This window comes from Massilia sp. LjRoot122 (assembly GCF_964252725.1).
Classification (GTDB): Bacteria; Pseudomonadota; Gammaproteobacteria; order Burkholderiales; family Burkholderiaceae_D; genus Telluria.
In genome coordinates this window covers 567,056-624,258 of sequence record NZ_CAXUPB020000001.1, presented here as the reverse complement: position 1 = coordinate 624,258, position 57,203 = coordinate 567,056, and the positions used below count along the sequence as shown (strand labels likewise).

Annotated in this window: 48 protein-coding genes and 1 tRNA gene (2 of these 49 running past the window's edge); 24 read left to right on the top strand and 25 right to left on the bottom strand. The window is 66.6% G+C overall.

Annotation, left to right across the window (positions count from 1 at the left end; all coding sequences use genetic code 11):
* Both ACSQ25_RS02740 and ACSQ25_RS02735 read left to right on the top strand, forming a co-directional pair.
* A protein-coding gene (locus ACSQ25_RS02740) for a CopG family ribbon-helix-helix protein (protein WP_436104183.1) crosses the window boundary here: on the top strand, positions 1-168 show its 3' portion. 117 nt of this gene lie to the left of the window's left edge; only the last 168 of its 285 coding nucleotides appear in the window; the start codon falls outside the window, past its left edge; it ends in the stop codon at positions 166-168.
* Positions 156-449 (top strand): type II toxin-antitoxin system RelE/ParE family toxin, encoded by a 294-nt coding sequence (locus ACSQ25_RS02735; RefSeq protein ID WP_436104182.1) that lies wholly within the window; start codon positions 156-158, stop codon positions 447-449. Before ACSQ25_RS02740 ends, ACSQ25_RS02735 begins: the two co-directional genes overlap by 13 nt.
* Before the next feature lie 20 nt (positions 450-469).
* Here ACSQ25_RS02735 and ACSQ25_RS02730 read toward each other — a convergent pair whose 3' ends face one another.
* From ACSQ25_RS02730 to ACSQ25_RS02700, 7 genes are all read right to left on the bottom strand, one after another.
* Entirely contained in the window at positions 470-1,018 is a 549-nt protein-coding gene (locus ACSQ25_RS02730; protein WP_436104181.1) for a DNA-deoxyinosine glycosylase, read from the bottom strand.
* Between the two features lie 37 nt (positions 1,019-1,055).
* Positions 1,056-1,985: a glucan 1,4-alpha-maltotetraohydrolase domain-containing protein gene (locus ACSQ25_RS02725; protein ID WP_436104180.1), complete on the bottom strand. Its 930-nt coding sequence runs from the start codon at positions 1,983-1,985 to the stop codon at positions 1,056-1,058.
* Between the two features lie 207 nt (positions 1,986-2,192).
* The gene (locus tag ACSQ25_RS02720) at positions 2,193-3,677 is read right to left on the bottom strand and encodes an efflux transporter outer membrane subunit (RefSeq protein WP_436104179.1); all 1,485 of its coding nucleotides are present in this window, start codon (positions 3,675-3,677) and stop codon (positions 2,193-2,195) included.
* Between the two features lies 1 nt (position 3,678).
* Positions 3,679-6,864 (bottom strand): efflux RND transporter permease subunit, encoded by a 3,186-nt coding sequence (locus ACSQ25_RS02715; RefSeq protein ID WP_436104178.1) that lies wholly within the window; start codon positions 6,862-6,864, stop codon positions 3,679-3,681.
* Positions 6,865-6,868: 4 nt separating this feature from the next.
* Positions 6,869-8,071 (bottom strand): efflux RND transporter periplasmic adaptor subunit, encoded by a 1,203-nt coding sequence (locus ACSQ25_RS02710; protein WP_436104177.1) that lies wholly within the window; start codon positions 8,069-8,071, stop codon positions 6,869-6,871.
* A gap of 342 nt (positions 8,072-8,413) precedes the next feature.
* On the bottom strand, positions 8,414-9,250 hold the full coding sequence (locus ACSQ25_RS02705) for an alpha/beta hydrolase (RefSeq protein ID WP_436104176.1): 837 nt from the start codon (positions 9,248-9,250) through the stop codon (positions 8,414-8,416).
* A complete protein-coding gene (locus ACSQ25_RS02700; RefSeq protein WP_436104175.1) occupies positions 9,247-9,465 on the bottom strand; it encodes a hypothetical protein in 219 nt (72 codons plus the stop codon). Before ACSQ25_RS02700 ends, ACSQ25_RS02705 begins: the two co-directional genes overlap by 4 nt.
* A gap of 139 nt (positions 9,466-9,604) precedes the next feature.
* On the opposite strand from ACSQ25_RS02700, the gene ACSQ25_RS02695 reads away from it, so the two are divergent.
* Genes ACSQ25_RS02695 through ACSQ25_RS02680 form a run of 4 tightly spaced genes read left to right on the top strand, consistent with a single transcriptional unit; the run spans position 9,605 to position 12,524 of the window.
* A complete protein-coding gene (locus ACSQ25_RS02695) occupies positions 9,605-10,564 on the top strand; it encodes a LysR family transcriptional regulator (protein WP_436104174.1) in 960 nt (319 codons plus the stop codon).
* 32 nt (positions 10,565-10,596) lie between these two features.
* Complete coding sequence (locus tag ACSQ25_RS02690; RefSeq protein WP_436104173.1) at positions 10,597-11,055, top strand: DUF962 domain-containing protein; 459 nt, start codon at positions 10,597-10,599, stop codon at positions 11,053-11,055.
* Positions 11,056-11,100: 45 nt separating this feature from the next.
* Positions 11,101-12,039: a DMT family transporter gene (locus ACSQ25_RS02685; RefSeq protein ID WP_436104172.1), complete on the top strand. Its 939-nt coding sequence runs from the start codon at positions 11,101-11,103 to the stop codon at positions 12,037-12,039.
* Complete coding sequence (locus tag ACSQ25_RS02680; RefSeq protein WP_436104171.1) at positions 12,036-12,524, top strand: N-acetyltransferase family protein; 489 nt, start codon at positions 12,036-12,038, stop codon at positions 12,522-12,524. The genes ACSQ25_RS02685 and ACSQ25_RS02680 overlap by 4 nt, the downstream gene beginning before the upstream one ends.
* A 280-nt stretch (positions 12,525-12,804) precedes the next feature.
* On the opposite strand, the gene hutI is transcribed toward ACSQ25_RS02680, so the two are convergent.
* The 9 genes from hutI to ada all read right to left on the bottom strand — a co-directional run bounded on the left by hutI (position 12,805) and on the right by ada (position 23,660).
* Positions 12,805-14,025 carry an imidazolonepropionase gene (gene hutI, locus ACSQ25_RS02675; protein WP_436104170.1) on the bottom strand — a complete coding sequence of 407 codons (1,221 nt, stop codon included), beginning with the start codon at positions 14,023-14,025 and terminating at the stop codon, positions 12,805-12,807.
* Positions 14,018-14,632, bottom strand: coding sequence for a HutD/Ves family protein (locus tag ACSQ25_RS02670; RefSeq protein WP_436104169.1), 615 nt, complete (start codon positions 14,630-14,632; stop codon positions 14,018-14,020). The genes hutI and ACSQ25_RS02670 overlap by 8 nt, the downstream gene beginning before the upstream one ends.
* A complete protein-coding gene (locus tag ACSQ25_RS02665; protein WP_436104168.1) occupies positions 14,629-16,005 on the bottom strand; it encodes a formimidoylglutamate deiminase in 1,377 nt (458 codons plus the stop codon). The genes ACSQ25_RS02670 and ACSQ25_RS02665 overlap by 4 nt, the downstream gene beginning before the upstream one ends.
* Entirely contained in the window at positions 16,002-16,790 is a 789-nt protein-coding gene (gene hutG, locus ACSQ25_RS02660; protein ID WP_436104167.1) for an N-formylglutamate deformylase, read from the bottom strand. Before hutG ends, ACSQ25_RS02665 begins: the two co-directional genes overlap by 4 nt.
* 17 nt (positions 16,791-16,807) lie before the next feature.
* Positions 16,808-18,355, bottom strand: coding sequence for a histidine ammonia-lyase (gene hutH / locus ACSQ25_RS02655; protein WP_436104166.1), 1,548 nt, complete (start codon positions 18,353-18,355; stop codon positions 16,808-16,810).
* A gap of 10 nt (positions 18,356-18,365) precedes the next feature.
* The gene (gene hutU / locus ACSQ25_RS02650; protein ID WP_436104165.1) at positions 18,366-20,063 is read right to left on the bottom strand and encodes a urocanate hydratase; all 1,698 of its coding nucleotides are present in this window, start codon (positions 20,061-20,063) and stop codon (positions 18,366-18,368) included.
* Positions 20,064-20,144: 81 nt separating this feature from the next.
* Complete coding sequence (locus tag ACSQ25_RS02645; RefSeq protein ID WP_436104164.1) at positions 20,145-21,815, bottom strand: amidohydrolase; 1,671 nt, start codon at positions 21,813-21,815, stop codon at positions 20,145-20,147.
* A gap of 94 nt (positions 21,816-21,909) precedes the next feature.
* Positions 21,910-22,599 (bottom strand): 2OG-Fe(II) oxygenase, encoded by a 690-nt coding sequence (locus ACSQ25_RS02640; RefSeq protein ID WP_436104163.1) that lies wholly within the window; start codon positions 22,597-22,599, stop codon positions 21,910-21,912.
* Entirely contained in the window at positions 22,596-23,660 is a 1,065-nt protein-coding gene (ada, locus tag ACSQ25_RS02635) for a bifunctional DNA-binding transcriptional regulator/O6-methylguanine-DNA methyltransferase Ada (protein ID WP_436104162.1), read from the bottom strand. Before ada ends, ACSQ25_RS02640 begins: the two co-directional genes overlap by 4 nt.
* 137 nt (positions 23,661-23,797) lie before the next feature.
* Between ada and hutC the strand changes: the two genes are divergently transcribed.
* The 9 genes from hutC (at position 23,798) to ACSQ25_RS02590 (ending at position 32,062) form a co-directional block, all read left to right on the top strand.
* The gene (hutC, locus tag ACSQ25_RS02630) at positions 23,798-24,514 is read left to right on the top strand and encodes a histidine utilization repressor (protein WP_436104161.1); all 717 of its coding nucleotides are present in this window, start codon (positions 23,798-23,800) and stop codon (positions 24,512-24,514) included.
* Positions 24,515-24,596: 82 nt separating this feature from the next.
* Complete coding sequence (locus ACSQ25_RS02625; protein WP_436104160.1) at positions 24,597-25,016, top strand: response regulator; 420 nt, start codon at positions 24,597-24,599, stop codon at positions 25,014-25,016.
* A gap of 227 nt (positions 25,017-25,243) precedes the next feature.
* Positions 25,244-25,570 (top strand): thioredoxin TrxA, encoded by a 327-nt coding sequence (gene trxA / locus ACSQ25_RS02620; protein WP_436104159.1) that lies wholly within the window; start codon positions 25,244-25,246, stop codon positions 25,568-25,570.
* Between the two features lie 141 nt (positions 25,571-25,711).
* Entirely contained in the window at positions 25,712-26,974 is a 1,263-nt protein-coding gene (rho, locus tag ACSQ25_RS02615; protein WP_312512806.1) for a transcription termination factor Rho, read from the top strand.
* A 236-nt stretch (positions 26,975-27,210) separates the two neighbouring features.
* Positions 27,211-28,938 carry a methyl-accepting chemotaxis protein gene (locus tag ACSQ25_RS02610; RefSeq protein ID WP_436104158.1) on the top strand — a complete coding sequence of 576 codons (1,728 nt, stop codon included), beginning with the start codon at positions 27,211-27,213 and terminating at the stop codon, positions 28,936-28,938.
* 162 nt (positions 28,939-29,100) lie between these two features.
* Positions 29,101-29,370, top strand: a complete 270-nt coding sequence (locus tag ACSQ25_RS02605) for a type B 50S ribosomal protein L31 (protein WP_436104157.1) — start codon at positions 29,101-29,103, stop codon at positions 29,368-29,370.
* Between the two features lie 124 nt (positions 29,371-29,494).
* Positions 29,495-31,213, top strand: a complete 1,719-nt coding sequence (locus ACSQ25_RS02600; RefSeq protein WP_436104156.1) for an ArnT family glycosyltransferase — start codon at positions 29,495-29,497, stop codon at positions 31,211-31,213.
* A gap of 236 nt (positions 31,214-31,449) precedes the next feature.
* Entirely contained in the window at positions 31,450-31,917 is a 468-nt protein-coding gene (locus tag ACSQ25_RS02595; RefSeq protein ID WP_436104155.1) for a hypothetical protein, read from the top strand.
* Positions 31,918-31,977: 60 nt separating this feature from the next.
* Positions 31,978-32,062, top strand: a tRNA-Leu gene (locus ACSQ25_RS02590).
* A 102-nt stretch (positions 32,063-32,164) separates the two neighbouring features.
* Here ACSQ25_RS02590 and ACSQ25_RS02585 read toward each other — a convergent pair.
* A complete protein-coding gene (locus tag ACSQ25_RS02585) occupies positions 32,165-32,923 on the bottom strand; it encodes a substrate-binding periplasmic protein (protein ID WP_436104154.1) in 759 nt (252 codons plus the stop codon).
* Positions 32,924-33,168: 245 nt separating this feature from the next.
* Here ACSQ25_RS02585 and ACSQ25_RS02580 point away from each other — a divergent pair, with 245 nt between their 5' ends.
* Both ACSQ25_RS02580 and ACSQ25_RS02575 read left to right on the top strand, forming a co-directional pair.
* Positions 33,169-36,501 carry an MHYT domain-containing protein gene (locus ACSQ25_RS02580; protein ID WP_436104153.1) on the top strand — a complete coding sequence of 1,111 codons (3,333 nt, stop codon included), beginning with the start codon at positions 33,169-33,171 and terminating at the stop codon, positions 36,499-36,501.
* Positions 36,502-36,507: 6 nt separating this feature from the next.
* Complete coding sequence (locus ACSQ25_RS02575) at positions 36,508-37,500, top strand: response regulator (protein ID WP_436104152.1); 993 nt, start codon at positions 36,508-36,510, stop codon at positions 37,498-37,500.
* Here the strand turns inward: ACSQ25_RS02575 and ACSQ25_RS02570 are convergent.
* The 5 genes from ACSQ25_RS02570 to ACSQ25_RS02550 form a co-directional block, all read right to left on the bottom strand.
* Positions 37,497-38,666 carry a glycosyltransferase family 4 protein gene (locus ACSQ25_RS02570; RefSeq protein WP_436104151.1) on the bottom strand — a complete coding sequence of 390 codons (1,170 nt, stop codon included), beginning with the start codon at positions 38,664-38,666 and terminating at the stop codon, positions 37,497-37,499. The genes ACSQ25_RS02575 and ACSQ25_RS02570 overlap by 4 nt on opposite strands.
* 9 nt (positions 38,667-38,675) lie before the next feature.
* The gene (locus ACSQ25_RS02565; protein WP_436104150.1) at positions 38,676-39,776 is read right to left on the bottom strand and encodes a glycosyltransferase family 4 protein; all 1,101 of its coding nucleotides are present in this window, start codon (positions 39,774-39,776) and stop codon (positions 38,676-38,678) included.
* Positions 39,777-39,814: 38 nt separating this feature from the next.
* On the bottom strand, positions 39,815-40,747 hold the full coding sequence (locus ACSQ25_RS02560; RefSeq protein ID WP_436104149.1) for a GDP-mannose 4,6-dehydratase: 933 nt from the start codon (positions 40,745-40,747) through the stop codon (positions 39,815-39,817).
* 12 nt (positions 40,748-40,759) lie between these two features.
* Positions 40,760-41,803 (bottom strand): GDP-mannose 4,6-dehydratase, encoded by a 1,044-nt coding sequence (gene gmd / locus ACSQ25_RS02555; RefSeq protein ID WP_436104148.1) that lies wholly within the window; start codon positions 41,801-41,803, stop codon positions 40,760-40,762.
* A gap of 284 nt (positions 41,804-42,087) precedes the next feature.
* On the bottom strand, positions 42,088-44,400 hold the full coding sequence (locus ACSQ25_RS02550) for an NADP-dependent malic enzyme (RefSeq protein WP_436104147.1): 2,313 nt from the start codon (positions 44,398-44,400) through the stop codon (positions 42,088-42,090).
* A 149-nt stretch (positions 44,401-44,549) separates the two neighbouring features.
* On the opposite strand from ACSQ25_RS02550, the gene thiL reads away from it, so the two are divergent.
* Complete coding sequence (gene thiL, locus ACSQ25_RS02545) at positions 44,550-45,512, top strand: thiamine-phosphate kinase (protein ID WP_436104146.1); 963 nt, start codon at positions 44,550-44,552, stop codon at positions 45,510-45,512.
* Between the two features lie 3 nt (positions 45,513-45,515).
* Here thiL and ACSQ25_RS02540 read toward each other — a convergent pair whose 3' ends face one another.
* Together ACSQ25_RS02540 and ACSQ25_RS02535 are read right to left on the bottom strand one after the other, a co-directional pair.
* Positions 45,516-48,164, bottom strand: coding sequence for an EAL domain-containing protein (locus ACSQ25_RS02540; RefSeq protein ID WP_436104145.1), 2,649 nt, complete (start codon positions 48,162-48,164; stop codon positions 45,516-45,518).
* Positions 48,161-50,203, bottom strand: coding sequence for an ATP-binding protein (locus ACSQ25_RS02535; RefSeq protein ID WP_436104144.1), 2,043 nt, complete (start codon positions 50,201-50,203; stop codon positions 48,161-48,163). Before ACSQ25_RS02535 ends, ACSQ25_RS02540 begins: the two co-directional genes overlap by 4 nt.
* A 444-nt stretch (positions 50,204-50,647) precedes the next feature.
* On the opposite strand from ACSQ25_RS02535, the gene ACSQ25_RS02530 reads away from it, so the two are divergent.
* From ACSQ25_RS02530 to ACSQ25_RS02505, 6 genes are all read left to right on the top strand, one after another.
* Positions 50,648-51,130, top strand: coding sequence for a CinA family protein (locus ACSQ25_RS02530; protein WP_436104143.1), 483 nt, complete (start codon positions 50,648-50,650; stop codon positions 51,128-51,130).
* Between the two features lie 23 nt (positions 51,131-51,153).
* Positions 51,154-52,059, top strand: a complete 906-nt coding sequence (locus ACSQ25_RS02525) for a metallophosphoesterase family protein (protein WP_436104142.1) — start codon at positions 51,154-51,156, stop codon at positions 52,057-52,059.
* Between the two features lie 33 nt (positions 52,060-52,092).
* Entirely contained in the window at positions 52,093-54,900 is a 2,808-nt protein-coding gene (locus ACSQ25_RS02520) for a M16 family metallopeptidase (protein ID WP_436104141.1), read from the top strand.
* Positions 54,901-54,920: 20 nt separating this feature from the next.
* Entirely contained in the window at positions 54,921-55,481 is a 561-nt protein-coding gene (pagP, locus tag ACSQ25_RS02515; RefSeq protein ID WP_436104140.1) for a lipid IV(A) palmitoyltransferase PagP, read from the top strand.
* Between the two features lie 92 nt (positions 55,482-55,573).
* Positions 55,574-55,897, top strand: a complete 324-nt coding sequence (locus tag ACSQ25_RS02510) for an ArsR/SmtB family transcription factor (protein ID WP_436104139.1) — start codon at positions 55,574-55,576, stop codon at positions 55,895-55,897.
* Complete coding sequence (locus ACSQ25_RS02505) at positions 55,894-56,871, top strand: cation diffusion facilitator family transporter (RefSeq protein WP_436104138.1); 978 nt, start codon at positions 55,894-55,896, stop codon at positions 56,869-56,871. The genes ACSQ25_RS02510 and ACSQ25_RS02505 overlap by 4 nt, the downstream gene beginning before the upstream one ends.
* A gap of 165 nt (positions 56,872-57,036) precedes the next feature.
* Here ACSQ25_RS02505 and cysK read toward each other — a convergent pair whose 3' ends face one another.
* Positions 57,037-57,203, bottom strand: partial view of a cysteine synthase A gene (gene cysK, locus ACSQ25_RS02500; protein WP_436104137.1) — the 3' portion only. 766 nt of this gene lie beyond the right edge of the window; only the last 167 of its 933 coding nucleotides appear in the window; its start codon lies off the right edge, out of view; the stop codon is at positions 57,037-57,039.

Below are 57,203 nucleotides of genomic sequence, written 5' to 3'. Positions count from 1 at the left end.
CAGGCAGTCGAACAACGCTCCAGCTTTGTTGCGCAAGCACGTGAAGCCAAGGCTGAGATGCTGCAGGAGGGTCTGGGGCATGACGCCCACGACGTACGCGTCTACTTGCGCCAACGCCTCAAAGATGGCCAAGCAAGTAGGCCGGACAAGAAGCCATGGCGAGAATAAGTTATGCCAGCCGTGCCCTGACTGATTTGGAACGAATTAGCGACTTCCTTTCAGACGAAGGCTTGGAGGCACAACTAGAAGCATTGGACCTCATTGATGAGGCCATCACAATCCTCAGTCGACATCCATTCATCGGCCGCCAGGCCGAGCATGACATGCGAGAGCTCGTCATTTCGCAAGGCAGAACAGGCTATGTTGCGCTCTACAGTTATGAATCCGACAGCGATGCTGTTCTGATTCTCGCTGTACGTCATCAGCGCGAAGCCGGATTTCACGGATAGCCTGGCCGGTTGCGGCCGACTCAGAATAAGGGAGCCTGCGTAACCAGGGACGGTGCCTGATCCGGCACGTCGACGAGTCGGCGCCAGACCGCCAGCTTCTGCTCGAAGCTCATCGCCATATGCGCCGGAGAACTCGACGGCAGCACGACGGTCCGGTAGCCGGCCGCCGCGAACTGCGGCGCGAACTTGCCCGAAGCCTGGCCGTTGAAGCCGACCGTTTCCAGTTCCGGACACAGGCTGCGCAGGCGCTCGAAATCATTGGCGGCAGGCTTGCGGATGGCGGAATCAAGGCTGCCTTCGCGTTCGCAGCCGGCCAGCACGTCCCACAGGCCGACGTGGTGCGCCAGCAGGCGCCTCAAGCGTGTTTCATACGGCAGGCTGGCCAGGTCTTCCCCGATCACCGCCGAGATCAGCGGCCAGAATTGATTACGCGGGTGCGCATAGTATTTGCCCGCGGCGAGCGACGCCGCGCCGGGAAAACTGCCCAGCACGAGGATGCGCACGTCGGCGTCGATGACCGGCGCGAGCCCGGTCAGGGTGGAGGACGTTGGGGTCGTCATGGGGCGCATTGTAGCGGGGCCATGCGTCTCCCGCCGTCCTCGTGCCTTATTTCATCCAGACCGCGTAGTTGTTGCCGGAGGTCTGCAGCGTCCAGCCGGCGCCGGGGCTCCAGCTGTTCGGACCGATCTTCATCGCCAGCTGGCGGGTGCTGCCGGTGACGATCGCCGCGTACAGGCCCTGCGTGGCCGCCTGGATCGCGACCGGCGAGGTGGAATGCACGCCCGCCGTCCGGCGCGCCGCCATCAGGGCGCTGATCGGCGTCTTCAGGTTCCAGTTGTAGATGTGCGGGTAGTAGACCGTCGGGATGCCCGGATGGCTCAGCACATAGGCATAGCCCTGCATCACCGCGCCGCAAGGCACCGGCCAGTGGTTCTGGCCGCTGCCGCAGCTTTCGGACGGGCCGGTGTCGTGGTTGTCGACGAAAGTTACCGCCATCGCCGGCCACCAGCCCACGGCGCCCTGCGGCTTGCCGGAAGAATCGCGCAGGCGCCAGTAGTTGCCATTGGCCAGCGCATCGTTGAGCAGGCCCTTGGTCGTGAAATCGAAGGCGCCGCAGCTGTTGCCGGTGCCGTTGATCCAGTTCATGATCTGCTGGCGGTGGCCGTCGATGTTGTTCAGGTCGAGGTCGGTCCACAGCTCGCCCACGCAGAACTGGGCGCCGAAGGCATTCGCGTACTGCCCGGCGTACTGGGCGCCGAAGCCCTTCACGTAATCGGAGCGCAGCCCGCTGAATCCAACCGGCTTGAGGGTGTAGTTGAGCCAGTTGATGATGCCGTTCTGGGTTTCGCCGACATTGGTATGGTCGATGTCGCGGCCGGCGTTGAAGGCCGATCCGGTATCGGCGTTCCCGAGACCGCAATTGCATTCGTCGTTATTGGCGATCGTGTAGCGGGTCCAGTTCGGGTTGGTGAAGTCCGACCATCCGGTCGAGCCGACACGGTGGTTGACCACGATGTCGGCGATGGCGTGGATCAACAGCCATGCACAACCGGTAGTTTAACTACCAAAAACCATCCGACACTTCGTACATACATGGAATTGACGGGAAAATTCTCTGCTCAGCTCGTTACAGTGTCAATTGAATTCTAGGTCGGTTTTGTAGTTTCACTACCTCGACATAAAAAAAGCGGCGGGACGCTCATGCGCACCGCCGCAAAGGGCAACAGCCTCAGGAAAAATGGATCAGTTGCTGGCCAGCGCAACCGCCTCCGGACGGGAGGCATCCCAGCCACCACCCAGCGCGCGAATCAGCGCCACCGTGGTCACCGCGCGGTTGCCGCGCAGTTGTACCGCCGTGCGTTCGACCGCCGCCAGGTTGCGCTGCGCGTCGAGCAGCTCGAGGTAGCTGGAACGGCCGGCGTCGTAGAGCTTCTGCGCCAGGTCCGCGGAGCGGCGCGCCGCCAGCCGCGCCGCCTCGATCTGCTCGGCCTGGCCGGACAGGATGCGCAGGCCGGCCAGGTTGTCTTCGACTTCGGCGAAGGCCGTGAGCACGCTCTGGCGGTAGACACCCACCGACTCTTCCAGCGCCGCTTCGCTGCGTTCCACGTTGGCGCGGTTGCGGCCGCCGTCGATGATCGGCATCGAGGTCAGCAGGCCCAGCACCCAAGAGCGGCTGCTCCACTTGAACACCTCGGAGAAGGCGCCGCCGATGCCGCCGCCGGCCGCGCTGATGGTCAGCGCCGGGAACATCGCGCCGCGCGCCACGCCGATGCGGGCGTTCGAGGCTTCCATCGTGCGCTGTGCGGCGACGATGTCGGGACGGCGTTCCAGCAGCGAGGACGGGAGGCCGGCCGGGATCGCCGGCAGCGTGGTGGTGTCCAGCAGCGGGCTCTGGCCAGCCACGTAATGCGAGGCCGGCTTGCCCAGCAGGACCGCCAGCGCATGCTCGGCGGTGGCGCGCTGGCGCTGCAGGCCGATCGCCTCGGCACGCGCCGTCGCCAGCTCGGTGCGGGCACGCGACAGGTCGAACTCGCCGATGTCGCCCAGCTCGAAGCGGCGCTGCGTCACCTTGACGCTCTCGTCACGCAGGCGCACGGTCTGCACCAGGGTCTCCAGCTCGGCGTCGAGGGCACGCAGGCGGAAGTAGGTCTGCGCCACGTCGGCCTGCAGGGCCAGCAGCACCGAGCGGAAGTTCGCCTCGGAGGTCGCGGCATCGCTGCGCGCCGCCGACACGCCGGCCGCCACGCGGCCGAACAGGTCGACCTCGTAGCTGGCGCTCAACTGGGCCGAGTAACTCGTCGCAATCTGGGTCGGCGCACCTTGCGGCAGGCCGGACTCGAATGCCGACGGGCGGGCACGCTGGGCGCCGATGCCGACGCCGACCTGCGGCACGCGGTCGGCTGCCGCGATACCGGCGATCGCCCTGGCCTGCTTGACGCGGGCTGCGGCCACCGCCAGGTTGGCGTTGTTGGCGCTGGCCTCGTCGACCAGTGCCGTCAGCGCCGGGTCGTTAAAAGCAAGCCACCACTGGCCGCGCGGCTGCTGCTCGGCCGGCTGGGCGGGCTTCCAGCGCGCGCCTTCAATGCCTTCAACCTGGGCAGGCAGTTGCGTATTACGGAACGCGGTCGGCGTCTCGACCGCCGGCTGCTTGAAGTCCGGGGTGGCGCAGGCCGTGAGCAGCAGTGCCGCCAACAGCGGGGCCACACCCCTTGCGATCATGCTTGTCATCTCAATGCACTCCTTCCAGGTCCAGGACCGGGGCTTTCGCCACCGGGGCTTTTTTCTCGAAACGCTTGCCCAGCGTGCGCAGCAGGACGTAGAACAGCGGCGTCAGGAACAGGCCGAAGAAGGTCACGCCCAGCATGCCGGCGAACACCGCGACGCCCATCGCGTGGCGCATCTCGGCGCCGGCGCCGGTCGAGAACACCAGCGGCACCACACCCATGATGAAGGCGATCGAAGTCATCAGGATCGGACGCAGGCGCAGGCGGGAGGCTTCCAGCGCGGCGTCGATGACGCTGCGGCCGTGGTCTTCCAGCTCGCGGGCGAATTCCACGATCAGGATCGCGTTCTTCGAGGCCAGCCCCACCAGCACGAACAGGGCGATCTGGGTGAAGATGTTGTTGTCGCCGCCGGTCAGCTTGACGCCCACCAGTGCGCACAGGATCGACATCGGCACGATCAGGATCACGGCCAGCGGCAGAGTCCAGCTTTCGTACTGGGCGGCCAGCACCAGGAACACCAGCAGCACGCACAGCGGGAACACGTAGATCATGGTGTTACCGGCCAGGATCTCCTGGTAGGTCAGCTCGGTCCACTCGTAGGCGATCCCCTTCGGCAGCGTTTCCTTGGCCAGCTGCTCCATGATGGCCTGGGCCTGGCCCGAGGACACGCCGGGCGCCGGGCCGCCGTTGATGTCGGCCGCCACGTAGTTGTTGTAGCGCTGGACGCGGTCCGGGCCGTAACTGTCCTTCACGCTCATCAGGCTGGACAGCGGGATCATCTCGCCCTTGTCGTTGCGGACCTTCAGCTGGGCGATCTGCTCCGGCTGCGAGCGGAACTGCGCATCGGCCTGGACACGCACCTGGTAGGTGCGGCCGAACTGGTTGAAGTCGTTCACGTACAGCGAGCCGAGGTTCACCTGCAAGGTCTGGTAGATGGTCGCCAGCGGCACGCCCAACTGCTTGGCTTTCACCCGGTCGACGTCCGCGAACAGCTGCGGCACGTTGATCTGGTAGCTCGAGAACACGCCCGCCAGCTGCGGCGTGCCCCAGGCCTTGGCCTGCAGCGCCTGCGTGGCTTTATACAGCTCGTCGTAACCGAGGTTGCCGCGGTCTTCCAGCATCAGCTTGAAGCCGCCGGTCGTGCCCAGGCCGTTCACCGGGGGCGGCGGCAGCACCATCACGAAGGCGTCCTTGACTTCGCCCATGCGCTTGTTGATCTCGGCGGCGATGGCTTCAGCCGACTGCTCCGGCTTGCCCTTGCGTTCGCTGAACGGCTTCAGGCCGGTGAACACGATGCCGGCATTCGGCGCATTGGTGAAGCCGTTGATCGACAGGCCCGGGAAGGCGATCGAGGATTCCACGCCCGGGATTTCCTTGGCGATGCTCGACATCTTGCGGATCACCTCATCGGTGCGGTCCAGCGAGGCGGCATCCGGCAGCTGGGCGAAGCCGATCAGGTAACCCTTGTCCTGGGCCGGCACGAAGCCCGGCGGCACCACCTTGAACATGAAGACAGCGGCCACGCCCAGCACCAGGTAGACGCCCAGGGTCGCGGTCTTGCGGCGCAGGACGGTCTTCACGCCGCCTTCGTAGCTGTGCGAGGCACGGCCGAAGAAACGGTTGAAGGCGGCGAAGAAGCGGCCGAAGATCTTGTCCATCACGCGGGTCAGGCGGTCCTTCGGCGCGTCATGGGACCTCAAGAGCGCTGCCGACATGGCCGGGGCCAGTGTCAGCGAGACGAAGGCCGAGATCACGGTGGAAATCGCGATGGTCAGGGCGAACTGGCGGTAGAACTGGCCGGTCAGGCCGGACACGAAGGCGATCGGCACGAACACGGCGCACAGCACCAGGGCGATGGCGATGATCGGGCCGGACACTTCCTTCATGGCCTGGATGGTCGCGTCATGCGGGGACAGGCCGTTGCCGATGTTGCGCTCGACGTTTTCCACCACCACGATGGCGTCGTCGACCACGATACCGATCGCCAGCACCAGCCCGAACAGCGACAGGGTATTGATCGAGAAGCCGAACATCAGCATCACGGCGAAGGTACCGACCACCGAGACCGGCACCGCCAGCAGCGGAATGATCGAGGCGCGCCAGGTCTGCAGGAACACGATGACGACCAGCGCAACCAGCACCACGGCTTCCAGCAGGGTCTTGATCACCGAGTCGATCGACTCGCGCACGAACTGGGTCGGGTCGTAGACGATGCTGTACTCGACGCCTTCCGGGAAATCCTTCGACAAGGTCTCCATGGTGGCCCGCACGTCCGTCGACAGCTGCAGCGCATTGGCGTTCGGCGCTTCGAAGATCGGGATCGCGACCGCCGACTTGTTGTTGAGGAGCGAACGCAGCGCGTACGAGCTCGAGCCCATTTCCAGGCGCGCCACGTCCTTCAGGCGCGTGACGGCGCCATCCTCGCCGGCCTTGACCACGATCTCGCCGAATTCCTCGACGCTCGACAGGCGGCCCTGGGTGTTGACGGTCAGCTGGAACTGGGCGTCCTTGCTCGGTCCCTGGCCGACCACGCCGGCCGCGACCTGCACGTTCTGCTCGCGGATCGCGGCGACCACGTCGCCCGCGGTCAGGCTGCGCGCCGCCACTTTCTGCGGATCGAGCCAGACGCGCATGGCGTAGTCGCCCGAGCCGAACAGCTGGACCTCGCCCATGCCGTTCAGGCGGACCAGCTGGTCCTTGATGTTCAGCACAGCGTAATTGCGCAGGTACAGGTCGTCATAGCGGCCGTCCGGCGAATTCAGGTGGACCACCATGGTCAGGTTCGGCGAACTCTTGACGGTGGTGACGCCGATCTGGCGCACCTCCTCGGGCAGGCGCGGCAGCGCGCGCTGCACCCGGTTCTGCACCTGGCTCTCGGCACGGTCGATGTCGGTGCCGATCGCGAAGGTCAGGGTCAGGGCCAGGGCGCCGTCCGAGGTGTTTTGCGAGGACATGTAGAGCATGTCCTCGATGCCGTTGATCTGCTCTTCCAGCGGCGCGGCCACGGTTTCGGCGATCACTTTCGGATTCGCGCCCGGGTACTGGGCACGCACCACCACCGAAGGCGGCACCACTTCCGGATACTCGGACACCGGCAGCTTGAAGATCGAGATCAGGCCGCCCACGAAGACGATCACCGACAGCACGACCGCGAAGATCGGTTTGTCGACGAAGAAGCGTGAGAAGTTCATCAGATTACTCCTTGGCTGCGGTGTTCAGGGCCAGCTTGGTGCCGGACTTGGCCGCCGCCAGGTCGGCATCCATCGGCACGATCTGCGGCGTGACCGGCGCGCCGGGACGCACGCGCTGCAGGCCGTTGACGACGATCTTCTCGCCCGCCTTCAGGCCCGAACGCACCACCCGCATGCCGTCCACCACCGGGCCCAGGGTGACCGGGCGGTACTCGGCCTTGCCGTCGGCGCCCACCACCACCACGAACTTGCGGCTCTGGTCGGTGCCCACGGCACGCTCGTTGATCACGACGGCCTGGTTGGCTACGCCGCTGCCCACCTGCACACGGGCGAACAGGCCGGGCGCCAGCGCGCGGTCCGGGTTGGCCAGGGTGGCGCGCATGCGTACGCTGCCGGTACGGGCGTCCAGCTGGTTGTCGACGAATTCCAGTTTGCCTTCGTGCGGGAAGCCTTCTTCGTTGGCCAGGCCGATCTTGACGACGGCGCCCTTGTCACGCTGGGCGCGGGCGCCGACCCGCAGGTAGGTCTGTTCGTCGCCGTCGAAGCTGGCGTAGATGCGGTCGAGCGAGACCACGGAGGTCAGCACGGCGCTGGCGTCGACCAGGTTGCCCAGGGTGATCTCGGCCTTCGACACGCGGCCGTCGATCGGCGCGGTGACGCGGGTATAGGCCAGGTTCAGGCGTGCCGACTCGTGTTGCGCCTGGGCGGCGCGGGCGTTGGCGTCGAGTTCCTTCTGGGCCGCGGCCTTTTCGTCGAACTCGCGTTGGGCGATGGCTTTATCAAGCAGCAGGCGTTCGGCGCGCTGCAGTTCGAGGCGCGCCAGGTCGGCACGGGCACGGGCCGCAGCAGCAGCGGCGCCGGCGCGGTCGGCTTCGGCCTGGTAGGGGCGCGGGTCGATCACGAACAGGACCTCGCCCTTCTTCACTTCGGCGCCCGGCTTGAAGTTGACGGCCGTGATGTAGCCGCTCACGCGCGGACGGATCTCGACCACTTCCACCGCTTCCAGGCGGCCCGAGAACTCCTGGGTCTCGGCCACCGGCTTTTCGATGACGACTGCCGCGGAGACCGGCGGCGCGGCCGGCGCGGCGGCTGCCGCATCGTCCTTGCTGTTGGCATCGGCGCAGCCGGTCAGCATCGCGCCTGCCAGGCCGGCGGCCGAAAGCAGCCCGACGAGTGTTTTTACTGTGCCCATTTGTTGGTTGTTCATGATGAACCTTTCTTATTGAGAGACAAAACAATCCCTGTCGCAGCCGGGTTCGCGCCGGATGCGAGGAAAAAAGGGGGCCTGTCCGCGCCCGCAGGCGTGGATGCCGTATTTCTTAGTGGTCAGGAGGCCGCGCGCTCAGCGCGGCAAGGGTGCTGGCGTCAACAGCGCATGCTGCGCAGCTGGACGCCGGTGTCGACTGGTGTTCTGTTCATGGCACACCTCTTTCGTAAAACGGACCCTCACGTCGCGTGGGCGACGATTTTTGGGCAAAACGGGGCCTTCCCGTGCCCGCGGCACGGTGTTCTCAGGAAGGCAGTGTTGGTAAGGGCTGGTGCTGAGCGGTCAGCGATCCAGTCCCGCAAGGAAGGTTGCGATCTCCGCAAGCGCGTGCACCTTGCATGCACATTCGTTGCGTCCGCCCGGCTCCACCAAGGGGGCCGGCGGCATGCGCCGCACGGTGGTGCGCACGCCGGCGTTGATCAGTTTGGCACCGTATTGTTCGGCCTCGTCGCACAATGGGTCGTCCTCGGCGGAGAGGATCAGGGCCGGCGGCAGGTTCTTCAGCCGGGTCGAGCGCAGCGGCGAGGCATACGGGTGCGCACGGTCGGCGGCATGCGGCAGGTAGCCGCGGTAGGCTTCGGCGCAGGTGCTGGTGAGCTTTTCGCGGTCCGGGCACTCGTTCATCTGGCGCATCGAGCAGGTCGACAGGCCCGGGTCGAGCATCGGCATGATCAGGATCTGGCCGGCCAGCTTCGGTGCGGCGCGGTCGCGCGCCATCAGGGCGCATACGGCCGCCAGGTTGGCGCCGGCCTCGATGCCCATCACCACCAGCTTCTTGCCGGACCAGCCGAGCTTCGCCTTGTGCTTCATGGTCCACAGCAGCACGGCGTGCGCGTCTTCCACCGCGGCCGGGAAAGGCTTCACCGTCGCCAGCGTGTAGTTCGATGCGAGTACCGCGCGCTCTTCATTGCACTGGGCCATATGGCGCAGGAATTCGTCGGCTTCCTGCAAATCGCCCGAGACGAAGCCGCCGCCGTGGAAGAACACGACCAGCGTGTCGCGCCTGGCCGGGCTGCCGGCCGTGTAGAGGCGCGCCGCCAGCGGGCCTTCGGCGCCGCCGACGTCGAGTTCGCGCACCTCGACCAGGCTGGCCTGGACGTCTTCGAGTACCGCGCTCATGGCCGGGCTCCTTCATTGGCCACGGCCCAGCGGCCGGCCTGGCCGTCCTCGCACGGAGTGCCGCACTGCATCTCGACCTGCATCGACAGCGCCTTCAGGCCGCGCGCTTCCGCGCCGGCAGCCTGCGAATAGGCGTCGGTCCCCAACAGGCCCGCCAGCGCCACCCCGCTCAGGGCGACTGCTACCGTGGTGAAGATCCCGTCCCGCATGCTCATGGCCAGCTCCGTATGTGTTTACATTTTGTTGCGATGCACACACTATAGTCTTCAACTACAATCGGATAAAGATGGCAATACCGAATTGATTGTTCATATTGCCGAACAATAGTGCGATTCCCGAATGAGAGGGACTATCATGAACAAGCTCCAGGCCATGGAAGTTTTCATCCAGGTCGTCGACTGCGGCAGCTTCACCAAGGCGGCGGAAATGCTCAACCTGCCCAAGGCGACCGTCTCGACGCTGATCCAGACGCTCGAATCGACGCTGGCGGTCAAACTGCTGCACCGCACGACGCGCCAGGTGATGATCACCTCGGACGGCGCCGCCTATTACGAACGCTGCGTGCAGATCCTGTCGGACGTGCGCGACGCCGAGGAATCGCTGTCGCGCCACCGCCTGAGCCCGAGCGGGCGCCTGCGCATCGACACCCCGACCGGACTGGCCTCGGAGATCCTGATCCCGGCCCTGCCCGCGTTTTTCGAGCGCTATCCGGACATCACGCTGGAACTGGGCAGCACCGACCGGCCGGTCGACCTGGTCGAGGAAGGCGTCGATTGCGCCGTGCGCGGCGGCGAGCTGGTCGATTCGAACCTGATCGCGCGCCGCATCGGCGTGATCAACTTCGTCACCGCCGCCGCTCCCGCCTACATCGAGCGCTTCGGCATGCCCCAGCATCCGCGCGACCTGGAGCGCCACCGCTGCGTGAACTACTTCTCGGCCAAGACCGGCAAGATCTCGAAATGGGATTTCAGCCGCGATGGCGAGCGCATCGAGGTGGCCCTGCCCGGCTCCATCGCGCTGAACGATTCGAATGCCTACGTGCAGGCGGGCCTGGCGGGCCTCGGCGTCATCATGATGACGGACTACCTGCTGTTGCAGCATATCGCGGCCGGGCGCATGCTGCAGGTGCTGCCCGAGTGGCGCAGCGATCCGCTGCCGGTGCACGTCGTCTACCCGCAGAACCGCCACCTGTCGGCCAAGGTGCGCGTCTTCGTCGAATGGATTTCCGAGCTGTTCGCGGCCCATCCGAACCTGCGCCTGCAGGCGCCGCGGAGCGCGGCGGCGGTAGCGGAAACGGCGCTGGAGACGGTGTAGAATCGTCGCAAACAAAAACGCCGGAGACAGCCATGGACCACAGCCCAGAGTTTCACAAACGCGCCCGCACCATCGATATCCTGCTGGCGCGCTACGCCGAAAGCCACCGCAACCACACCAACGAGATCATCCACTTCGTGTGCATCCCGCTGATCGTCCTGAGCCTGCTGGGCATCCTGTGGGCACTGCACCCGGTGGTGGCCATCGCGGCGACCCTCGCCTCGCTCTATTACTACACCAAACTATCGCGCGGCTTCGCCATCGGCATGGGCGTGATGAGCGCCGTGATGCTGGGCCTCCTGGCGCTGATGCCGGCCATGACGGTGCTGCCGCTGTCGATCGCGATCTTCGTGGTCGCCTGGATCGGCCAGTTCGTCGGCCACAAGATCGAGGGCAAGAAGCCTTCCTTCTTCGACGACCTGCGCTTCCTGCTCATCGGGCCGCTGTTCGTGCTGTCCTTCCTGTACCGCCGGATGAAGCTCGCGTACTGAATATCGCATCGTGCGTGAATGCGCGGGAGCACGTATACTCGCGCGATGCCATCTTCCGTCCTCTTCACCGTCGCCTCGCTGATCTGGGGTTCGACCTTCTGGGCCATCACCCTGCAGCTGGGCGAAGCGCCGCCCGCCGTCTCGGTGGCCTACCGTTTCTTCCTCGCCGCCGCCACGCTCTTCGTGATCTGCCTGGCGCGCCGCGACAGCCTGCGCCTGCCGCTGCGCACCCATGGCTGGATGGCGCTGCAGGGCGTGCTCACCTTCTGCATCTCTTACATCTGCACCTATCAATCCGAGCAGTACGTGGTCTCGGGCCTGGTGGCGGTGATGTTCGCGCTGATGGTGTTCTGGACCCCGCTGCTGAGCAGCCTGTTCTTCGGGACCGTCATCAGCCGCCGCACCATCGCCTGCGGCGTGGTCGCCATCGCCGGCGTCGCCCTGCTGTTCTCGCAGTCGATCAGCACCGCCTGGGCCGATTTCCAGGCCGGGGGCAGCCCGGCATTCATTGCCGGCGTGGTCCTGGCGCTGGCCGCGACCATCGCCAGTTCGGCCGGCAGCATCGTGGTCAGCAAGGTGAAGGAAGAATGCGCCAACCTGCCGCTGACCATGGCCTGGTCGATGCTGTGGGGCGCCTGCCTGGTCACCGTCTGGCTGCTGCTGCGCGGCGACCGCTTCGTGCTGCCCTCCAGCCCCACCTACTGGGCCGGCCTGGTCTACCTGTCGATCTTCGGCTCGGTGATCGCCTTCTTCGCCTACTTCACCCTGATCGGGCGGATCGGCGCCCAGAAGACCGTCTACATCGGCGTCATCACGCCGGTGCTGTCGGTGCTGTTGTCGATCAAGCTCGAAGGCTACCGTCCCGGCCCGGTCGAATTCGCCGGCATGGTCCTGTGCCTGGCCAGCGTGGCCTGGGCCCTGCGCGCACCCGCAGCCAAACCTGTGCGATCCGCAAACCTGAACAATCCTCTCGAAACGCCATGAGCACTTTTTCCATCCGTCCCGCCACCCCCACCGACATCACCCACATCCACGCCATGATCGTGGAACTGGCCGTGTTCGAAAAGCTCGAACATCTGGTCGTGGCCACCGAAGACTTGCTGCACGAAGGCCTGTTCGGCGAGCGTCCCTCCTGCGAAGCCATCATCGGCGAGGAGGACGGCGAGGTAGTCTGCTTCGCCCTGTTCTTCCATAACTTCTCGACCTTCCTGACCAGGAAGGGCCTGTACCTGGAAGACCTGTATGTGCGCCAGTCGCACCGCGGCAAGGGCTATGGCACCCGGATGCTGACCCGCCTCGCGCAGATCGCCGTCGAACGCAATTGCGGCCGCTTCGAGTGGTCGGTGCTGGACTGGAACGAGCCGGCCATCAACTTCTACAAGCAGATGGGCGCGGACATCCTGCCCGACTGGCGCATCTGCCGCCTCACCGGCGACACCCTCGACGCCTTGGCCGAGCGCCGCGCCTGAGCGCGCGCAAAGAAAAACCCACGGGGCCGGGAGGCGCCGTGGGCGAACCCATTTTTATCAAATGGGGAGGGGAGATGGTGAATCACACGCTTACACTATAGGTGTGGATCCTTAATGATCAATTAAGCCTTACATTCGGTTACCCTTGTTACGAGAGTGTTTGTGTTGCCCTTGACGTGATAATTCCTGAGCTGGAATTGCGCGGCTTGACGAGAGTCAAACAGCTTGGATTCTGGAAGGGATTGCTTGTGGATGCGTAAGGGATAAGGGCCGGGCGAGCCTAGACGGCGATGTGCGCCTGCCTGAGGACGCCGCCGTTGACCACGCCGCGGCAGGGATTCGACCCCATGGCATAGGCCAGGTCGGCCGGCCGGGCGATGTCCCACAGGGCCAGGTCGGCCCGCTTCCCCACTTCCAGCGTGCCGATGTCGGCGTGGAGGCCGAGCGCCCGCGCCGCGTGGCTGGTGGCGCCGGCAAGCGCTTCCCGCGGCGTCAGGCGCCACAGGGTGCAGGCCATGTTCATGGCCAGCAGCAGGGAAGTCATCGGCGAGGTGCCGGGGTTGCAGTCGGTGGCGACAGCCATCGCCACCCCCGCTTCGCGCAGCGCGGCGATCGGCGGCTGCACGGTCTCGCGCAGGAAGTAGTAGGCGCCCGGCAGCAGCACGGCCACCGTGCCGGCACGCGCCATCGCATCGATGCCGGCCTGGCTCAGGTATTCGAGGTGGTCGGCCGACAGGCCGCCATGGCGCGCCACCAGTTCGGCGCCCTGCTGGTCGGACAGCTGTTCGGCATGCAGCTTGACCGGCAGGCCCAGCGCGCGCGCCGCTTCGAACACACGCGCGGTCTGCGCATTGCTGAAACCGATCCGCTCGCAGAACGCGTCCACCGCATCGACCAGGCCCTCCTGCGCCAGCTGCGGCAGCATGCGTGCGCACAGCTCGTCCACGTAATCGTCGGCGCGGCCCGCGAACTCCGGCGGCAGTGCATGGGCGCCGAGGAAGGTAGTGGCCACCCGCACCGGCAGGCGCTCGCCGACCAGGCGCGCCGCGCGCAGCATGCGCGCCTCGGCGTCCAGCTCCAGGCCATAGCCCGACTTGATCTCGAGCGTGGTGACGCCTTCCGACAGCAGCCTGGCCACGCGCGGCAGGCTTTGCGCCAGCAGCGCCTCCACGTCGGCCTCGCGGGTGGCGCGCACGGTGGACATGATGCCGCCGCCCTGGCGTGCGATGTCCTCGTAGCTGGCACCGTTCAGGCGCGCCTCCCATTCGTTGCTGCGGTTGCCGGCGTGGACGATGTGGGTGTGGCAGTCGACCAGGCCGGGCGTCATCCAGGCGCCGCCGCAATCGTGTTCCGCCAGGGCGGCGGGCGCGTCGCCGCGCGGACCGAGCCAGGCGATGCGGCCATCCTTCACGGCCAGCGCGGCGTCGCGCAGCTCGCCGTAGCCGTCCACCATCGTGGCCAGGTGCACGTTGGTGAACAGCAGGTCCGCCGCCTCACTCATAGCTTTCTTCGTCCTCTTCCTCGTGGTACCAGATGTCCACGATGTAGATCACGCCCTGCCCCGCTTCGAGCTTCCAGCGCGAGCCCGGCTCCAGCACCACCGCGTCGAAGCGCACCAGGCCGATGCGCTCCTCTTCGTTGCGCAGTTCGAGGGCATCGCCCTCCGCCAGGAACAGCACGGTCACGTCGGCGCGCGCCACGAAGTTCGATGCCGCGCCGGCGTCGCCCAGCAGGCGGCGCCGGCCGAAGGTGTGGTAGCAGCGCTCGCTGCGCGTCATGGCATTGAAATCGGTGCTGCCGCCGCGGTTGAGCTTTGCGATGACCTGCGAGCTGCCGTCGAAGGCCACCACCGGGTCGACGTCGGTCACCATGGTCGGCTCGCCGTCGATCTCGAGGGTCATGCCGTGGCCTTCGACCAGGGCCAGGGTGCGGTCGACGCCGGGAAACAGCGAGAAGGCGCCATCCTTCTCGATGGTGGCCAGGCTCACGCGCCAGTCGAAGTCCTCGAAGCCGGCATCCGGCGGGCCGATGGCGATTTCGGTCGTGCTGCCGCCGCCGTTTTTCCACGGCACCGGCGCCAGTCCTGCGAACGGGATCAGTACGGTCATTGGCCCACCTCACTATGTTCACGCAATTCACCAAGAGCCTGGCGGTAGCGCTGCGCGATCGCATCCTGCGCCACGTGGCGGCCGCCCTGCACCACCCAGCGCCCGCCGCACAGCACATCGCGCACCAGGTTGTCGTTACCGCAAAACAGGAAGCGCCCGAGCACGTCCTCATCGCGCACACCGTCCAGGTTCGGATGCTCGCCGTCCAGCACCAGCAGGTCGGCACGCAGGCCTTGCGCGAGCGCGCCGATCTTGCGGCCCGCGGCCTGGGCGCCGCCGCGCAGGGAAGTCTGCCACAAGTACTGGCCGACGTCGCGCTGTTGACGTGTGAACGCAATATTACGTCGCTGGTGGACCAGGCGCTGGCCGTATTCCAGCCAGCGCAGCTCCTCGACCGGGCTTTGCGACACGTGGCTGTCGCTGCCGATGCCGAAGCGTCCGCCGAGCTCGATGAAGCGCTGCAGCGGGAACAGGCCGTCGCCGAGGTTGGCCTCGGTGGTCGGGCACAGGCCGGCAACGGCGCCGCTGCGCGCGATCGCCGCCACTTCCTCGTCGTCCAAGTGGGTGGCGTGGACCAGGCACCAGCGCGCGTCGATGCCGATCTGCTCCACCAGGTACTCGACCGGGCGCCGGCCCGAGTAAGCGAGGCTCTGCTCGACTTCGGGCATCTGTTCGGCGATATGGATGTGCAGCGGGCGTCCGGCCGGCAGGCCGGAGACCAGTTCACGTATCTGCGGGATCGTCGCCGCGCGCAGCGAATGCGGCGCGGCGCCGACTTCGAGCTGGCCGCCGCGCAGGGGCTGGAGCGCTTCGACGATGCCGAGGATGTCGTCGACACCCGTGCGGAAGCGCCGCTGCTCGGGGCGCAGCGGCTGTTCGCCGAAGCCGGCGTGGCTGTACAGGACCGGCAGCAGGGTCAGGCCCATGCCGGTGGCATGGCCGGCGGCGGCCACGCGCTCGGCGGTTTCGGCCGGCCGCGCGTAGCGCTCGCCACCTGGTGCGCGCTGCAGGTAGTGGAATTCGCACACCGAGGTATAGCCGTGACGCAGGCACTCCACGAACAGCTGGGCGGCGATGGCCTCGATCTGCTCCGGGGTGATGCGGGCGGCGAAGCGGTACATCAGGTCGCGCCAGGTCCAGAAGCTGTCCGGTCCCTCGCCGGCGCGCTCGGTCAGGCCGCCCAGCGCACGCTGGAAGGCGTGCGAGTGCAGGTTGACCATGCCGGGGACGACGTAGTCGGCGCGCGCCACGCCCAGGGGCGCCGCGGCCCGCGCGTCGACCCGGGTCAGCTCGCCCTGCGCATCCCATTCGAGCAGCACGTCGCGCCGCCAGCCGTCGGGGAGCAATGCGTGGCGTGCGAACAGGGCTCTCATGCGCGCACCCAATCGGTGGCAGCACCGATCATGTCCTTCAGGAGGGGCTGCACTTTCGCCGCGACCTCGGGACGGTATTCGAAGGGCGCCGCCTCGTTCATGTACAGGCACTGGCACATCTCGAGCTGGATCGCGTGCACGCCGTCTTGCGGCTGGCCGTACTTGCGCGTGATGTGACCGCCCTTGAAGCGGCCGTTGACGGCAATGCTGAACTGCTCCTGGGCGCGTGCCACGCCGACCACCGCCGCCTCCATTCCGGGATCGCAGGACTTGCCGTCCGCGGTGCCGAAGTTCAGGTCCGGCAGGCGGCCTTCGAAGAAGCGCGGCACTTGCGAGGCAATGGAATGCGCGTCCCACAGCACCACGCGGCCGAATTCGCGTTTCAGGCGCGCAAGTTCGGTGCGCAGCTGTTCGTGGTAGGGCATCCAGTAGCGCTCCAGGCGGCGCCGCACCTCGGCCTCGTCGGGCGTGCGGCCCGGCAGGTAGAGGCTTTCGCGGCCGAAGGTGTCGACCGGGCACAGGCCGGTGGTGTCCATGCCCGGGTAGAGATTGGTGTTTTCGGGCGGGCGGTTCAGGTCGATCAGGTAGCGCGACCAGCGCGCCGAGATGGTCGACACGCCCATCTCTTCCAGGAAGCCGTACAGTTCGGGCAGGTGCCAGTCGGTGTCGGCGCGCGCGGCGGCGCAGGGCGCCATGGCGGCCAGCACCTCGTCCGGAATGTCGGTGCCCGCATGGGGCATCGACACGAGCATGGGAAGCTTGCCTGCCTTGAACCGGAAATCCATGTCCTCTCCTGTCGAGATTAAGGGTGCAGTACGGTGAACAGTTCCTTGCACGATGCCGACAGCTCGCCGTGCACGACCATCAGGCGCGCGGCCTCGATGTCCGGGGCGAAGAAGCGGTCCGCATCGTAGGGCGCCACCCGCGCGCGCAGCTGGGCGTGCACGTGCTCGAGGTGCTCGGAACTCCGCAAGGGACGGTGGAATTCGATGCCCTGGGCCGCCGCCAGCAGCTCGATGCCCACGATCACGGAGGTATTGTGCGCCATCTGGTGCAGACGGCGCGCCGCGAAGGTTGCCATGCTGACGTGGTCTTCCTGGTTGGCCGAGGTCGGCAAGCTGTCGACGCTGGCCGGATGGGCCAGCGACTTGTTTTCCGAGGCCAGCGCGGCGGCGGTGACGTGGGCGATCATGAAGCCGGAATTCAGGCCCGGCTCCTTCACCAGGAAGGCCGGCAGGCCGGACAGGTTGGCGTCGATCAGCAGCGCGATCCGGCGTTCCGACAAGGCGCCGATTTCGGCGATCGCCAGGGCCAGCGTGTCGGCGGCGAAGGCCACCGGCTCGGCGTGGAAGTTACCGCCCGAGATGATCGCGCCATCTTCAGGGAACAGCAGCGGGTTGTCGGTGACGGCGTTCGATTCGATCAGCAGGGTGCGGCCGGCGTTGGCGATCAGGTCCATCGCCGCGCCCATCACCTGCGGCTGGCAGCGCAGGCTGTACGGGTCCTGCACGCGCTCGTCGCCTACCAGGTGCGAGGCGCGGATGGCGCTGCCCTTGACCAGCTCACGGTAGATGCCCGCTGCGGCGATCTGGCCCGGCTGGCCGCGCACCGCGTGGATGCGCGCATCGAAAGGCGCGTCGCTGCCGCGTGCGGCGTCGACCGACAGCGAGCCGGCCACCATGCCCGCTTCCAGCAGGCGCTCGGCCATGAACAGGCCGTGCAGCGCCAGCGCGGTCGAGACCTGGGTGCCGTTGATCAGGGCCAGGCCCTCTTTGGCGGCCAGGGTCACCGGCTCGATGCCGGCGGCGCCCAGGGCCTGCTTGGCGTCCATCAGTTCGCCCTTGTAACGCACCGGGCCGACGCCAAGCATGGCGAGGGTCATGTGGGCCAGCGGCGCCAGGTCGCCCGAGGCGCCGACCGAGCCTTGCGAAGGGATGGCGGGCATGATGCCGGCGTTGTACAGGGCGATCAGGGTCTCGATGATCAGGGGGCGCACGCCCGAATAGCCGCGCGCCAGGCTGCCGATCTTGGTCAGCACGATCAGGCGCACGACATTGTCGGCGATGAGCTCACCGGTGCCCACCGCGTGCGACAGGATCAGGTTGCGCTGCAGCGCTTCCAGCCGGTCGTTCGGGATGTGGGCCTTGGCCAGGATGCCGAAGCCGGTGTTGATGCCGTAGGCCGGGTCGCCCTTGGCGGTGATCTTTTCCACCAGCGCGCAGGAGGCCTTGACCGGCTCCCAGGCTTCCGGGGCGAGGCTCAGGGGCAGGTGCTCGGCCCAGACGGCGCGCAGCTCGGACAGCGTCAGCTCGCCGGGGCGCAGGGTAATGGTGTGGTGCGAGTCGTTCATCGTGAATACCTTACTTGATCATCGGGAGATTCAGGCCATTGCGCTTGGCCGTCTCGATTGCGCTTTCATAGCCCGCGTCGGCATGGCGCATCACGCCCGAGCCGCTGTCGTTCACCAGCACGCGCGCCAGGCGCTCTGCTGCGGCCTCGGTGCCGTCGGCCACGATGACCACGCCCGAGTGCTGCGAGTAGCCCATGCCCACGCCGCCGCCGTGGTGCAGCGAGACCCAGGTGGCGCCGCCGGCGGTGTTCAGCAGGGCGTTCAGCAGCGGCCAGTCGGACACCGCGTCGGTGCCGTCGCGCATGGCTTCGGTCTCGCGGTTCGGGCTCGCCACCGAGCCGGTGTCGAGGTGGTCGCGGCCGATCACGATCGGCGCCTTCAGTTCGCCCGTGCGCACCATCTCGTTGAAGGCCAGGCCGGCCAGGTGGCGCTCGCCCAGGCCGAGCCAGCAGATGCGTGCCGGCAGGCCCTGGAAGGCGATGCGCTCGCGCGCCATGTCGAGCCAGCGGTGCACCCGGGCATGCTGCGGGAACAGCTCCTTGATCTTGGCGTCGGTTTTATAGATGTCTTCCGGGTCACCCGACAGCGCCACCCAGCGGAAGGGGCCGCGGCCCTCGCAGAACTGGGGACGGATGTAGGCCGGCACGAAGCCCGGGAAGTCGAAGGCATTCTCGACGCCCTCGTCCTTCGCCACCTGACGGATGTTGTTGCCGTAGTCGACGGCGTAGGAACCCAGGGCCTTGAAGTCGAGGATGGCGCGCACGTGCACGGCGCAGGATGCCGCGGCGGCGGCTTGCAGGCGCGCGTGCTGCGCAGGATCCTGCTGCGCGGCCTTCCACTCTTCCACGGTCCAGCCGGAAGGCAGGTAGCCGTTGATCAGGTCGTGGGCCGAGGTCTGGTCGGTGACCAGGTCGGGCACGAGGCCGCCCGCCCTGGCGCGGCGCACCAGCTCCGGCAGGATGTCGGCGGCATTGCCGAGCAGGCCGATGGAGACGGCTTCGCGCTTGCCGGTGTACTCCTTGACCATCGCCAGCGCCTCGTCGATGTCGCGCGCCTGCTTGTCGAGGTAGCGGGTGCGCAGGCGGAAGTCGATGCTGCTCTGCTGGCATTCGATGTTCAGCGAGACCGCGCCGGCGAAGGTCGCGGCCAGCGGCTGGGCGCCGCCCATGCCGCCCAGGCCGGCGGTGAGGATCCAGCGGCCCGCCATATCGCCGCCGAAGTGCTGGCGGCCGGCTTCGGCGAAAGTCTCGTAGGTGCCCTGCACGATGCCCTGGGTGCCGATGTAGATCCAGCTGCCGGCGGTCATCTGGCCGTACATGAACAGGCCCTTGCGGTCGAGTTCATTGAAATGTTCCCAGTTGGCCCACTTGGGCACCAGGTTGGAGTTCGCCAGCAGCACGCGCGGCGCGTCGGCATGGGTGCGGAACACGCCGACCGGCTTGCCGGACTGGATCAACAGGGTCTCGTTGTCTTCCAGCGTGCGCAGCGAGGCCAGGATCTGGTCGTAGCATTCCCAGTTGCGGGCGGCGCGGCCGATGCCGCCGTAGACGACCAGGGCTTGCGGGTTTTCCGCGACCTCGGCGTCGAGGTTATTCTGGATCATGCGGTAGGCGGCTTCGGTCAGCCAGCTCTTGCATGAGAGTTCGCTGCCGCGCGGGGCGCGGATGACGCGCGACGGGTCGAAACGGGGGTCAATCGGTGAGTTCATGGCGGCTCCTGGGTTGGAATCAGCAATGAGTCTAAGTTGTCTATACAACCAAGTCAATTCATTTTATCGACCCCCGCCCGATTACTTCTTGAACACCTGCTTCCCGCCCACCCAGGTCTCCAGCACACCGGTCTTGAAGATGTCGTAGGTCGGCATACGGAACAGGTCGCGGTCGATCACGATGAAGTCGGCGTGCTTGCCCGGCTCCAGCGACCCGAGGCTGTCTTCCTGGTGGCCGGCATAGGCGGCGTCCAGCGTGAAGCAGCGGAAGGCTTCCTTCAACGACATCGCCTGGTTCGGGTACCAGCCCGCCACCGGCTGGCCGGCATGGTCCATGCGGGTGACGGCGGCGTGGATGCCGAAGAAGGGGTTCGGCGACTCCACCGGGAAGTCCGAGCCGCAGGCGATGCGCGAACCTTGATGCAGGAAGCTGCGCCAGGCGTAGGCGCCCTTGATGCGTTCCGGGCCGACGCGTGTCTCGGCCATGTTCTTGTCCGAGGTCGCGTGGGTCGGCTGCATCGAGGGGATGATGCCGAGCGTTTTGAAGCGCGGGATGTCCTCCAGCGCCACGACCTGGGCGTGCTCGATGCGGTGGCGCTGCCCGCCGCTCTTGGTCGCGGCCAGTTCCTTCTTGTAGATGTCGAGGATCTGCTTGTTGCCGGCGTCACCGATGGCGTGCACGTTGACCTGGTAACCCTTGCGCATGGCCTTGCTCATCATGGCGTCCATCTGCGCGGTCTTGAAGAACAGCAGGCCGTGCGAATGCGGCTCGTCGCTGTAGGGCTTGAGCAGGGCGGCGCCGCGGCTGCCCAGCGCGCCGTCGGAATACAGTTTCACTGCACGCAGCGCGTACATGCCGTCGGCATGGTTCAGGAGCGGGCCATTTTTTGCCAACTGGTCAAAGTCCTTGTCGGTGCCGCCGATCATGCCGTACACGCGCGCCGTCAGCTTGCGCTGAGCGGCGTAGTCGCGGTACAGGCGGTCCTCCGCCACGCCGACGCCGGCATCGTGCACGCTGGTCAGGCCCATGCGCGCGATCTCCTGCAGCGAACGGTCCAGCATCGTGCGGCCCTCAGCCTCGGTCTGGGCCGGCATCACCTTGGTGACGAGTTCCTGGGCCGCGTCGACCAGCACGCCGGTGGCCTCGCCGTTCGCATCGCGCATGATCTTGCCGCCGACCGGGTCGGGCGTGGTCCTGGTGATCCCGGCCAGGGCCAGGGTGCGGCTGTTGGCCCAGCCGGCGTGCCCGTCGACGCGTTCCAGCCATACCGGACGGTCCGATACCACGGCATCCAGCTCGGCGGCGGTCGGGAAGCGGCCCAGTTTCCAGTTCTCCTGGTTCCAGCCGCGGCCGCGGATCCAGGCGTGGTTCGCGTTCGCTTTCGAATACGTGGTGATGGCCTTGATCGCATCGGCCAGCGAGGCGGTGCCGGAGAGGTCGAGCTGGGTCAGCTGCTGGCCCAGGCCGAACACGTGGCCGTGGGCGTCGATCAGGCCCGGCAGCACGGTGCGGCCCTGCATGTCGACCTGGCGCGCGTTCTTCACCTTGGCTGCCACTTCGGCGGCGCTGCCGACCGCGGTGATGCGCCCTTTGTCGTCGAAGGCCAGTGCGCTGAACTGCAGCAGCTCGCCCCTGGCGTTCAGGGTGTAGCCGTTGGCGTTGGTGATGACGGTGTCGGCCTGGGCCGACGAGAGGACGCCGAGGCCGGCAAGGACGATCATGGACGAAAGGGGGATGTGGCGCACGCGCATGCTTTCTATTCTCCGTTTATATAGGTGTCCGGCGCTTCATGGGCGCGGCACCAAGGGAGTGTATAGAAAATCAAGGATGGGGCATAGTCGCGCTCTAGCCTGCGTCGTGGAAGATGATCCCCAGTGTGTGCCGGGTGCCGCGCCGCAGCCGGCTGACGCCATGGCGCATCGCCACCCGGTAGACCCCGCGCGTGCCCTGCACCGGCCGCTGATTCACTGCGAAGACGACCGCATCGCCCTGCCCCAGCGGCACCACCTCGGCCCGGGACTGCATGCGGGGGCGCTGCTCCGTCAATACGAATTCGCCGCCCTCGAAATCCTCGCCGGGCCGGGACAGCAGCAGCGCCACCTGCAGCGGGAACACCAGCTCGCCGTACAGGTCCTGGTGCAGGCAGTTGTAGTCGCCTTCGCGGTAGCGCAGCAGCAGCGGGGTCGGCTTGACCTGGCCGGCCGCATGGCAGCGCGCCAGGTAGTCCGCATGCGCTTCGGGAAAACGGGTGTCGATGCCGAGTACCTCATGCCAGCGGTTGGCGATGGCGGCCAGCGGCGGATACAAGGCCGTGCGCAACGCCGCCAGCGGCGCCGGCAGCGGGTAGGCGAAATACTGGTACTCGCCGCGCCCGAAACCATGCTGCTGCATCAGCACCCGGCTGCGGAACAGGGCCGGCCGCTCGTACAGCGCGGCGGCGGCTGCGCAATCCTGCGGCGCCAGCAGGCCGGGAATGAGGGCACAGCCGAAGGCGTCGAGGTCGTCGGCCACGCGGCTCCAGTCGACCTCGATCACTGCCCCGCCTCGCGGTCGAGCAGGGTGCGCTTGCGTTCGATTCCCCAGCGGTAGCCGGACAGCGCGCCATCGGTGCGCACCACGCGGTGGCAGGGAATCGCCACCGCCACCGGATTGGCGGCGCAGGCGCCGGCGACCGCGCGCGCCGCCGTCGGCATGCCGAGCCGTTCCGCCAGTTCGCTGTAGCTGACGGTGGAGCCCGCGGGAACCGCGCGCAACGCTTCCCATACGCGGCGCTGGAAGGCGGTGCCGCGTACGTCGAGCGGCAGGTCGAGCCCGAGGCGCGGCGCCTCGACCAAGCCGACCACCTGCGCCACCGTGCGCTCGTAGCCGGCCTCCGCGCCGATCAACTCGGCCTGCGGGAAGCGTTCCTGCAGGTCGTGCACCAGCGGCTCGGGTTCGTCGCCGATCAGGATCGCGCAGATGCCGCGCTCCGTGCTGGCCACCAGGATCGCGCCGAGCGAACAGGCGGCGACGGCGAAGCGGATGGTTTCGCCCTGCCCGCCCGCGCGGTAGCGGCCCGGCGTCATGCCCAGCAGTCCGGTACTGGCATCGTAGAAGCGACCGCTCGAGCCGAAGCCGGCCTCGTACAGCGCGTCGGTGACGCTCGGCGCCGCCGCCAGCCCCTGCTGCAGGCGGGCGGCGCGGCGTGCGCCGGCATAGGCCTTCGGCGTGATGCCGGTGTGGGCCTTGAAGATGCGGTGGAAGTGGAAGCGGCTCATGCCGACCGCCTGCGCCAGGCTGTCGAGGTCGGGAGCCTCCTCGGCGGCGTCGATCAGGCGGCAGGCCTGCGCCACGGCCGCCGCCTGGCGCTCGGCCAGCGGCGGCTGCCCCGGCTTGCAGCGCAGGCAGGCGCGAAAGCCGGCCGCTTCGGCGTCGGCCGGGCTGGCGTGGAAGGCGACGTTGGCGCGCAGTGCGCCGCGCGAGGGGCAGGAGGGCCGGCAGTACACGCCCGTGCTGCGCACGGAATAATAGAACTGGCCGTCGGCGTCGCGGTCGCGGCGCTGCACGGCGGCCCAGCGCGCCTCGTCGGTATCAAAGATGCTGGTCATGGCTGTCATGATGATTCCCGGTTGCTGATGGATGCACACAGCGTAGCGCCCGGCCTGCGCCGGGGCACTCCGGGTCTTGCTTTCGAATTGCGGTGCTAGAATCCGGTGTCGCGGCAGCTCGCCGCCCATGCTTCCCGGAGAGTAGTTTGGAAGAACCGATCGCGCAAGACAGCACCCCCATTTTCCAGCGAATCAAGGATTACCTGGTCGGCGAAATCGCGTCCGGCCGCTGGAAAGAAGGCGACCTGGTGCCCTCCGAGCAGGCGCTGGTGCGCCAGTTCGGGGTCTCGCGCATGACCGTCAACCGCGCGGTCCGCGAGCTGACCGCCGAGCAGGTGCTGACCCGGCGCCAGGGCTCGGGCACCTATGTGGCACCGCAGAAATACCAGGCGACCCTGGTCGAGATCCGCAACATCGCCGACGAGATCCGCGCGCGCGGCCGTGCCCACCGCAGCCATTTGCGCCTGTTGCGCGCCGAGATTGCCACCGACGAGCTGGCGGCCGAGTTCGAGCTGGCGCCCGGCGTCACGCTGTACCACTCGATCATCGTCCACTTCGAGAACGACGTGCCGATCCAGGTCGAGGACCGCTGGGTCAACCCGGACTGCGCGCCGAGCTACCTGGAGCAGGATTTCGGCAGCATCACCCCGAACGAGCACCTGATGGCGGCCGCGCCGCTGCAGGGCGCGACCTATGGCATCGAGGCCCAGCCGGCGCCGCCTGAAGTGGCGGGCATGCTGGCGATCGGCGCAGGCCTGCCCTGCCTGGTACTGCACCGCCGCACCACCTCGGGCGACCGGGTCGCCTCCGTGGCCACGATGTGGCATCCAGGCCACTTGGCGCGGTTTACGGGCAGCGTTTGAGGCCAGCGTTGTTCAATATCTCCACGAGAGTGGAAAACTTCGCCATAATGGCTCCCTTCCAAACGCCGCCTACCCATTCCGCATGAAGCCATCCTTCTCGCCCGCACCGCATGCCGCCCCGCGCCGCGTGCTGCTGCTCGACGATGACCGCTTCATGCTCGATGTGCTGCGCGACATGCTCGACCTGCTCGACACGGGCGACGGGGCCGGTCCTTTCGACATCCATGCCGAGATCGATGCGCGGCGCGCGCTGGCCGCCCTGCCGCGCCACGCGCCCGAACTCCTGATCTGCGACCTGGCGATGCCCGAGATGGACGGCATCGAGTTCCTGCAGGCGGCGGCGCGCCAGGGTTTCAATGGCCGCGTGATCCTGGTGTCGGCGCTGGAAGACGGCGTGCGCAACGCCGCCACCGAGCTGGCGCGCGCCCTCGGTCTGCAGGTGGCAGGGGCCTTCCGCAAGCCGCTGGCGATCGAGCAGTTGCGGCGGGCGGTGCAATGTTGAGATTTTGTACAAACCGACCCACACTTTTTGAAAAAATGGGGTATTATTCGGCACATCCCCGCCTGACACCCCCTGCCGTCTTTCCATATTGAATTTTGCACACAGTGCCTCCACCATTGTGTAGCAGCTAGTTATTCGATTAGCAGGTCGCGAAGTCGGCCAGGACCACGCAGGTTCGGCATTGGCCGCCAGGCGTTAATTGATCCTTACCTCTTTTGAGGAACATAATGAGCGAAAATATCAAACACATCACCGATGCAAGCTTCGATGCCGAAGTGCTCAAGTCCGAGCTCCCGGTCCTGGTCGATTTCTGGGCCGAGTGGTGCGGCCCGTGCAAGATGATTGCACCGATCCTGGAAGAAGTTGCCCAGCAATACGCTGGCAAGCTGGTGGTGGCCAAGGTCGACGTCGACGCCAACCAGGCCGTACCGGCCCAGTTCGGCATCCGCGGTATCCCGACCCTGATCCTGTTCAAGAACGGCGAAGCAGCAGCGCAGAAGGTTGGCGCCATGGCCAAGGGCCAGCTGGTTCAGTTCATCGACAGCAACATCTGATACTGTTACCATGAGCGGCGGCAGCGCGCCCGCGTTGCCGTCATGTCGGGAAGCCTCGGCTCCGGTGCTTCCCAGCTTTAAATAGACCACGTAGTTCCCTCCCCTACCTTTACTTTCCCGTCACGGGACACCCACACAAACATGCATTTATCTGAACTGAAGGCAATGCACGTCTCCGCACTGCTGGAGATGGCCATCGGCCTCGACATCGACAACGCAGCCCGCCTGCGCAAACAGGAACTGATGTTCGCGATCCTGAAGAAGCGCGCGAAAGGCGGCGAACAGATCTTCGGCGACGGCGCCCTCGAGGTGCTGCCGGACGGCTTCGGCTTCCTGCGCTCGCCGGACGCCAGCTACATGGCCTCGACCGACGACATCTACATCTCGCCGTCGCAGATCCGCCGGTTCAACTTGCATACGGGTGACTCGATCGAAGGCGAAGTGCGTACGCCGAAGGACGGCGAGCGCTACTTCGCGCTGGTGAAGGTGGACAAGGTCAACGGCGAATCGCCGGAAGCCTCGAAGCACCGCATCCTGTTCGAAAACCTGACCCCGCTGCACCCGAACGAGCCGCTGCGTCTCGAGCGCGACATGAACGGCGCCGAGAACATCACCGGCCGCATCGTCGACCTGATCTCGCCGATCGGCAAGGGCCAGCGCGGCCTGCTGGTGGCCTCGCCGAAGTCGGGCAAGTCGGTCATGCTGCAGCACATCGCCCACGCGATCACCGCCAACCACCCGGACGTGACCCTGATCGTCCTGCTGATCGACGAGCGTCCTGAAGAAGTGACCGAGATGCAGCGTTCGGTACGCGGCGAAGTGGTCGCCTCGACCTTTGACGAACCGGCCACCCGCCACGTGCAGGTCGCCGAGATGGTGCTGGAAAAAGCCAAGCGCCTGGTCGAGATGAAGAAGGACGTCGTGATCCTGCTGGACTCGATCACCCGCCTGGCGCGTGCCTACAACACCGTGATCCCGGCCTCGGGCAAGGTGCTGACCGGCGGTGTCGACGCCAACGCACTGCAGCGTCCGAAGCGCTTCTTCGGCGCCGCCCGTAACGTCGAGGAAGGCGGCTCGCTGACCATCGTCGCGACCGCGCTGATCGAGACCGGCTCGCGCATGGACGACGTGATCTACGAAGAATTCAAGGGCACCGGCAACATGGAAGTGCACCTCGAGCGCCGTCTGGCCGAGAAGCGCGTCTACCCGGCGATCAACCTGAACAAGTCGGGTACCCGCCGCGAAGAGCTGCTGATCAAGCCGGACCAGCTCCAGAAAATCTGGATCCTGCGCAAGCTGCTGTACTCGATGGACGAGATCGAGGCGATGGAGTTCATCCTCGACAAGATGCGCGCGACCAAGAACAATGTCGAGTTCTTCGACATGATGCGCCGCGGCGGCTAAGCGGCCGCAGGTTCGCGCACCATGCCGGCACTCCGCCGGCATGCGCCAGAAACGGATTCACGTAGCGCGTGAGTCCGTTTTTTTATTTGGCGCAGCGATGCATGAGGTTCACGTTGCTGTAAAGACACATCTCTCATGTTTAACGCATAATTCATTTGTCATGACTATATCTATTGCATAAGAGCATCAGCCTCATGCTAGTGTTGCGAGCTTTACAATCAGTCGCCGAAACACACATGACTTCCTGGACAATGAAAAAAACCTTTACCTGGGCCGTGCTCGGATGGATCGCACTGGCCCTCGTGTTCGCCCTGACGCTGTATCGCGTCGGGCAAACGCAGGCGCAGGTCTCGCACGCCTACGAGGTGCGTTACCAGTCCTATATCCTGGCCGACGAGCTGCGCCAGAGTTCGGACGACCTGACCCGCCTGGCGCGCACCTATGTGGTTACCGGCGACGCCAGGTACGAACAGCAATACCTCGACATCCTAGACATCCGCAACGGCAAGAAGCCGCGCCCCCAGCATTACGAGCGCATCTATTGGGATTTCGTGGCCGCCGGCGAGAGCAAGCCGCGCCCGGATAGCGTCGCGATCTCGCTCAATGAGCTGATGAAGCAGGCCGGCTTCTCGCAACAGGAATTCGCGAAGCTGAAGGAAGCCCAGGACAACTCGGACGCCCTGGTCAAGACCGAGGTGGTGGCCATGAATGCCGTGAAAGGCCTGTTCGACGACGGCAGCGGACGCTTCGTGCCGAAGGACGGCCCGGACATGGAAATGGCGCGCCAGCTGGTGCACAGCAATGACTACCACCGCTTCAAGGCGCAGATCATGAAGCCGGTGGACGCCTTCTTCCAGCTGCTCGACGAACGCACCCGTCTGGCCGTGGCCGCCGCGGAACAGGCAAGCCGGCAAGCCTTCGTCGCGGCCGCCGCGCTGCTGCTGTTGTCGGTGCTGGCCGTCGCCGCCGGACTGTGCCTGCTGTACCGCCGCCTGAGCCGGCAGCTCGGCGCGGAACCGGCCACCGCCCAGCACCTCGCCGGTGAAATTGCCGAAGGCAACCTTGCAGTGGCCATCGAACTGCGCCGCGACGACCAGGCCAGCCTGCTGCGCGCCATGCAGAAGATGCGCGACAACCTGGCCCAGGTGATCGGCGAATTGCGTCACGGCACCCAGACCATCGCCACGGTGTCGGGCCAGATCGCCGCCGGCAACCGCGACCTGTCGGACCGTACCGAACAGCAGGCCAGCGCGCTGGAAGAAACCGCCTCGTCCATGGAAGAACTGACCTCCACGGTGCGCCAGAACGCCGACAACGCAAGGCAGGCCAATGAACTGGCGCTGACCGCTTCGCAGGTCGCCGCCAAGGGTGGCGCCGTGGTGGCGCAGGTGGTGGACACCATGGGATCGATCGACGCGTCCTCGCGCAAGATCGTCGACATCATCGGCGTGATCGACGGCATCGCTTTCCAGACCAACATCCTGGCGCTGAACGCCGCCGTGGAAGCGGCGCGTGCCGGCGAGCAAGGCCGCGGCTTCGCGGTCGTGGCGTCGGAGGTGCGTTCGCTGGCCCAGCGCTCGGCCGCCGCCGCCAAGGAAATCAAGGAACTGATCAATGACTCGGTCGGTCAGGTCGAAGTCGGCAGCAGGCTGGTGAACGAAGCCGGCATGACGATGACCGAAGTGGTCGACAGCGTCCGGCGCGTGACCGGCATCATGGGCGAAATCATGACCGCCAGCCAGGAGCAGAGCGCCGGCATCGACCAGATCAACCACGCGATCAGCGGCATGGACCACGGTACCCAGCAGAACGCAACGCTGGTGGAGCAGGCGGCAGCGGCCTCGCAGGCGATGCTCGACCAGGCCCGCCGCCTGGCCGAGGTGGCCAGCATTTTCAGGCTCGAGGGCCAGCTTGAGGCGGTGGCGCTGCGGCGCAGGGCGCTGCCCGCGCCGCTTGCCGAATAAGCAAGGCTGGCAGCGTTTACCGGCCCTGGCATTGCCTCGGCCGGCAAACCAATCTATAATCGCCGGTTCAGTCCAACCCCTGGCAAGTGATCGGCAATCGGGTCAAGAAGCAGGACGACCGACGAAGTGCCGTTTGGCTACCAACTTAGAGAAAGCAATATCATGAAGAACGATATCCATCCGGATTACCGCGAAGTTGTGTTCCACGACCTGTCGTGCGATTTCAAGTTCATCACCCGCTCGACCATCAACACCCGCGACACCATCAACTTCGAAGGCAAGGATTACCCGCTGATCAAGATCGAAGTCTCGGCTGAATCGCACCCGTTCTACACCGGCAAGCACAAGATCGTCGACACCGCTGGTCGCGTCGAGAAGTTCCGCCAGAAGTTCGGTACCGTCGGTTCGAAGACCTCGGTCGCCAACGGCTAATCGCCCAGCTAGCATGCAAGCCCCGGGCGCCAGCGTCCGGAGTTGCCAAAAAAGAAGCCGGTTCTCCGGCTTCTTTTTTTTTCGCGGCTATACTACGCGACTATTCTTTCCGCTTCACTGAACGATGAAACCCGTCCGCCTTCCCGCCGCCGCCACACTGGCGCTGCCCCGCTGGGCCCTGCTCGCGCTGGGCATGCTGTACATCCTGCCGGGCCTGATCGGCCGCCATCCCTGGAAAGAGGACGCGGGCAGCTTCGGCATCATGTGGACCATGGCGCATGGCGGCTTCGCCGACTGGCTCTATCCCAACATCGCCGGCCTCGCCGCCGCCGAGCAAGGCCCGCTGGCCTTCTGGCTGGGCGCCCTGTGCATCAAGCTGTTCGGCTGGATCCTGGGCGACGTGCTGGCGGCGCGCGTGTCGACCATCGGCATCTTCGTCACCGGCGCCATGTCGCTCTGGTACACCGCCTTCCACCTGGGCCGCCGCGCCGAGGCCCAGCCGCTGCGCCTGGCCTTCGGCGGCCAGCCCGAACCGGACGACTACGGCCGCACCTTGGGCGATACCGCGGTCCTGATCTACCTCGGCTGCCTCGGCCTGCTGGTGCAGAGCCACCTGACCCTGGCCGCGACCCTGCAGGGCGCCCTGCTCGCCTATTTCCTGTACCGCGCGGTGCGCTACGTCGAGACCGCGTCGACCCGCAATGCCGTGCTGGTCGGCCTGTCGCTGGGCGCGCTCGCGCTCACGCGCGGCGTCCTGGCGCCGGCAGTGCTGGTGCTGGCGCTGTACGCCTGCACCCGCTACCTGAACCTGGCCACCCGTGAAACCCTGCGCCACATGGCGATCGCGGCCGGTGTCGGATTTCTTATCACCCTGGTCTGGATCGTGCCGGCAGCGCTCGCGCAACCCTACGGCCTGTCGCCGGTCGGCGAATGGCTGGACTGGAACGCGAGCCAGCTCGGCCTGCCCGGCCTGGCCTCGCTGAAGGGCTTCTTCCGCATCGGCGTATGGTTCTTCTGGCCGGCCTGGCCCTTCGCCCTGTGGGCAGTCTGGGCCTGGCGGCGCCAGCAGCACCTGCTGCACATCGTGATGCCGGTGATGTTCTTCATCGCCCTCAGCCTGCTGCTGCTGTGCGACCCGGAGCTGGAGAACGGCGACTTCCTCAAGATGCTGGCGCCGCTGGCGCTGATGGCCGCCTTCGGGCTGCCGACCATGAAGCGCGGCGCGATCAATGCGATCGACTGGTTCTCGGTGATGGTGCTGACCATCCTGGGCGCCCTGGTCTGGCTGTTCTGGATCGCCAAGCTCACCGGCTGGCCGGCCCAGCTGGCCAAGAACGCGCTCAAGCTGGTGCCGGGCTTCAAGCCGGAAGTCGGCATCATCGCCTTCCTGGTCGCGGCCGCGGCCAGCATCGGCTGGATCATGCTGGTCCAGTGGCGCCTGTCGCGCCAGCCTTCGGTGCTGTGGCGCGCGGTGGTACTGTCCTCGAGCGGGCTGATCCTGCTGTGGGTGCTGCTGATGACCCTGTTCCTGCCGGACCTGAACTACGGCAGGAGCTATGCCGGCGTCGCCCAGCAGATCGCGGCAGCCCTGCCGCATGACGCCGACTGCATCGAGACCAATGTCGGCCCGGCCCAGCGCGCCTCCTTCGCCTACTTCGGCCGCCTGCCCTTCGCCGGCCTGGCGGGCGGGCGCTGCAACTATGTGCTGCTGCAGGACAATATCAAAGACCGCAATGAGGACATGATCGCGCGCCGTCACGGCCTGCGCGGCAGCCCGGTGCTGTGGGAAGGCCGGCGCGCTTCCGACCGCAGCGAACGCTTCCGCCTGTTCCAGCGCCGCTGACTTTTCGCTCTCCTCCATAGGCCGCCCGCCTCAGCGCCGGCGGCCTTTTTGCATCTGGCACGATTCCTGCATGTTTTTCATCAGTGCGCGGCAGGCCAGCCTGATATGAGAACCTATGCATGCAAGGCGGCGCAATTGAGCGGAGTCAACGGTTCTGAAGGGCTGGGTGTCACAATAAAACAGGTCGTTTTTTGTGTCACAGGCCAAACGTTCAAACAGCGCTGCGAGGAGACACAATGAAAAGCGTTACTTTTTCTGAAATCGTAAGGATTCGTGAACGGCCCTTCTTTTTGCGCCGTCCCGCCACCTGGCGGCAGCTGCTTCCCTGGGCCCTGACCCTGGCAGTCGGCCTGCCGCTGCTGATGCTGGCGCTGCACGCCATCGACCCGGAGACCCCGCTGTCCTTCATCGTGCTGCCGGCGCTGGCCGGCGGATTGATGCCGGTTGCCATGATGGGGCCGGGGCGCTTCGAAATGCGCACTCGCTTCGATGCCCATTACATGATCAGCGCGCTCGACGAAGCCCTGGTCTCGCTCGGCTACCGCCGCACGGAGTCCGATCCCGACCGCATCAGCTATTTCCGCCCCCAGCCCTGGCTGCGCGGCCGCGAGGGCTCGATCCGGGTGGCGGTCCAGCCGCACACCTTGGAAGTGGTCGGGCCGGTAGGCAGCCTGCGCCTGCTGCAGCAGCGTATTGCATGCTGAGCGGTTCGCGGCACTGGTCATTCCTGCAATCGATGTGCTAAGATGCGCCCCTGCTATTGGGCCTCTGTGGCGGAATTGGTAGACGCACTTGACTCAAAATCAAGCGCCGTAAGGCGTGCCGGTTCGATTCCGGCCGGAGGCACCACAATTCACATTTCGCAGCAAACTGAAAACCCGCATCCCTGCAAAGAGTGCGGGTTTTTTTGTTGTCGATATTTCTTACACCTAAGATATAGGCAAGCTGCCCTCACGGTTGCCTGAGCGGCTGTCCCCAGTTCTCGTAGCTGCGTTCGATGCGGCGCCCGGTACCGTCACGCGCGATCGATTCGAAGGCCGCGTTCAGGCGGGCGACCACGGTGTCGGGCACGCCACGGTTGCAGGCCAGGTAGACCTCGATACGCTTGAACACCAGCAGCGGCACGATCTTCTTGTCGTAGCCATAACGGGCCAGGATCGTGCTGCCGCTGCGCAGGCTGGCAGCCCACAGGTCGATGCGGTCGAGCAGCAGTTTGCCGGCATTCGCCAGGTCTTCGTTGGCGGCATCGACGCGGAATCCCCGTGCTCGCAGGTAGGCGTCGCGGGCGTCGCCGTTGTAGGTGCCGATGCGCAGGCCCCTGGCATCCTCGAGGCTGCGCAGTTTCAGCTTGCTGTCGGCGCGCCCCATCAACACCCACTCGCCGATGGCGGTCGGCCCCACCCATTTGAACAAAGCTTCCCGCTCCGGCGTGCGCGAGGTCGAATACACGCAGGCGTCCGGGCGTTGCTGCGCGGCCAGGTAGGCGCGCTTCCACGGCAGCAAGTCGATGCTGTAGTCGATTCCGGCGCGCTGCATGGCTTCGCGCACCTTGTCGGTGGCGATGCCGATCACGCGCCTGCCGTCCAGCATGCTCGACGGCGCCGAGGTTTCGGTCGTGATATACAACCGCGGCCTGGCGGCGGCGGCTTCGACGGCGCCGGCCGCAGCGCTGACCATGGCGAGTGCAATCGCAAGATATCGAATATGCAAGATATTTCCCTGACTGGACGGCTGGTCGGACGAATGACTGATGATAAATGCAGGGTAGCACTAGCAAGAATTTTTCCGCAATGCATGTCTTTACGTGAGGCTTTTGGGTGGCATATGCGCGACACATAAGCGGGTCAAACCCGCATGATTCCTGGCTTCAACAAGACTTTCCCTTACGAAAATGAGATACTGCTGAGACCATTCCCGGGCGCTGACCACTGCCCAACCACCGCACAAGCCGCCCCATGCTTCAAATATTTTCAGTTCCGGAAGATCCGTCGCTGCTCGCCTTTGGCATCTATGAACCCCGCTTCGTCCTGCTGTCGGTCCTGATCGCCATTTTCTCGTCCTGGATGGGCCTGCAGATCGCCGGCCAGGCGGCTGCCAGCCGCACCCATCGCGCCATCGTGCTCGGCAGTGGCAGCCTTGCCCTCGGCGCCGGGGTCTGGGCCATGCACTTCATTGGCATGCTGGCATTCAACCTGTGCACGCCGATCACCTATGACCCTGTGGTCACCATCCTGTCGGCGCTGCCCAGCATCGGCGCCTCGGCGGTGGCCTTGTCGCTGATCTCGCGCCAGCGCCTGGGCCCGGCCGGCCTGCTGGTGGGCGGCGTCGTGGTCGGCGCCGGCATCGGCGCCATGCACTATTCGGGCATGGCCGGCATGCAGATGAAGCTGGAACTGCACTACGACCCGGCCATGTTCGCGCTGTCGATCGTGGTCGCCGTGGTGCTGGCCACGCTGGCCCTGGGCGTGCGTTTCGGCCTGTCGCGCCTGAAGTCGCTGAGCGAATCGCGCCGCCTGCTGCTGGCGGCCATCGTGATGGGCTGCGCCATCGCCGGCATGCACTACACCGGCATGGCGGCCGCACGCTTCGTCGGCCAGGTCGAGCCGGGCGGCACCGGCTCCTCGAACAGCGACTTCCTCGCGCTCGCGATTTCGCTCATCACCGTGGTCTTCACCGGCCTGGTGCTGGCCGCCAACGGCCTGCTGCGCTACCGCCAGATGTTCCTCGAACTGCAGCGCAGCGAAGCCTGGATGCGCGCCCTCCTGACCACCACGGTGGACGGCGTGATCACCATCGCGCGCGACGGCAGCATCACCGAATTCAACGCCTCGGCCGAACGCATCTTCGGCTGGCGGCGCGACGAGATCATCGGCCGCAGCGCCAGCCTCCTGCTCGCCGATGACGATGCCGCCTCGCACGACGGCCTGGTGGGCATCATCGAGCACGGCTATACCGAAGCGCTTGCCGGCAGCAGCGAAATCATGGGCAAGCGCAAGGACGGCAGCCTGGTGCCGATCCGCCGCGCCATCGGCCACGCGCGCCTCGGCACCCAGGACCTGTTCGTCTGCTTCATCACCGACATCAGCGAACGCCGCGCCATCATGCAGGCGCTGCACGCCAGCGAGCAGCAGTTCCGCTCCCTGATCGGCAACATCCCGGGCATCTCCTTCCGTAGCGAGATCGATGGCGACTGGCCGATGATCTTCATCAGCGATGCGGTCGAACGCATCACCGGCTACCCTCCGGCCGATTTCATGGGCGATCCGCCGCGCCGCCCCTACGGCACCCTGATGCACGCGGCCGACCGCGTGCGCGTCAACGAAGAACTGGACGCCGCGCTGCGCGAAGACCGCCCCTACCTGGTCGAATACCGCCTGCTGCACCGGGACGGCAGCGTGCGCTGGCTCTGGGAAAACGGCAGCGGCGTGCGCAATGACGACGGCAAAATGACCTGGCTCGACGGCGTCATCCTCGACATCACCGAGCGCCGCGAAATGGAAGATGCGCTGCGCGAAGCCAAGGACAAGGCCGAGCAGGCCGCCGCCGCGCGCGCAAGCTTCGTGGCCAACATGAGCCACGAGATCCGTACGCCGATGAATTCGATCCTGGGCTTCACCGACGTGCTGCTCGATGGTGAACTCAACAAGGAACAGCGGCGCCACCTGGACACCATCCGCAATGCCGGCCGCTCCCTGCTGCGCCTGCTCAACGAGATCCTCGACACCGCCAAGCTGGAAAAAGGCGCGGTGGAGCTCGAGCAGAACGACTACAACCTGCTGTCGCTGATCGACGAACTGTCGTCGACCCTGGCCGCCAACGCGCGCGCCAAGGGCCTGCACCTGGACATCCACTACGACCCGGCGCTGCCGACCGGCCTGCGCGGCGACGAGCTGCGCGTGCGCCAGGTGCTGACCAACCTGCTCGACAACGCGATCAAGTTCACCCCGAAGGGTACTGTCACCCTGCGCGTCCGCGCCGAGGGCGACCAGCTCTGCATCATCGTCAGCGACACCGGCATCGGCATCGCCCCGGAGCGCCTGCAGGCGATCTTCGACCCCTTCACCCAGGCCGACGCCTCGATGACGCGCCGCTTCGGCGGCACCGGCCTCGGCACCACGATCTGCAAGCAGCTGGTCGAGCTGATGGGCGGCCGGATCTGGGCCGAGAGCGAACTCGGCAAGGGAACCAGCTTCCACGTGCACCTGCCCCTGGTGCTGGCGCGCTTCGCCCAGCAGGCGCCGCGCGTGCGCAGCGCCGCCGTGCTGCCGCCGCTGCGCGTGCTGGCGGCCGACGACGTGCCGCAGAACCTGGAACTGCTGCAGCTCCTGATGACGCGCCGCGGCCATACCCTGACCGCCGTGGCTGACGGCGCGGCAGTGCTGGAACAGGCCAAGCGCGGCGACTTCGACCTGGTCCTGATGGACTTCCAGATGCCGACCCTCGACGGCCTGAGCGCCACCCGCGCGATCCGCGCCTTCGAGGCCGCCACCGGCAAGCGCCGCACGCCGGTGATCGCGATGACCGCCAGCGTGCTGGCCGAGCACCGCCGCGCCAGCGTCGAAGTGGGCATGGACGGCTTCGCCACCAAGCCGGTCGACTGGTTCTCGCTGTCGCACGAGATCGCGCGCGTGCTGGGCCTCGACCAGCAGCAGGCCGACAAGGATGCGCTCGCGCTCCCGGCCGCGGCGCGCGAGGTGCTGAACCGCCGCGCCGGCCTGCACCGCTGGGCCGACAAGGCCGACGTCTACGCCGAGGCGCTCGAGCACTTCGGCCGCCAGTACGGCGACCTCGCCACCACCCTGCAGATGCACGCGGCGGGCGGTTCGCACCAGGAACTGCGCATGCTGGCACACAGGGTGCGCGGCGTGGCCGCCAACGTCGGCCTGGAGCAGCTGTCGGACGCCCTGTCCAGGCTGGAGCAGGCCACCAATGCCGTGCCGACCGACGAGCGCGGGGCTGCCCAGGCATTGGAAGCGTCCACCGCGGCCCTGGCCGAGGCGCTCGCCGCGATCCGCGCCGGCAGCCCGCAGCCGACCTTGGCGCCCGAGGCGGCCCCGTTCGACCTGGCGCGCGCGCGCCGTGCCGGCGGCGTGCTGCTGCAGGCCCTGCGCCGCGGCGCCCTCGACGATGCCGCGCTGGCCGGACTGGTGGCGGCGCTGGCCGGGCACCCGGTCGCGCCGCGCGTCGCCCAGATCCAGGGCGCGATCGGCGACTTCGACTTCGACTCCGCCCTGGAACAGCTGGAAGCCGTGATGGCCACCCTGGGCGAACACGTACCACAGGATTGACCCCGCATGACCCAACCGAACAACCGCCCCCTGATCCTCGCGGTCGACGACGAGGCCAGCAACCTGCAGCTGCTGCGCCAGATCCTGCAAGACCACTACCGCCTGCTGTTCGCCAAGGATGGCGCGCGCGCGCTCGACCTGGCGCGCCAGGAGCGCCCCGACCTGGTGCTGCTCGACGTGATGATGCCGGGGATGTCAGGCTATGAAGTGTGCGCCTCGCTCAAGGCCAACCCCGATACCGCGGCGATCCCGGTGATCTTCGTGACCGCCCTGACCGACACCGCCGACGAGCTGGAAGGCTTCGAGGCCGGCGCGGTGGACTACATCACCAAGCCGGTCAGCCCGCCGGTCGTGCGGGCGCGCGTGCGCACCCACCTGTCGCTGGTGCGCATGGAAGAACTGCGCGCGACGCGCCTGGAAATCGTCCAGCGCCTCGGCCTGGCGGCCGAGTACAAGGACAACGAGACCGGCCTGCACGTGATCCGCATGAGCCACTTCTCGCGCATCCTCGGCATCGCCGCCGGCATGAGCGACGTGGAGGCCGACGACCTGCTGCACGCCGCGCCGATGCACGACGTCGGCAAGATCGGCATCCCCGACCGCATCCTGCAGAAGCCCGGTCCGCTCGATCCGGAAGAATGGAAGGTCATGCAGAGCCACGTGACGATCGGCGCCGAGATCATCGGCGAGCATGAGGGCGGGATGCTGGCGCTGGCCTCGCAGATCGCGCTGACCCACCACGAGAAGTACGACGGCAGCGGCTACCCGCAGGGGCTGCGCGGCGACGCGATCCCGCTGGCCGGGCGCATCGTGGCGATCGCCGACGTGTTCGACGCCCTGACCTCGGTGCGGCCGTACAAGAAAGCCTGGACCGAGCAGGAGGCGCTCGACTTCCTGCGCGAACAGAAAGGCCGCCACTTCGATCCGGCGCTGGTGGACCTGTTCATCGAACAGATGCCGGCGGTACGGGCGGTGCAGCAGCGCTGGGCCGAGGCCTAGCGGGTCGGCGGCAGGCCCGCCAATCCCACACGCCCTCCCGCATTCGCCGTCGCCCTGCGCGCCACCAGCTCCCGGTACAGGTCGGTATAGTTGGCCGCCATCTGCTCCGACGTGAACAGCGCGTGGTAGCGCTGTTCCGCGCGCGCCCCCATGCGGCGGGCCAGCTCCGGATCGTTCCACAGCACCTGCATCGCAGCGCGCAAGGCGGCGGGGTCCGAAGGCGGCACCACCAGCCCGGTCTCGTCGGCCAGGTTGATATAGGTGGTGCCGGTGCCGATCTCGCAGGAGATCATCGGCTTGCCGTACATGGCGGCTTCCAGCAGCGAAATGCCGAAGGCTTCCGAACGCAGGTGCGAGGGGAAGACCATGCCGTAGCACAGACTCAGCAAGGCGGCCTTGTCGGCTTCGTCCAGCGCGCCGGCGAACATCAGGTGCTTCAGTCCCAGGCGCGCGGCCTGTTCCTTCAAGGCCATTTCTTCCGGCCCGGTGCCGACGATTACGATCGGATAGTCCAGGCCCTTGGCCGCTTCCAGCAGGAAGCTCAGGCCCTTGTAGTAGCGCAGCACGCCCACGAACAGGAAGAACTTCGGTCCCAGCTTGGCCCGCCAGTGCGCCAGGCGGCAAGGCTCGACGTTCGGATAGGTGGACTTGTCCAGGCCGTAGGTGATGACACGTGCCTTGTCGCGGTAGCGCTGCAGCACCGGCGAGGACGCCAGGTAGTTGGGCGAGGCGGCGACGATGGTATCGACGCTGTCGAAGAAACGGTACTTGAGCGGCTGGTAGAGGCGCAGCCAGCGCTTCTGGCGCACGATGTCGGAGTGGTAGCTGACCACGGTCGGCTTGTTCACGCGCGCCAGGAAGTGCGCCAGGTCCATGAAGGGCCAGGGGAAGTGGTAGTGCACCACGTCGGCTTCGCGCGCCAGGCGTGCCAGCGCGCCCAGCGCCTGCAGCGAGCAGCCGTTCGAGGCGATCTCGAAGTTCAGCGGCGCGCGGACCACGGTATGGCCGTCGAACTGGAACGGCGCAAGGTTTTTCTGGCGCGACAGCGACAGCACGGTATTGCTCACGCCCAGGCGCGTCGTGCCGACGCACAGCTGGCGGATCACCTGTTCGATGCCGCCGACCGAGTCTGGATAGTAAGTCTTGTAGAAGTGAAGGACACGCATAGTGGAAGCTTACTGCGAAAGTACTGCACGGTACACCTCGGCGGTCTGCCGTGCGGTGGCCTGCCAGGTCAGTTGTTCGGCGCGCGCCCGTCCGGCGGCGATGCAGCGCCCGCGCTCACGGGTGTCGAGGGCAAGGGTCTTCAGCGCAGCGGCAAGCGCGCCGGTGTCGAGCGGATCGACGTCGAGTGCCGCGCCCTGCGTCACCTCGGGCAGCGAACTGGCGTTCGACGCGACCACCGGTACGCGCGAAGCGAAGGCCTCGACCACCGGGATGCCAAAGCCCTCGTACAGCGAAGGAAAAGCGAACACGCCCGCGCCGGCATAGATGTGGCGCAGCGCCTGCGGGTCGGTAAGTTTGTCGAGCCAGACCAGGTTCTCGCCGCCGGCCTGCGCGGCTTGCAGCCGGGCCACAAGTTGCTCGCAGCGCCAGCCGCGCGCACCCACCACCACCAGGGCGCGCTCGTCGCGCAGGGGCTTGGGCAGGCTCAGCCAGGCGTCGAGCAGGCGCTCGACGTTCTTGCGCGGTTGTAGCGTACCGACGGTGAGGAAATAGCCTGGGTTAAGCCGGACTTCGGCGAGCGTGGCGGCCACGGCCGCTTCGTCCGCAGGCAGGAGCCATTCGTCATCGACGCCGCAATAGACCACCGAGACGCGGTTCGGATTCACCCCGAAGCATTCGACCAGTTCGTCGATGGCGAAATGCGAGAGCGCGATCACGTGATCGGCCTTGGCCGTGGCCTTGCGCTGCAGCCAGTTCTTCATGCTGCGCAGGCGCGGGTTGCACCATTCGGGATACTTGATCGGCAGCGCGTCGTGCAAGGTGGCCACCACCGGGCAGTCCATGCGCACGATACGGTAGTCGGTGACGTGGAACAGGTCGGCCGGCATGTGGACGCGGTGGGCGCCGGGCGTGGCGAGGTCGACCAGCGAGGCGGTTTCGAAGGATTGCGGCATGGGCTGGCCGATGCTGATGCCGGTTCCACCAGAGCGCAGGCGCGGCCAGGAATACGGCAGCACGCTGCAGCCGGCACGCGGCAGGTGGCGCATCAGGGCACGGGTATAGACCCCGATGCCGTCCAGGCGGCCGCCGGTCAGGCCCGGTTCGATCATGGTCGTTCCGAGTCCGACGGTGAGACCGCCCGCACCACTCACGCCTGGTACATCCAGCGCAGCGTCTCGGACAGCGGCGTCGGGTCGAGTTGGCCGATGACGGCGGTCAGCTTGCTGTTGCTGCCTGACAGCGTGAGCACGTCGTTGGCGCGTACGAAGGCAGGGTTGACGTGCACGTCGATATGGTAGCCGGCGATCTCGCTCATCATGTCGATCAGGTTGGCCAGCGAGTGCGAGCTGCCCGAGCAGACGTTGAAGGCTTCGCCGGCGGGCGCCACGGCCATCAGGCGGCGGTAGGCGCGCGCCACCATGCGCACGTCGGAAAAGTCGCGCGCGATCGCCAGGTTGCCCAGCTCGATGCGTTTTTCGGTGCGCCGGAAGTGAGACACGATCTTCGGCAGCAGGAAGTTGTCGGTCTGGCCGACCCCGGTGTAATTGAATGGACGCGCGATGGTGATCGGCAGCTTGTCCATCCACAGGCGCGCCATGTATTCCATGGCCAGCTTGCTGACGGCATAGTCGTTGGCCGGCGCCGGCGGGACGTTCTCGTCGATGACGGGCACGCTGGCATTGCCGTAGATGTTGGCCGATGAGGCCAGCAGCACGCTGGTGGGCCGGTGCCTGCCATTGGCCAGCGCTTCCAGCAGGTTGCGCGTGCCGACGACGTTGACCCGGTAGATCAGTTCGGAATTCGTGTGGGCCACGAAGGCGATGCCGGCCAGGTGCGCGACCACGTCGGGCTGCACCTCGTCGACCATGCGCGCCACGGCCTCGCGGTCGCACAGGTCGACCGGGAAGATGTCGGGGCCAAGCTCTTCGCCCGGCATGACGGTGCCATAGACACGGTAGCCGGCGGCCGTCAGCTCCTGTGCCATGTAGTAGCCGGTGAAGCCGCGCAAGCCCGTGATGAGCGCGCGACGTCCCTCGCCTTCCCTCCCGCCGATGAACGCCGGGATGTCATCCGTGGCCATGCGTTCCATGGTTTAGAACGAGAATCCGATTTCGTTGCGACGCAGGTCGGCGTCGACCATCATCTGGCACAGGTCTTCGAGCGTGGTCTTCGGCTCCCAGCCGAGCACGCGCCTGGCCTTGGCCGGATCGCCGATCAGCAGGTCGACTTCGGCCGGGCGGTAGAACTTGGGCGACACGCGCACCAGGACCTTGCCGGTACGGGCGCAATGACCGACTTCGTTCTCGCCTTCGCCGCTGAATTCGACGCTGATGCCGGCGCCCTTGAAGGCCATGCTGACGAAGTCGCGTACGGTCTCGGTGCGGTTGGTGGCCAGCACGAAGGTGTCGGGCTCGTCGGCCTGCAGGATGCGCCACATGCCTTCGACATATTCCTTGGCATAGCCCCAGTCGCGCTTGGCGTCGAGGTTGCCCAGTTCGAGCACGTCGAGCTTGTTCAGGACGATCTTGGCGACCGAATCGGTGATCTTGCGGGTGACGAACTCGCGGCCGCGCAGCGGCGATTCGTGGTTGAACAGGATGCCGGAGGAACCGAAGATGCCGTAGGATTCGCGGTAGTTGACCGTCATCCAGTGTGCGTACAGCTTGGCGACGCCGTAGGGGCTGCGCGGATAGAACGGGGTTTCCTCGACCTGGGGAATGGCCTGCACCTTGCCGAACATCTCGGACGTGGAAGCCTGGTAGAAACGGATCTTCGGATTGATGATGCGGATCGCTTCCAGCAGGTTGACGGCGCCCAGGCCGGTGATCGAGGCGGTGGTGACCGGCTGCTCGAAGGACACGCCGACGAAGCTCTGCGCCGCCAGGTTATAGACCTCGTCCGGCTTGCTGCTGTCGACCAGGCGGATGCTGGACGACAGGTCGGTCAGGTCATACTCGACCAGCGCCAGGTTCGGGTGCTTGTCGATGCCGAGCTCTTCGATACGCCAGAAGTTGACCGAGCTGGAGCGGCGGAAGGTGCCGGTCACGTGGTAACCCTTTTCCAGGAGAATCTGCGCCAGGTAGGCGCCGTCCTGGCCGGTGATGCCAGTGATGAGGGCTCTTTTTGTTGTATGCATATTCTTGGGTACTTGAATGGTCTCGCAGGCCGCCAGACTCACGACAGCCGGGATTGTATCAGAGAGGAAGTGTTGTCACTCTTTCTTGCATGGAAGAAACAGCTGCAATAAATGCAACAATTATCTCGTCATTATGCCCTGAAACGGGTCACACCCGTCGCCCGCTTACTGTTTGTTACCGTTGTATTTGTGCGAAGACAAACAATGAAACTTAAAGACAAACACGCCTGATGCAGCACAAAGGGCCGCATCAGGCGTGTGTTTTCGTGCGTGTCAGTACTTACTTACCTTTGGGACACTGCATCCACAACACACAGCGCCGTCATGTTTACGATACGGCGCACCGTCGCCGACGGCGTCAGGATGTGGACCGGGCGCGCACAGCCCAGCAGGATCGGGCCGACCGCGATGCCGTTGCCGGCCGCGCTCTTGACCAGGTTGTAGGAGATGTTGGCGGCGTCGATGTTCGGCATGATCAGCAGGTTGGCGTCGCCCGTCAGCGCCGAGTTCGGCATGATCTTGACGCGCACCTTGGCTTCGATCGCGGTATCGCCGTGCATCTCGCCGTCGATTTCCAGGCCCGGCTTCATCGCCTGCACCAGCGGCAGGACTGCGCGCATTTTCTGCGCCGATGGGCTGTTCGAGGTGCCGAAGTTCGAGTGCGACAGCAGGGCCGCGCGCGGCTGGATGCCGAAGCGTTCCATCTCCTCGGCGGCCATGACGGTGATTTCCGCCAGTTCCTGCGCATCCGGGTTCTCGTTGACGTGGGTGTCGACGATGGCCAGCTGGCGGTCCTGGGTGATCAGGAAGTTCATCGCCGCATACACGTTGCTGCCCGCGCGCTTGCCCAGCACCTGGTCGATGTAGTGCAGGTGCATCTGGGTGGTGCCGTAGGTGCCGCAGATCAAGCCGTCCGCATCGCCCTTCTGGACCATCATGGCGCCAATCAGGGTATGGCGGCGGCGCATTTCGAGCTTGGCCATGTCGATGGTCACGCCCTTGCGCATGCCCAGCTCGTAGTAGGACTGCCAGTAGTCGCGGTAGCGCTCGTCGAAGTCCGGGTTGATCACGTCCACGTGCTGGCCCAGCTTGAGGCGCAGGCCGAACTTCTCGATGCGCTTTTCCAGCACCGCCGGGCGGCCGACCAGGATCGGGCGCGCCAGCTTCTCGTCGACCACCACCTGCACCGCGCGCAGCACGCGCTCGTCCTCGCCCTCGGCGTAGACGATGCGCTTGGCTTCCATCGGCGCCTTCTTGGCGACCGAGAACAGCGGCTTCATGAAGGTGCCGCTGCGGTACACGAACTGCTGCAGGCTCTCGGCGTAGGCTTCCATGTCGGCGATCGGGCGCGTCGCCACGCCGCCTTCCTGGGCCGCCCTGGCCACCGCCGGGGCGATGTGGGTCAGCAGGCGCGGGTCGAACGGCATCGGGATCAGGTATTCCGGGCCGAAGGACAGGTTATTGATGCCGTAGGCCGAGGCCACGATGTCCGACTGCTCGGCGTGGGCCAGGTCGGCGATCGCATGCACCACCGCGATTTCCATTTCGCGGGTGATGGTGGTCGCGCCGCAGTCCAGCGCGCCGCGGAACATGTAGGGGAAGCAGAGGACGTTGTTGACCTGGTTCGGGTAGTCCGAACGGCCGGTGGCGATGATGGCGTCGCTGCGCACCGCCTTCACGTCCTCAGGCAGGATTTCCGGGTTCGGGTTGGCCAGTGCCAGGATCAGCGGGTTCGGCGCCATCTTGGCGACCATGTCCTGCTTCAGGACGCCGCCGGCCGAGAGGCCGAGGAAGATGTCGGCGCCCGGGATCACCTCGGCCAGCGAGCGGTGCTCGGTCTCTTGCGCGAAGCGTTCCTTGTCCGGGTCCATCAGCTCGGTGCGGCCCTTGTAGACCACGCCGGCCAGGTCGGTGACGAAGATGTTCTCGATCGGGAAGCCGAGGTCGACGATCAGGTCGAGGCAGGCCAGCGCGGCCGCGCCGGCGCCGGAGACCACCAGCTTGCAGCTCTTGATGTCCTTGTTGACGACCTTCAGGCCGTTCAGGATGGCCGCGCCGACGATGATGGCGGTGCCGTGCTGGTCATCGTGGAAGACCGGGATCTTCATGCGCTCGCGCAGCTTGCGCTCGATGTAGAAGCACTCGGGCGCCTTGATGTCCTCGAGGTTGATGCCGCCGAAGGTCGGCTCGAGCGAGGCGATGATGTCGACCAGCTTGTCCGGATCGTTCTCGTTGATCTCGATGTCGAACACGTCGATCGCCGCGAACTTCTTGAACAGCACGCCCTTGCCTTCCATGACCGGCTTCGATGCCAGCGGGCCGATGTTGCCCAGGCCGAGGACGGCGGTGCCGTTCGAGATCACCGCGACCAGGTTGCCGCGCGCAGTGTACTTGTACGAATTGGCCGGGTCCTTGACGATCTCCTCGCAAGGCGCGGCGACGCCCGGCGAATACGCCAGCGCCAGGTCGCGCTGGTTCAGCAGGCCCTTGGTCGGGGTGACGCTGATCTTGCCGGGGCGGGGAATCTGGTGATACTCAAGCGCTGCAGCACGCAGTTGTTGACGCAATTCTTCTTTCTTGTCCGATGACGAGTCCATGCCTGGCAGCCTTCCTGATACTAGAGGGGAACCTCCAATTTTATCAGACGAACAGTTGACAAAGGCTACGTATTTTCAACAAGCAGTGGTTTGGTTTATAAGTTTATTGAATAAGCTAATTACTTTATAGGGCGTTTACAATCCGCTCCATGCTTTCCGAATTCGACCTCATCAAACAATTTTTCAAGCGCGAGCGCCCCAGCCGGGCCGCGCTCGGCATCGGCGACGATTGCGCGCTGTTGACGCCCTCCCCCGGCCGCCAACTGGCGATCTCGTCCGACATGCTGGTCGAGGACCGCCACTTCTTCGCCGGCGCCGATCCCTTCATGCTGGGCCATAAAAGCCTGGCGGTGAATCTGTCGGACCTGGCGGCGATGGGCGCGCGCCCCGTGGCCTTCACGCTGGCGCTCGCCCTGCCGGCAGCCGATCCGGCGTGGCTGGACGGCTTCTCGCGCGGGCTGTTCGCACTGGCCGACGCGCATGGGTGCGAGCTGGTCGGCGGCGATACCACCAAGGGCCCGCTGAACATCTGCATCACGGTGTTCGGCGAGCTGGCGCCGGGGCATGCGCTGCGGCGTGACGCGGCGCGGGTGGGCGACGACATCTGGATTTCGGGAACGCTGGGCGATGCGCGCCTCGCGCTGGCCGGGTATTGGAAGGAGCAGGAATTGTCCGCTGCCGATCACGCGCAGGCGGCGCAACGGATGCACATGCCGACGCCGCGCGTGGCCCTGGGCCTGGCGCTGGCCGCCCAGCCGGTGGCGCATGCCGCGCTCGATATCTCGGATGGGCTGGTGGGCGATCTCGGGCATATCCTGGCCGCGTCAAAGGTCGGGGCGACGCTGGACGTCGACGCGCTGCCGGCGGGGCCGGTGCTGGCGCGCCAGGCACCCGCACTGCGGCGCAGGTTTACGCTGGCAGGCGGGGACGATTACGAGTTGTGCTTCACGGCGCCGGCCGCGCATCGCGAGGCGGTGCTGGAGGCAGGACGGGCCACCGGCACCGCCGTCACCCGGGTCGGCCAGATCGACGCGGCACCGGGCTTGCGCTGCGTGGATGCGCAGGGGATGCCGCTTGACCTGAAGCTGAGCGGGTGGGATCACTTCAGCTGATCCTCAGGCGGCGTTCGATTTATCCGCCTCCTCGCGCGGCGTCTTGCGGTCATCGTAGGGCCCATACGTCAGCCAGTAATGGCGGAAGGCTAGCCGGATATTCTCGCGCAGCTGCAGGTCATTCCAGGGCTTCGTGTAGAAGCGGTAGATCGCCCCGCGATTGATCGAATCGAGCACCGTCTCCACGCCCGTATAGCCCGACAGGATGATGCGGATGGTGTCCGGATACATCTCCTTGACCTTGCTGAGGAACTCGGTCCCGCTCATGACCGGCATGCGCTGGTCGCACAGGATCACCTGCACCCGGTACAGCGCCAGCAGCTCGAAGCCTTCGGCCGGCGAGGACGCCGTCAGCACGCGGTAGTTGTCGCGCCTGAACATGCGGTGCAGGGCGGTCAGCACGTTGACGTCGTCGTCGACGATGAGCAGGGTCTGCACCTTGTCGTCCGGGGCCGGCGGCTGGTCGGGCTGGGCGCGGTTGTCCTGCACCAGGCGCACCAGCTCCTCGCTCGGCAGCGCGCGCGAGAAGTGGAAGCCCTGGATCTCGTCGCAGCGGTTGCGCCGCAAATACGCCATCTGCGCGCGCGTCTCGACGCCCTCCGCGATCACCTGCATGTGCAGGCTGTGCGCCATGCTGATGATGGCCAGCGCGATTGCCGCGTCGTCCGGATTGGTCACGATGTCGCGCACGAAGGCGATGTCGATCTTCAGCTTGTCGATCGGGAAGCGCTTGAGGTAGGCGAGCGAAGAATAGCCGGTGCCGAAGTCGTCGATCGCGATCCGGATGCCGAGTTCCCTCAGGCGCCCCAGCACCTCGATGGTGTGCTCGGCGTTCGACATCAGCGCGCTCTCGGTCAGCTCCAGCTCGAGCAGCCCCGGCTCGACCCTGTGGCGTTCCAGCGCGGCGCGGATCACGCCTTCCAGGTCACCCTCGACGAACTGGCGGCTCGACACGTTCACCGCGACCCGCACATCGCGTACCCCACGTGCATTCCAGGCCGCGATCTGGCGGCAGGCTTCGTCGACGATCCACTCGCCGACCCGCACCACCAGGCCGGTCTCTTCCATCACCGGCACGAACTCGGCCGGGTACACCAGCCCGAAGCCGGGACGGTTCCAGCGCAGCAGCGCCTCCACGCCCGAGATGCGGCCGGTGTTGAGTTCCAGCTTGGGCTGGTAGTACAGCACGAACTGGCCGTTTTCCAGCGCGCCGCGCAGCGCCAGCTCGAGGTCGAGGCGCGCCAGCACCTGCACGTTCATCCCGGCGGTGAAGAAGCGGTAGCCGTCGCGCCCGGCTTCCTTGGCGCGCACCATGGCGGTGTCGGCATACTTGACCAGGGTGCCCGGCTCGGTCGAGTCTTCCGGATACATGGCGATGCCGATGCTGGCCGTCAGCGCGGCCTGCTGGCCGTGCAGGTCGAAGGGCGCGCGCAGGGTCTCGCGGATGTCGTTGGCGACCGTGACCGCCTCCTGCTGGTCGCGTGTCATGGTCAGGATCAGGGCGAACTCGTCGCCGCCCAGGCGCCCGACCGTATCGCGCAGGCGCACCACCCGCACCAGGCGGGTGCTGAACTGGCGCAGCAGTTCGTCGCCGAGCGCGGTGCCGAGCGAATCGTTGATGATCTTGAAGCGGTCGAGCGTGATGCACAGCACCGCCACGCGCCAGTTCTTGTCGCGCGCCAGCTCGATCGCGTCGCGCAGGTTCTGGAAGAACAGGGTACGGTTCGGCAAGCCGGTCAGGGCGTCATAGCTGGCCATGTGGCGCATGCGTTCCTGCGCATGCAGGCGTTCGCTGATGTCGCGCGCCACCGCGATCAGCATGCGGCTCTTGCCCAGATCCTGCAGCTTCCAGCTGATCTCCACCGCCACCGCGCCCTGGCCGCCGGCACGCAGCAGCTCGGTCTCGACGATGTCGCCCGGCAGCGCGCCGAATTCCACCTTGCCGGCCTCTCCCTCGACGTCCGGCACGGCGGCATGCGCGCCCCCATGGGCCAGCGCATCGGCCGCCAGGTGGCGCTCGAGCAGCTCGCGCGTGGCCAGCCCCAGCGCCACCGGATCGATGCGCAGCAGCGCCTCGCGCGAGAAGCCGAGCATGCGGCAGGCGCCGTCCGAGACGTCCACCATCGCCATCGAGGCGGTATCGATCAGGAAGATCGCATCCGGCGTCGCATCCATCGCGCCGCGGAAACGCGCCAGTTCGGCGGTGCGCTCGCGCACCTCGCGCTCCAGCTGCACGCCGTAGTCCTGCGATTCGCGGTGCAGCAGGCGCACCTCGAGCAGGTTGCGGATGCGCGTCATGACCTCGACCGTGTCGAAGGGCTTGCCGATGAAGTCGCGCGCGCCGGCTTCCAGCGCGGCCAGCTTCTTGTCCGGTTCCGCCGTCACCACCAGCACCGGCAGCCAGGAATCGCTCTCGAGCGGCTTCAGGGCTTCCATCACGTCGAAACCGTCCATGCCCGGCATGTGCAGGTCGAGGATGATCAGGTCGAAGCGGTGTTTCAGGTGCATCGACACCACCTGGCGCGGGTCGTTGGTGCTCGAGACGTTCTCGTAACCGGTGGTCTTGAGGAGGTATTCGAGCAGCTGGACGTTGACAGGTTCGTCGTCCACGACGAGGATGCGCGCGTGACGGATGTCTTGCAGTGAAATCATTCGGCCTTCCTTTCGGCTGGTTCTGCTTTTGCGCCCTTCCCCGGAGGATGAAGCTGCGCCAGCGTACTGTTGATCGCCTCTGTGAACTTGTCGATGTCGATCGGTTTGGTCAGGTAACGGTTGAAGCCCGCCGCCAGGCCGCGCTCGATGTCGCGCGGCATGGCGTTGGCGGTCAGGGCAATGACCGGGATGGCGGCGGTGAGGGGGTCGGCGCGCAACTGCCTGAGCACCTCGATGCCGCTCATGCCCGGCAGGTTCAGGTCCATCAGGATGATCTCCGGCTGGTGCGCGCGCGCCAGCGACAGGCCGACGTGGCCATCGAGCGCCGACAACAGCCGCAGGTCGGACCGGAAGCGTACGATCTCTTCCACCAGGCGCAGGTTGGCCGGGTTGTCCTCGACATACAGGATCAGGTGCGGCTCTCCTTCATTTGGTGCGGCCTCGACCTCGGGCGTTTCGGCCGCCGCACCTTCGGTCGGCGCCGCCAGCGGCGCCGTGGTGGCCAGCTCGATCCAGAACACGCTGCCCACGCCGGGGCTGCTGCTGACGCCGATCTCGCCGCCCATCAGCTCGACCAGGCGCTTGGTGACCACCAGGCCGATACCGGTGCCCTCCTGGCTGCCGCCTTCCTGGCCGAGCCGGTTGAAGGGCTGGAACAGGCTCGCCACCTGCTCGGCATCGAGGCCGGCGCCGGTGTCCTGCACCGACAGGCGCAAGCGGTTCGGGGCCACCTGCTCGCAGGTCACCACCACGGCGCCGGCTTCGCGGTTGTACTTCACCGCGTTCGACAGCAGGTTGAGCAGGACCTGCTTCAGGCGCGTGCGGTCGGCCAGCACCACCGCCCCCGGCGTTTCCGGGAACAGCACCCGCACGCCGCGGCCGGCGGCGATCGGCTCGACCATCGTGCGCGTTTCGTGCAGGGTGTCGCTCAGCGCCACCGGCTCCATCGACAAGGTCACCGTGCCCGATTCCACCTTGGCCAGGTCGAGGATCTCGTTGATCAGGGTGAGCAGGTGGCGGCCGCTTTTCAGGATGTGATTCGCGAACTCCTTCTTCTGCTCGAGCGTCGAGGGCAGCGAGTCCGAGGTCAGGATCTGGGCGAAGCCGAGGATGGCGTTGAGCGGCGTGCGCAGCTCGTGGCTCATCGAGGACAGGAAGGCCGATTTCGCCTGGTTGGCGCTGCGCGCTTCCTCGATCGCATTGGCCAGCTCGGCGTTGGCCAGCGCCAGCTGCAGGGTGCGCTCGTCCACGCGCTGCTCGAGCTGCTCGTTGAGCCGCATGACTTCCTGCTGGGCGCGCGAGCGCTCCGCCACCTCGCGCGCGATCTCGCTGCTGGAAGTCTCGAGCTCGCGCGTGCGGCCTTCGATCTCGGTCAGCATGGCGTTGAAGGAATCGACCAGTTCCCCGGCCTCGTCGTTGCTGATGCGCGGCGCGCGGCGCGAATAATCGCGGGTGGCGACGACGTCGCGTGCGATCTCGGTGATGGCCACGATCGGCGCCGTCACCACGTGCCCCATGCGGCGCATCAGGAGATAGGCCACCCCCATCGCCAGCAAGGTCACCCCGAGCGCGATGCTGAGGTAATCGAGGGTGCGCGCCAGCAGCTGGTTCTCGGCGCGCAGGTAGACGGTGCCGAGCGTGTCGCCGTTCTCGACGATGCGCTGGTGGATGACCAGGTCCCTGGCGTCGGCGGCCGGAGCGCCGGACAGGGCCGCCGGCAGCGCGCGCGCCTCGCCCGCCGCCTGGTAGGAGGCGAACAGGTCGCCGTTGGCATCGTAGATGGCGGCGGCGCGCACCATCGGGCGGGTACGCAGCAGCGCCAGGTTTTCCTTGGCCAGGCGCGGGTCGTCGAAGGTCAGCGCGGCCGAGGTCATGTGCCCGACCAGCTCGGCCTGGGTGGCGAGGTCGTTGAGCAGGCTGCGGTGGTAGCTGCGCAGGTCGTAGACGATGATGATCGCCACCGACACCAGCAGGGCGACGAAGGTGGTCGTCATCACCGCCCTCACCAGCTTGCTGCGGATCGAGCGGCGCTGGGTCATGCGGCCTCCGGCGCGGGCCGGGCAGGCGAGCGGATGCCGCCGGCGCGGCAATGCCGGTCCATCGGCCGGAAAGCAGGGAGCGCCGCGGCAGTGCCGCAAGCTTGCGCCTTCCCCATCCGGTCACGCGCAGTTCGTTCCAGCGGCATCCAGGGTCCTACAAAAATCGAAACAATGGGCGAAACAATCGGGTGTCCAAGCTGCCCGCCGGGTAAGCGCGGCGGCGCGTACAGCATAGCTGACGACTTCGTGTCATGTCGCACGGAACTTTTCACGATTCAGTCCTCGGCCACTCGTCAATACGGGCATGCGTGGTGGGTAAAAAATGCATCTTGGTTTATGTATGTGCTTTCTGTGTCGGACGAGCACGGACCGCGCTAGAATGAAAGCGCGCCGCTTGCGTGCGCCCCATGGAACCGGACCAACCCGCACTCAAAGGAGCCTCACGTGACGAACGATATCCTAGATCTTGCTACCAAAGTTGGCCGGGCGCTCGAGGCCAAGCGCCTGGTGCTGGTCACCGCCGAATCCTGCACCGGGGGCGGCGTGTCCCAGGCGATCACCGAAATCCCGGGTTCCACCGGCTGGTTCGACTGCGGCTTCGTCACCTATTCCAACAATTCCAAGACCGAGCTGCTGGATGTACCGGCCGCGCTCATCGCGCAATTCGGCTCGGTGAGCGAGGAAGTGGCCGGCAAGATGGCCGAGGGCGCGCTGTCCAGCAGCACGGCCGACGTGGCGGTGTCGACCACCGGCATCGCCGGCCCCACCGGCGCGGTGCCGGGCAAGCCGGTCGGCACGGTCTGCTTCGGCTGGTCGCGCGGCGACACGACCTATACCGAGCGCCTGGTGTTCCAGGGCGACCGCAAGGCGGTGCGCGAGCAGACCGTGGCGCATGCGCTGCGGGGCTTGCTGCGCTTCATCGAATAATAGCAGCGCCGGAAGCTCCCGCGATGATCCGGATGGCGCCGCGCCTGCTGGGCGGCCTGGCGCTGCTTGCCGCCGCCGGGCCGGCGTTTGCCCATACCGCTGCGTACACGGTGTATGCGGCCGGCGACATCGCACGCTGCAAGCATCCCGACCCGCGCTGGTCCGGCGCCGCCGCCACCGCCGCACTGGTCGAGGGACTGCTGCGAGCCGATCCCGCGTCCGCGGTACTGACTCTGGGCGACCATACCTACCAGTACGGCACGGCGGCCGAGTTCGAACACTGCTACGGGCCGACCTGGGGCCGCTTCCGCGAGCGCACCTGGCCGACGCCGGGCAACCACGAGTACGCGACGCCCGGCGCCGCCCCCTACTTCGCCTATTTCGGCGCACGCGCGAAACCCGCGGGAAACAGCTGGTACAGCCTGCGGCTCGGCAGCTGGCTCGTGATTTCGCTCGACAGCAACCTGGAAGGCGCCGCGCATGCCGCCCAGATCACCTGGCTGCGCGAAGAGCTGGCGCGCCAGAAGGCCAGCTGTACCATCGCCTTCTGGCACCATCCGCTCTACACCTCGGGCGGGCACCTCGGCCCGGGGCGCATGCGCGACGCGTTCGCGCTGCTGCATGCGGCCGGCGCGGAACTCGTCCTGTCCGGCCACGACCACGACTACGAGCGCTTCGCGCCGCAAGATGCCGACGGCCGGCTCGACCCGATCCGCGGGGTGCGCCAGTTCGTGGTCGGTACCGGCGGGGCCTACCCCACGCCCTTCCTGCAGTTCACGCCGCACAGCGAAGTGCGCGAAGCCAGTTATGATGGCGTACTGGCGCTGCGCCTGCTGGACGGCGCCTACGAGTGGCGCTTCCTGCCGGCCGACCCGGGCCGCGTGCCGGCCGGCGCCACGCTCGACCATGGACGTGGAAGCTGCCACTGAGTCGATCCGGCGCCGTCACCAACGGAGCACCCCATGAAATTCTTCCGGCTCCTTGTTCTTATCCTGATGATGACTACCCTTGCCACGCCTGCCGGCGCCCCATCCGTCCAGGCGCCACTGCCCACCGTCGCTTTTGAAAAAACCGTGCTGGCCAACGGCCTGCAGCTGATCCTGGTCGAAGACCGGCGCCTGCCGATCGTGGCCGTGAACATCTGGTACCACGTCGGTCCGGCCAACGAAGTCCCCGGGCTGACCGGCTTCGCCCACCTGTTCGAACACATGATGTTCTCGGCGACGCGCCACATCCCGCGCGGCATGGCCGACCGCCTGCTGGAGGGTGCGGGCGCGACCGACAGCAATGGCGGCACCGGCTACGACAGCACCAGCTACTACGACACCGTGCCCTCGAACCAGCTGGAGCTGGCGCTGTGGGTGCACGCCGACCGCATGGGCTACCTGCTCGACGTGCTCGACCAGAAGGCGCTCAGCAACCAGCAGGACGTGGTGCGCAACGAACGCCGCCAGACCGTCGAGGACGAGCCCTACGGCCTGGTGGAGGAAGCGCTGGCGCATGCGCTGTTCCCCAAGGGCCATCCCTATCACGCCTCGATCATCGGCTCGCATGCCGACATCCAGAACGCGAAGCTGGACGACGTGCGCCAGTTCTTCGCGCGCTACTACGGGCCGAACAACGCCAGCATCGTCATCGCCGGCGACATCGATAAAGTGAAGACGCGGGCCCTGGTCGAACGCTATTTCGGCAGTTTCAAGCGCAGCCCGCTGGTGGCCCGCCCCAGCGTGGCGACGCCGCCGATCACGGCCGAGCGCCGGGTCGTCGTGCACGACCGCGTCGAGCTGCCGCGCGTGTTCATGGGCTGGCTCACGCCGCCGGCCTTCCAGCCCGGCGACGCCGAGCTGGCGGTGGCCGCGGAAATCCTGGGCGGCGGCAAGGCGAGCCGTCTGTACAAGAAGCTGGTCTACGAGCGCCAGATCGCGCAGGAGGTGGACGCCAGCCAGAATTCCCAGGGCCTGGCCTCGACCTTCATCATCGACGTCACCGCGCGTCCCGGGGTCGAAGCGCGCGAGCTCGAAGCGGCGGTCGATGCCGAGCTGAATCAGCTGCGCGAGCACGGTCCCTCGCAGCGCGAAGTCGAGCGCGCCCGCAACAGCATCGAGACCGCGCTCCTGAGTTCCATCGAAAAGCTCGGCGGCGACGGGCTGGCGGACCAGCTGAACCACTACAACCTGTACACGGGCGACCCCGGTTACCTGGCCAAGGACGTCGAGCGCCTGCGCCGCATCACCCCGGCCGACGTGCAGCGCGCCGTACGCACTTACCTGCGCAATCAGGCCCGCGCCGTGGTCACCGGCCTGCCCGGCAAACCGGTGATCGACGATCCGCGCCTGCCGAAGGCGAGGGGTAGCGGCAAGACGGCGCCGATCGGCGCGGGGAGCAATACCCCCGAACCCTGGCGCGCCAAGCAGCCGAAGGCCGGCCCGGCGCCGCACTTCACGCTGCCCGAGGGCGAGTCCTTCAAGCTGGCCAACGGCCTGACCGTGATCCACCACCACAAGCCCGGCCTGCCCCTGGTATCGAGCCAGCTGGTGGTGCGCAGCGGCAGCGCCGCCAATCCCGCCGCCCTGCCCGGCCTGGCCGGCTTCACGGCGCAGATGCTCGAAGAAGGCACGGCCACGCGCAGCGCGCCGCAGATCGCCGACGAGATCGCGCAGCTCGGCGCCTTCCTGGAGACCGGCAGCGGCGCGGACGCCTCCACCGTGTCGCTGCTGGCGCTGCGCGCGACCTTCGCCCAGGCGCTCGACGTGATGGCCGACATCGTGCTGCGTCCGGCCTTTCCGACGGCGGAAGTCGAGCGCCAGCGCGCCGACCGCATCGGAGAACTGATCCAGCAGCGCGACGATCCCGAAACCGTGGCGGCGGTGGCCGCGCTCGGCGCCCTGTACGGCAGCCGGCACCCCAAGGGCTATGGCCAGCTCGGCACCGAGCCGGCGATCCGCGCCGTGACGCGCGACGACCTGGTGAACTTCTGGCGCCGCCACTACGTGCCGGAGAATGCCGCGCTGGTGGTGTCGGGGGACATCTCGCGCGGCGAGCTGAAGGCGCTGGTGGAAGCGCGCTTCGCGGCCTGGCCGCGCGCCGAGGCGCCCGAGGGCGGGCCGGGCGAGCCGGCGGGCACGGGCGCACGCCTGGTGCTGGTCGACCAGCCGGGCGCGGTCCAGACCGCGCTGCGCGTGGCCGCCATCGGCGTGGCCCGCGATACCGCCGATTTCCCGGCGCTGCAAGTGATGAACGGCGCGTTCGGCGGCATGTTCTCCAGCCGACTCAACAACAACCTGCGCGAGACCAAGGGGTATACCTACGGTATCCATTCTTACTTCCGCTACGACCGTACGCCGGGGCCCTTCGTCATCGCCGGCAGCGTGCAGCGCGATGCCACCGGCGCTTCGGCGCGCGAGATCTTCCGCGAGCTGGAGGCGATCCGCAGCACGCCGCTGCCGCCCGCCGAGCTGGCGGCAGCCCGCGACGCCCAGGTACTGTCGCTACCGGGGGCGTTCGAGACCAATGCCGACATCGGCGCCAGCCTGGCCGAGATCTTCGTCTACGGCCTGCCGCCGGATTACTACGCCCGCCTGCCCGCCCAGCTGGCCAGCGTCACCGCGGTGCAGGCGCAGGCCGCGGCGCGCAAGTACCTGGTGCCGGAGCGGATGGTCGTGGTGGCCGTGGGCGACCGCAAGCGGATCCTGCCGCAGCTGCAGCCGTTGGGGCTGGGCGAGGCGGAAGTGCGCGACAGCGATGGGCAGTTGCCGCGCCGCGCAGAGTAAATATGCCTCGGTCAGTCTCGATGAACCGACTGTTGCTTGCCGTGCTTCTCGCCATGAGTGGCACAGCGCAGGTGTTCGCCGCAGAATCAGAGACGAACTCTTCGTTCAAAAGCGCCGTCGTTTCAGAGTTCGCACGCATCTGGAATGAGGGCGATACCGATATTTATCTGCCGCTGCACACGCACCACATCCGGCGCGCTTACAGCCCAGGGATGGTGGCGTCCTTCAACGAGAACACTTACGGCCTGGGCTATGGCCGCAGCTTCAAAGATGCACAGGGCGGATGGCACGGCCTCTATGCGATGGCTTTCAAGGATTCGCATTTTAAAGTTGAGCCGGTTGTGGGCTATGCCCGGCTTTATCCGCTTGCCCGAGTGGGCGAAGCATCATTTCATGTTGGGTACACTGCATTCATTACGGCACGCCATGATGTGAGGCGCTACCTGCCGATTCCCGGAGCGTTTCCCTTGATGTCCGCTGAAGTCGGCCGTCTATCGCTCATGACAGCGTTCACGCCGGGTAGACGGAATAAAGGCAACTTGTTCTTCATTTTTTGGAAGTACACCTTGCCTAAGTGGTAATCCGGATGCCAGGGATCATTCAACATGTCATCGGCACTTGCCGGACGCGAGCATTTCGCATAACATGTGAACAAGTCTTCACATGTTAAATAATGAACAATCTCGAATCCGTCTACGCCCCGGGTGCCGTGGAAGAGCTGGCGGACCTGTTCCACCTGCTCGGCGACGCCACCCGCCTGCGCATCGTGCTGGCCTGCCTGGCGCAGCCGACCGCGGTGGGCGACATCGCCACCTCCCTCGACCTGTCCAGTTCACTGGTCAGCCACCACCTGCGCCTGCTGCGCGCCGCCCGCATCGTCAAGGCCGAGCGCCAGGGCAAGCAGGTCTTCTACTCGGCCGCCGACGCCCACATCAGCAGCCTGCTCTCCAACATGTTCGAGCACATCGCCGAACCAGCCAACGGAATCGATGCATGAGCCACGACCACCACCACGATCACGATCACCATCACGGCTTTGGACACCACCATCACCCCATGCCCGACCCGGCCGGCAACGGCCGCGCCTTCGCGCTGGCGATCGGCGTCAACGCGCTGTTCGTGGCCATCGAATTCGTATACGGCTTCATCGCCCACTCCACCGCGCTGATGGCGGACGCCGGCCACAACCTGTCCGACGTGCTCGGCCTGATGCTGGCCTGGGGTGCGGCGGTGCTGGCCAGGAGCGCGCCCAAGGGCCGCTACACCTACGGCCTGCGCGGCTCGTCGATCCTGGCGGCGCTGGCCAACGGCCTGCTGCTGATGGTGGCCTGCGGCGCCATCGCCTGGGAAGCGGTGCAGCGCTTCGCCGAGCCGGCGCCGGTGCAGGGCATGACGGTGTCGATCGTCGCGGCGATCGGGGTCGTGATCAACGGCTTCTCGGCCTGGCTGTTCATGGCCGGCAGCAAGGGCGACCTGAACGTGCGCGGCGCCTACCTGCACATGGCAGCCGATGCGGCGCTGTCGCTGGGCGTGGTGATCTCGGGGCTGGTCATCATGGGCACCGGCTGGACCTGGATCGATCCGGCGGTGAGCCTGCTGATCGTGCTCGTGATCGTGCTCGGCACCTGGTCGCTGCTGCGCGAATCGGTGCAGCTGTCGATGGCGGCGGTGCCGCCCGGTATCGATGTCGGCGCGGTGCAGGGCTACCTGGCCGCCCAGCCGGGCGTGAAGGAAGTGCACGACCTGCACATCTGGGCGATGAGCACGACCGAGAACGCGCTGACGGCGCACGTGGTGATGCCGGGCGGCTATCCGGGAGACCGGGTGCTGGACGAGATGGTGGCGAAGCTGAGGAGCGATTTCGGGATCCACCACTGCACGCTGCAGGTGGAGGAAGGGACGACGCATCATGATTGCGCGCTGGAGGGACATGATCATGATCACGACCATGATCATGCGCATGCGCACTGAAGGTTCGCGGTAACGGGACGCGACGAACTTGGGTCCCGGCCTTCGCCGGGACGACGTGCTCAGGGTGCGGGCTAAAAGGTGGAACCGTCTCTACCCACCTGCTCTAGAACGTCGTCCCGGCGCAGGCCGGGACCCAATGCTGAAGAGCAGTGATAGCGCCAGCGTTTAGCCCGCCAGGTTGGCGTACAAGGCCGTACTCAAATACCGCTCCCCAAACGAGGGAATGATCGTCACGATCATCTTCCCCGCATTCTCCGGCCGCTGCGCCACCTGCATCGCCGCCCACAGGGCGGCGCCCGACGAAATCCCGACCAACAGCCCTTCCTCGCGCG

Bases quoted from the DNA above. Each gene is read 5' to 3' on its own strand.
- ACSQ25_RS02735 (WP_436104182.1), top strand. From the start codon at position 156: ATGGCGAGAATAAGTTATGCCAGCCGTGCCCTGACTGATTTGGAACGA.
- ACSQ25_RS02730 (WP_436104181.1), bottom strand. From the start codon at position 1,018: ATGCGCCCCATGACGACCCCAACGTCCTCCACCCTGACCGGGCTCGCG.
- ACSQ25_RS02720 (WP_436104179.1), bottom strand. From the start codon at position 3,677: ATGACAAGCATGATCGCAAGGGGTGTGGCCCCGCTGTTGGCGGCACTG.
- ACSQ25_RS02715 (WP_436104178.1), bottom strand. From the start codon at position 6,864: ATGAACTTCTCACGCTTCTTCGTCGACAAACCGATCTTCGCGGTCGTG.
- ACSQ25_RS02710 (WP_436104177.1), bottom strand. From the start codon at position 8,071: ATGAACAACCAACAAATGGGCACAGTAAAAACACTCGTCGGGCTGCTT.
- ACSQ25_RS02705 (WP_436104176.1), bottom strand. From the start codon at position 9,250: ATGAGCGCGGTACTCGAAGACGTCCAGGCCAGCCTGGTCGAGGTGCGC.
- ACSQ25_RS02700 (WP_436104175.1), bottom strand. From the start codon at position 9,465: ATGAGCATGCGGGACGGGATCTTCACCACGGTAGCAGTCGCCCTGAGC.
- ACSQ25_RS02695 (WP_436104174.1), top strand. From the start codon at position 9,605: ATGAACAAGCTCCAGGCCATGGAAGTTTTCATCCAGGTCGTCGACTGC.
- ACSQ25_RS02690 (WP_436104173.1), top strand. From the start codon at position 10,597: ATGGACCACAGCCCAGAGTTTCACAAACGCGCCCGCACCATCGATATC.
- ACSQ25_RS02685 (WP_436104172.1), top strand. From the start codon at position 11,101: ATGCCATCTTCCGTCCTCTTCACCGTCGCCTCGCTGATCTGGGGTTCG.
- ACSQ25_RS02680 (WP_436104171.1), top strand. From the start codon at position 12,036: ATGAGCACTTTTTCCATCCGTCCCGCCACCCCCACCGACATCACCCAC.
- hutI (WP_436104170.1), bottom strand. From the start codon at position 14,025: ATGAGTGAGGCGGCGGACCTGCTGTTCACCAACGTGCACCTGGCCACG.
- ACSQ25_RS02670 (WP_436104169.1), bottom strand. From the start codon at position 14,632: ATGACCGTACTGATCCCGTTCGCAGGACTGGCGCCGGTGCCGTGGAAA.
- ACSQ25_RS02665 (WP_436104168.1), bottom strand. From the start codon at position 16,005: ATGAGAGCCCTGTTCGCACGCCACGCATTGCTCCCCGACGGCTGGCGG.
- hutG (WP_436104167.1), bottom strand. From the start codon at position 16,790: ATGGATTTCCGGTTCAAGGCAGGCAAGCTTCCCATGCTCGTGTCGATG.
- hutH (WP_436104166.1), bottom strand. From the start codon at position 18,355: ATGAACGACTCGCACCACACCATTACCCTGCGCCCCGGCGAGCTGACG.
- hutU (WP_436104165.1), bottom strand. From the start codon at position 20,063: ATGAACTCACCGATTGACCCCCGTTTCGACCCGTCGCGCGTCATCCGC.
- ACSQ25_RS02645 (WP_436104164.1), bottom strand. From the start codon at position 21,815: ATGCGCGTGCGCCACATCCCCCTTTCGTCCATGATCGTCCTTGCCGGC.
- ada (WP_436104162.1), bottom strand. From the start codon at position 23,660: ATGACAGCCATGACCAGCATCTTTGATACCGACGAGGCGCGCTGGGCC.
- ACSQ25_RS02625 (WP_436104160.1), top strand. From the start codon at position 24,597: ATGAAGCCATCCTTCTCGCCCGCACCGCATGCCGCCCCGCGCCGCGTG.
- trxA (WP_436104159.1), top strand. From the start codon at position 25,244: ATGAGCGAAAATATCAAACACATCACCGATGCAAGCTTCGATGCCGAA.
- rho (WP_312512806.1), top strand. From the start codon at position 25,712: ATGCATTTATCTGAACTGAAGGCAATGCACGTCTCCGCACTGCTGGAG.
- ACSQ25_RS02610 (WP_436104158.1), top strand. From the start codon at position 27,211: ATGACTTCCTGGACAATGAAAAAAACCTTTACCTGGGCCGTGCTCGGA.
- ACSQ25_RS02605 (WP_436104157.1), top strand. From the start codon at position 29,101: ATGAAGAACGATATCCATCCGGATTACCGCGAAGTTGTGTTCCACGAC.
- ACSQ25_RS02600 (WP_436104156.1), top strand. From the start codon at position 29,495: ATGAAACCCGTCCGCCTTCCCGCCGCCGCCACACTGGCGCTGCCCCGC.
- ACSQ25_RS02595 (WP_436104155.1), top strand. From the start codon at position 31,450: ATGAAAAGCGTTACTTTTTCTGAAATCGTAAGGATTCGTGAACGGCCC.
- ACSQ25_RS02580 (WP_436104153.1), top strand. From the start codon at position 33,169: ATGCTTCAAATATTTTCAGTTCCGGAAGATCCGTCGCTGCTCGCCTTT.
- ACSQ25_RS02575 (WP_436104152.1), top strand. From the start codon at position 36,508: ATGACCCAACCGAACAACCGCCCCCTGATCCTCGCGGTCGACGACGAG.
- ACSQ25_RS02570 (WP_436104151.1), bottom strand. From the start codon at position 38,666: ATGCGTGTCCTTCACTTCTACAAGACTTACTATCCAGACTCGGTCGGC.
- ACSQ25_RS02565 (WP_436104150.1), bottom strand. From the start codon at position 39,776: ATGATCGAACCGGGCCTGACCGGCGGCCGCCTGGACGGCATCGGGGTC.
- ACSQ25_RS02560 (WP_436104149.1), bottom strand. From the start codon at position 40,747: ATGGCCACGGATGACATCCCGGCGTTCATCGGCGGGAGGGAAGGCGAG.
- gmd (WP_436104148.1), bottom strand. From the start codon at position 41,803: ATGCATACAACAAAAAGAGCCCTCATCACTGGCATCACCGGCCAGGAC.
- ACSQ25_RS02550 (WP_436104147.1), bottom strand. From the start codon at position 44,400: ATGGACTCGTCATCGGACAAGAAAGAAGAATTGCGTCAACAACTGCGT.
- thiL (WP_436104146.1), top strand. From the start codon at position 44,550: ATGCTTTCCGAATTCGACCTCATCAAACAATTTTTCAAGCGCGAGCGC.
- ACSQ25_RS02540 (WP_436104145.1), bottom strand. From the start codon at position 48,164: ATGATTTCACTGCAAGACATCCGTCACGCGCGCATCCTCGTCGTGGAC.
- ACSQ25_RS02535 (WP_436104144.1), bottom strand. From the start codon at position 50,203: ATGACCCAGCGCCGCTCGATCCGCAGCAAGCTGGTGAGGGCGGTGATG.
- ACSQ25_RS02525 (WP_436104142.1), top strand. From the start codon at position 51,154: ATGATCCGGATGGCGCCGCGCCTGCTGGGCGGCCTGGCGCTGCTTGCC.
- ACSQ25_RS02520 (WP_436104141.1), top strand. From the start codon at position 52,093: ATGAAATTCTTCCGGCTCCTTGTTCTTATCCTGATGATGACTACCCTT.
- pagP (WP_436104140.1), top strand. From the start codon at position 54,921: ATGAACCGACTGTTGCTTGCCGTGCTTCTCGCCATGAGTGGCACAGCG.
- ACSQ25_RS02510 (WP_436104139.1), top strand. From the start codon at position 55,574: ATGAACAATCTCGAATCCGTCTACGCCCCGGGTGCCGTGGAAGAGCTG.
- ACSQ25_RS02505 (WP_436104138.1), top strand. From the start codon at position 55,894: ATGAGCCACGACCACCACCACGATCACGATCACCATCACGGCTTTGGA.